Origin of the sequence: Burkholderia sp. WP42, assembly GCF_000745665.1 — a bacterium.
Taxonomy (GTDB): Bacteria; Pseudomonadota; Gammaproteobacteria; order Burkholderiales; family Burkholderiaceae; genus Burkholderia; species Burkholderia vietnamiensis.
On record NZ_KN050725.1, the window covers coordinates 114,261 to 171,931 of the forward strand.

The following is a 57,671-nucleotide window of genomic DNA, read 5'->3' on the forward strand; positions in this document are numbered from 1 at the left end:
CGGCTCGCGCGTCGCGCTGTGGTTCGTCGGCCTGTTCGCGACGCTCGCGATCGTCGGCGCGCTGATCGTCGGCTATGCGCTCGTCGTGATGGCGCCGCAGCTGCCGTCGCTCGACGCGCTGACCAACTACCAGCCGAAGGTGCCGCTGCGCGTGTATTCCGCCGACCACGTGCTGCTCGGCGAGTTCGGCGAGGAGCGCCGCAGTCTCGTGCGCTTCCAGGACATCCCCGACGTGATGAAGAAGGCGGTGCTCGCGATCGAGGACTACCGCTTCTACGAACACGGCGGCGTCGATTTCCTCGGCATCCTGCGCGCGGGCGTGGCCGACCTGCTGCACGGCGGCGCGCGCCAGGGCGCGAGCACGATCACGATGCAGGTCGCGCGCAACTTCTTCCTGTCGAGCGAGAAGACCTACACGCGCAAGATCTACGAGATGCTGCTCGCGTACAAGATCGAGCGCGCGCTGACGAAGGACCAGATCCTCGAGCTGTACATGAACCAGATCTATCTGGGCCAGCGCTCGTACGGTTTCGCGGCTGCCGCGCGCGTGTACTTCGGCAAGGACCTGAAGGACATCACGCTCGCCGAGGCGGCGATGCTCGCAGGGCTGCCGAAGGCGCCGTCCGCGTACAACCCGGTCGTCAATCCGAAGCGCGCGAAGGTGCGTCAGGAGTACATCCTCAAGCGCATGCTCGAAATCGGCTACATCACGCAGCCGCAGTACGACCAGGCGGTGAAGGAGGAGATCCACGTGCGCACGCCGGGCAACCAGTACGCGGTGCACGGCGAATACGTCGCCGAGATGGTGCGGCAGATGATGTACGAGCAGTACAAGGATGAAACCTATACGCGCGGGCTGACCGTCACCACGACGATCAACGCGGCCGACCAGGAAGCGGCCTATCAGGCCGTGCGGCGCGGCATTCTCGACTACGAGCGCCGCCACGGCTATCGCGGGCCGGAAGGGTCGATCAATCTGCCGGCCGCCGGCGACGATCGCGACGAGGCGGTCGACGACGCGCTCGCCGATCACCCCGACAACGGCGATCTGCAATCGGCCGTGGTGCTGTCGGCATCGCCGAATGCGGTCGACGTGCAGTTCGTCGGCGGCGCGACCACGACGATCGGGCCGGCCGGCCTGCGCTTCGTGTCCGCCGCGCTGAGCCCGCGCGCGAACGCGACGCTGCGGATCAAGCCGGGCTCGATCGTGCGCGTGCTGAAGGACGGCAAGACGGGCTGGCAGGTCGTGCAGCTGCCGCAGGTCGAAGGCGCGCTCGTCGCGATCGCGCCGCAGGACGGTGCGATCCGTTCGCTGGTCGGCGGCTTCGACTTCAACAAGAGCAAGTTCAACCACGTGACGCAGGCGTGGCGCCAGCCGGGCTCGTCGTTCAAGCCGTTCATTTATTCGGCATCGCTCGACAAGGGCATGGGGCCGGCGACGATTATCAACGATGCGCCGCTGTACTTCCCGCCGAGCGTGCCGGGCGGCACCGCGTGGGAGCCGAAGGACGACGATCAGCCGGACGGCCCGATGTCGATGCGCACCGCGCTGCAGCGCTCGAAGAACCTCGTGTCGATCCGCATCCTCGCGTCGATCGGCACGCAGTACGCGCAGCAGTACGTGACGCAGCGCTTCGGCTTCGATCCGGCGAAGACGCCGCCGTACCTGCCGATGGCGCTCGGCGCCGGGCTCGTCACGCCGTTGCAACTCGCGACCGGCTACGCCGTGTTCGCGAACGGCGGCTACAAGGTCGATCCGTATCTGATCGCCGAAGTCGACGACGCGCGCGGCCAGCCGCTGCAGAAGTCGCAGCCGGCGGTCGCGGGCAGCACGGCGCCGCGCACGATCGAAGGCCGCAACGCGTACGTGATGAACAGCCTGCTGCATTCGGTCGCGACGGCCGGCACCGGCGCGGGCACCAACGCGCTCGGCCGCAGCGACCTGCAGGGCAAGACGGGTACGACCAACGATGCGAAGGACGGCTGGTTCGCCGGCTATCAACAGTCGCTCGTCGCGGTCGCGTGGATGGGCTTCGATCAGCCGAAGAGCCTCGGCAGCCGCGAATTCGGCGCGCAGCTCGCGTTGCCGATCTGGGTGAACTACATGCGCACCGCGCTGAACGGCGTGCCCGAGCAGCAGATGCCGATGCCCGACGGGCTGACGACGATCGACGGCGAGCTGTATTACGCCGACCGCACGCCGGGCAACGGCTTCGTGGCGAGCGTCGACATCAACCCGGCCGAGAACGCGATCAGCGCGAACGACGCACTCGGCTCGGCCGGTGCGGCGGGGCTCGCGCCGCCGCCCGTCACGCAGCAGGAGAAGCAGCAGATCATGGACATGTTCGAAAGCAAGTAAGCGGAACACTGACGTGTCGACTGCAACGGGCGCCTTCGGGCGCCCGTTTCCTTTGCGTGCGGCCGCGCGTCGACGGCGATCGCGAACCCGAGCGCGACCGGCGGCCGGATGCCGGATGCCGGCGCGACACGCACGCCGATGGTTCGATCGTTCGTGTGAGGAATCGCCCGCGCTACGCGTGGCGGATCGCCGCGATGCAGGGGACGGCGATGATCGGGATCACGAAGGGTGGGGTGCGGCGCGCAAAGCGCCGATGGATCGCGTTCGCCGGCCGCATCTGCCTATTTTGCGTCCGGCCCCGTGCGAGCACGTAAAACGCTGCGCGCTCAACCACTTGCGGAGAGGTGCGGCGGGTTATCAACAGGGCTGTCAACAAAAACTGGGGATAACCCTGAGCGTCGCGAGCGGGTTCAGCGCTGCAGCTGCGCGTGCGCGAGATGCATGCCGAGCGTGGCCGGATCGGTGTTCGTGCCCGGCAGCAGCACGCCGACCCGCTTGCCCTGCAGCGTTTCGCGCAGCGGGCCGAGCAGCCCCGCGAGCGCGGCCGCGCACGCGGGCTCGACCGCCAGCTTCAGATGCGAGAACAGGAACAGCATCGCCGCGCGCAGCGCGTCGTCCGACACGGTGACGATCCGGTCGACGTGACGCCGGCACAGCTGATAGCTGTATTCCTCGGTGTGCGGCGCCATCAGCGAATCGGCGATGCTCTGCATCGCGCCCATCTTGATCGTGTGGTTCGCCGCGAAGCTGCGGCACATCGCGTCGGCGCCTTCGGGCTCGACGCCGTACACGTGCACGCGCGGATTCGCGAGGCGCAATGCGGTGGCCATGCCGGCCGCGAGGCCGCCGCCGCCGATCGGCACGATCACCGCATCGAGGTCGGGCGTCTGCGTCGCCCATTCGTAGCCGAGCGTCGCCGTGCCGAGAATCGTGCGATAGCCGTTGAACGGATGGATGAAGAAGCGGCCTTCCTCGGCCTCGACGCGCCGCACGAGGTCGAATGCCTGCGACGCGCTGCCGGCCAGCACGACTTCCGCGCGATACGCGCGGCACTGCGCGATGCGCGCCGGGCTCGCGGTACGGGGCATCACGACCTTGGCGCTGCTGCCGAGCCGCATCGCCGCATATGCGACGGCCGCCGCATGATTGCCGGCCGACACGCAGGTGACGCCGGCGTTCTTGCGCGCTTCGTCGAGCGCGAGCACGTGCGTGAACGCGCCGCGCGCCTTGAAGCTGCCGCTCGCCTGCAGCAGCTCGAACTTGAAGTTGACGTGCGTACCTTCGAGCGTCGGCAGATCGGCGCGTTCGAATACCGGCGTGCGCGCGACCCAGGGCGACAACGCGAAATGCTGCGCGGCGATTTCGTCGAGCGTCGGAATCGGCTCGCCGTCGATCGTCGTATGGGCCGGGCCCGTTGATTCAGTCGACATGACGTGGCGGATGGGGAGAGTGGGGCCGGCCCGCATGCGCAGGCCGGCGCGGGCGGTCAGTGCGCGTCGACCGACATGCTGCGGATGAACTTGCGCAGGAACTGCTCGCACGCAGCGAGCTGCGCGAGCTCGACGTATTCGTTCGGCTTGTGCGCCTGCTCGATGTTGCCGGGCCCGCACACGATGCTCGGAATGCCCGCGCGTTCGAACAGGCCGGCCTCGGTGCCGTACGCGACCTTGCGCTTGTCCTGATCGGCCGTGAGCGCGCGCACGAGCTGCGTGATCGCGGCCTGCTCGGTCGCGTCGAGGCCCGGCGCGGCGGCGATCTTCGAGAACTCGATGGCCGCGTTCGGATGCTCGCGGCGCATCTGCGGCAGCAGCGTTTCCTGCGCATACGCTTCGATGCGCGCGAAGATCTGCTCGGGATCGAGCGTCGGCAGGTTGCGGAACTCGAAGTCGAACCGGCATTCGGCCGGCACCGTGTTGATCGCGTTGCCGCCCTGGATCGTGCTCGTCTGCGCGGTCGTGAACGGCACGTCGTAGAGCGCGTCGAACGGCCCTTCGGCGCGGAAGCGCTCCGCGAGGTCGCGGATGTGGCAGATCAGGCGCGCCGCGTACTCGATCGCGTTCAGCCCCTTCGGCGTCAGCGACGAGTGCGCCGCATGGCCGCGCACGCAGCAACGGTATGCGTTGATGCCCTTGTGCGCGATGATCGGGCGCATGCTGGTCGGCTCGCCGACGATGCAGCCCGAGGGCTTCACGCCGCGCTTGACCAGATCGGCGATCAACAGCGGCGCGCCGGCGCAGCCGATTTCCTCGTCGTAGGACAGCGCGAAGTGGATCGGCTTCGCGAGCCTGGCCGCCTGCATCTCGGGCAGCAGCGCGAGCGCCGCGCCGATGAAGCCCTTCATGTCGCAGGTGCCGCGGCCGTACAGGCGGCCGTCGCGCAGCTGCGGCGCGAACGGGTCGCTGTCCCACTGCTGGCCGTCGACCGGCACGACGTCGGTGTGACCCGACAGCACGATGCCGCCATCGGTCGAGCCGTCGTGCGCGGGCACCGTGGCGAACAGGTTCGCCCAGCCGTCGCGCGCGTCGTGCGTGAGCGTCGACTCGATGCCGCTCGCGGCGAGCGCGTCGCGCACCGTTTCGATCAGGCCGAGGTTCGGCACGCGGCTCGTCGTGTCCATCGACACCAGCCGCTCGATCCACGGCAGGCTGACGAGCGACGCGTCGGGTTGATCGGCGGCGGAAGGTGCCGGCGCGTCGAGGATGGACATGGCAAAACTCCGTCTGAGGAATGGGAAAATCATACTCAAAAACGCGTCGCGCCGCCTTTGCCGCACGCGGTGCGGCGCAGCATCGCGTGCGTGGTGCGTGCGTGCCGCCGCTCAGCGTGCGGCGCTCGGCGCGAGCGCGCGCAGCGTCTCCTTGATCGTCGACACGCGGATCGCCAGATCCGGCGAGCGCGTCTCGATGCGCAGCTTGTCCTGCCCGGCGAGCTTGATGTGCCGATGCTTCTGCACCATCTCGATGATGCGCATCGGATCGATCGGCGGGTTCGGCTCGAACTGCAGCCCGATCGCAACCTCGCTCGCGTCGATCTTGACGATGCCGAGCGGCTTCGCGGCGAGCCGCAGCCGGTGCGTTTCGACGAGCGCCTGCGCCTGCGGCGGCAGCTTGCCGAAGCGGTCGATCAGCTCCTCCTGGATGCCGTCGATCGCATCGCCGTGCTCGCAGTTCGCCAGCCGCTTGTAGAGCGACAGGCGCTCCTGCACGTCCGCGCAGTAGTCGGCCGGCAGGATCGCGGGCGCATGCAGGTTGATCTCGGTCGTCGCGGCGAGCGGGGCGGTGAGGTCCGGCTCCTTGCCGTTCTTCAGCGCCTTCACCGCGTCGTTCAGCATGTCGGTGTACAGCTGGAAGCCGATCTCGTGGATCTCGCCCGACTGCTTGTCGCCGAGCACCTCACCGGTGCCGCGGATCTCGAGGTCGTGCATCGCCAGATAGAAGCCCGAGCCGAGCTCCTCCATCTGCTGGATCGCCTCGAGCCGGCGCTGCGCCTGCTTGGTCAGCGACTGCGGATCGTGCACCAGCAGGTACGCATAAGCCTGGTGGTGCGAGCGGCCGACGCGGCCGCGCAGCTGGTGAAGCTGCGCGAGGCCGAACTTGTCGGCGCGATGCATGATGATCGTGTTCGCGCTCGGCACGTCGATGCCGGTCTCGATGATCGTCGTGCAGAGCAGCACGTTCGCGCGCTGCGCGACGAAATCGCGCATCACGCGCTCGAGCTCGCGCTCGTGCATCTGGCCGTGCGCGATCACGATGCGCGCCTCGGGTACCAGCGCCTCGAGCATCGCCTTGCGGTTCTCGATCGTCTCGACCTCGTTGTGCAGGAAGTACACCTGGCCGCCGCGCTTCAGTTCGCGCAGCATCGCCTCGCGGATCACACTTTCTTCCTCGCGCCGCACGAAGGTCTTGATCGCGAGCCGCTTCTGCGGCGCGGTCGCGATCACCGAGAAGTCGCGCAGCCCTTCGAGCGCCATGCCGAGCGTGCGCGGGATCGGCGTCGCGGTGAGCGTCAGCACGTCGACCTCCGCGCGCAGCGCCTTCAGCGCTTCCTTCTGACGTACGCCGAAGCGATGCTCCTCGTCGATGATCACGAGGCCCAGGCGCTTGAACTGCACGTCGGACGACAGCAGCTTGTGCGTGCCGATCACGATGTCGACGCTGCCTTCGTTGATCTGCGCGATCGCCGCATTGACTTCCTTCGCGGTCTTGAAGCGCGACAGCTCGACGATGCGCACCGGCCAGTCGGCGAAGCGGTCGGCGAAGGTCTGCGTGTGCTGCTCGGCGAGCAGCGTGGTCGGCGACAGCAGCGCGACCTGCTTGCCGCCCATCACCGCGATGAACGCCGCGCGCAGCGCGACCTCGGTCTTGCCGAAGCCGACGTCGCCGCACACGAGGCGGTCCATCGGCTTGCCGCTCGTCATGTCGCCGATCACGGCGGCGATCGCGGCGGCCTGGTCGGGCGTTTCCTCGAAACCGAAGCTCTCCGCGAACTTCACGTAGTCGCGCGGATCGAGCGCGAACGCGTGGCCTTCGCGCGCGGCGCGGCGCGCGTACAGGTTCAGCAGCTCGGCGGCCGTGTCGCGGATCTGCTGCGCGGCCTTGCGCTTCGCGCGTTCCCACTGGCCCGAACCGAGCGCGTGCAGCGGTGCGCTGTCGGGATCGGCGCCGCTGTAGCGCGAGATCACGTGCAGTTGCGCGACCGGCACGTAGAGCTTGCTGTCGCCCGCGTATTCGAGATGCAGGAATTCCGTCTCGCCTTCGCCGAGATCCATCGACACGAGGCCCATGTAGCGGCCGATCCCGTGTTGCGCATGGACGACCGGATCGCCGACCTTCAGCTCCGACAGGTCGCGCACCATCGCGTCGACGTTGCTCGCCTGTTCCTGGCGCCGGCGCCCCGCGCGGCGGCCGAGCGCGCCGTACAGCTCGGTTTCGGTGACGATCGCGTAGCCTTCGGCCGGCACCGCGAAGCCGCTGGCGAGCGGCGCGACGCCGAGCGCGAACGGCGCGTCGCTGTCGAGCCAGCCCGCGAAGTGGTCGTTCGACGTGGGGCGCAGCCGATGCTCGGCGAGCAGTTGCAGGATCGTTTCGCGGCGGCCGGCCGATTCGACCGTCAGCAGCACGCGCTTGCCCGACGACTCGACGAACGTGCGCAGCGCGGCGAGCGGATCGTCGGCATGGCGGTCGACCGTCAGCTCGGGCAGCGGCGTCGCCCAGCCGCCGGCCGGCTGCGCGGGCAGCACGACGCGCGCGAACGGTTTTGCGAACGCGAAGAAATCCTCGTCCGACAGGAACAGCCGCTGCGGCTCGAGGATCGGCCGTTCGCGATCGTGCGCGAGGAACGCGTGGCGTTGCTTCGTATCGGCGGTGAAGCGGCGGATCGACGCCTCGAGGTCGCCGGTGAACACCAGATGCGCGGCCTGCGGCAGGTAGTGAAACAGCGTGGCCGTCTCGTCGAAGAACAGCGGCAGGTAATACTCGATGCCGGCCGACGGGACGCCGTTGCCGATGTCCTTGTAGATCGGCGCGCGGCTCGGATCGCCTTCGAAGGTCTCGCGCCAGCGGCTGCGGAACGCCGTGCGTGCGGCCTCGTCGAACGGAAATTCGCGGCCGGGCAGCAGGCGCACGTCGCGCACCGGGTACAGGCTGCGCTGCGTATCGGGATCGAACGCGCGGATCGAGTCGACCTGATCGTCGAACAGGTCGATCCGGTACGGCAGCGGCGAGCCCATCGGATACAGGTCGATCAGCGAGCCGCGCACGCAGTATTCGCCGGGCCGCACGACCTGGCTCACGTGCTCGTAGCCGGCGAGCGTCAGCTGCGCTTTCAGCTTCGCCTCGTCGAGCCGCTCGCCCTGCGCGAACGCGAACGTGTAGGCGGCCATGAACGACGCGGGCGGCATCCGGTACAGCGCGGTGGTCGCGGGCACCAGCAGGATGTCGCAGCGGCCCTCGCCGAGGTCGTGCAGCGTCGCGAGCCGCTCGGAGACGAGATCCTGGTGCGGCGAGAACGTGTCGTACGGCAGCGTCTCCCAGTCCGGCAGCAGGCGTACGCGCGCATCCGGCGAGAAGTAGCGCAACTCCTGCGACAGCCGCTGTGCGTCGACCGCATTCGCGCAGATCACCGCGAGGAGCGGGACCGCGTCGCGGTTCTCGGCAAGATAGCGGGCGATGGCGAGTGCGTCTGCGGAGCCGTGCGCGCCGTCGAAGATGAAGCGCTGGCCCGGTTTGACGCGGGCGACGGGCGAGGCGAACGGGTTGGTAGCGGTGTCTGGCATAGGGACGGCAGGGGTGGCGGGCACGGGCGCAGCGCGGTGCGCCGGTCGAGACGAAAGACCTATTATAAAATCCGCTTCTCGATTTCACCTTTCCGGCGTTCTCCGTTCGTGACACCCCGACTTTTTGCCCTGATTCCCTGCGCCGGCACGGGCAGCCGCTCCGGTTCGGCCGTGCCGAAGCAATACCGCACGCTGGCCGGTCGCGCGCTGCTCCATTACACGCTCGCCGCGTTCGACGCCTGCAGCGAGTTCGCCCAGACGCTCGTCGTGCTCGCGCCCGACGATACCCATTTCGACGCACGCCGCTTCGCGGGCCTGCGCTTCGCGGTGCGCCGCTGCGGCGGCGGCTCGCGTCAGGCGTCGGTACTCAACGGGCTGCTCGGGCTCGCCGAGTTCGGCGCGACCGACCAGGACTGGGTGCTCGTGCACGACGCCGCGCGCCCCGGCATCACGCCGACGCTGATCCGCACGCTGGTCGCGACGCTGAAGGACGATCCGGTGGGCGGCATCCTCGCGCTGCCGGTCGCCGATACGCTCAAGCGCGTGCCGACCGGCGGCGACGCGATCGCGCGCACCGAGTCGCGCGACGCGCTGTGGCAGGCGCAGACGCCGCAGATGTTTCGCATCGGCATGCTGCGCGACGCCATCCTGCGCGCGCAGCGCGAAGGGCACGACCTGACCGACGAGGCGAGCGCGATCGAATGGGCGGGCCATACGCCGCGCGTCGTGCAGGGCAGCCTGCGCAACTTCAAGGTCACGTACCCGGAAGACTTCGCGCTCGCGGAAGCGATTCTCGCGGCTCCCGCGCACGCCTCCTGACTTTCACTTCATCTCAACCGGAACACGCATGGATTTCAGAATCGGACAAGGCTACGACGTGCATCAGCTCGTCCCGGGGCGCCCGCTCATCATCGGCGGCGTGACGATTCCGTACGAGCGCGGGCTGCTCGGCCACTCGGATGCGGACGTGCTGCTGCACGCGATCACCGACGCGCTGTTCGGCGCGGCGGCGCTCGGCGACATCGGCCGCCATTTCTCCGACACCGACGCCGCCTTCAAGGGCGCGGACAGCCGCGTGCTGCTGCGCGAATGCGCGGCGCGCGTGAAGGCGGCCGGCTTCACGATCCAGAACGTCGACAGCACCGTGATCGCGCAGGCGCCGAAGCTCGCGCCGCACATCGACGGCATGCGCGCGAACATCGCGGCCGACCTCGGCTTGCCGCTCGAGCGCGTGAACGTGAAGGCGAAGACCAACGAGAAGCTCGGCTATCTCGGCCGCGGCGACGGCATCGAGGCGCAGGCGGCCGCGCTGCTGGTGAAGTAGCGGTTGCGCGTGCGCATCGCAGGCCGGTTCGATCCGGCGTGCGGCGTGCGGCGTGTGCCGCCCGAACGACAAATGCCACGCTGATGCGTGGCATTTGTCGTTTTGCGGGGCGGGCCGTTGCGGCCCGCGCGCTTATGCGCCTTCGGCGGCGATCACCTGCGCGGCGGCGTTGATCACCGACGCGATGCGGCCGACGTCGCGCAGCTGCGTCGTCGTCATGCCTTGCTCGTTCTTCAGCAGCGCATAGTGCGACTGCACGCAGAAGTGGCACTTGCCGACGATCGACGCGGCGAGCGCATACATCTCGAAGCGCCGCTTGTCGACGCCGCCATGCGACGCATACGCGCCCATCCGCAGCTCGGCGCGCTGCGTCTTCAGGTCGGCGTCGTCGGCCATCTCGACATACGGATACCAGGTGTTGTTCATTCCCATCAGCGCGGCCGCGGTCAGCGCCGCGTTCGTCTCTTCGGGCGACAGCACGCCGGCTTCGCGGATCGTCTTGACGAGCACCGTGCTCTTCGCCGCGAACGCCGCCGCCAGCGCGACGCCGACCGCATCGTTGCCTTCCAGCGACGAGCGCGAGATCGTGCCGTCGAGGTTCAGGCGAATGTCCTTCGCGTAGTCGGGGATGCGTGCCTTAATCGAGTCGATGAATTCCATTGACATCTCCTATGGGTTGGCCGTTAAAAAAGCCCGCAGGCAGCACGTGCGCCGCGGGCTTCGAGCATCGATGCGCTTTACAGCGTTGCGCCGCCGACTGCGCGGTTGCACGGGCACAGTTCGTCCGTTTGCAGGCCGTCCAGAATGCGCAGGACTTCTTCCGGGCTACGGCCGACGTTCAGGTTGTTCACCGAGACGTGCTGGATCGTGTTGTCCGGATCGACGATGAACGTGGCACGCAGTGCGACGCCGGCTTCCTTGTCGCGCACGCCGAGCTGGTCGATCAGTTCGCCCTTGACGTCGCCGAACGAGTAGTGGTTCAGCTTGTCGAGATCCTTGTGCTCACGGCGCCATGCGAGCTTGACGAATTCGTTGTCCGAGCTGCCGCCGAGCAGCACGGCGTCGCGTTCTTCGAACTGCTTCGCCAGCTTCGCGAATTCGACGATTTCCGTCGGGCACACGAACGTGAAGTCCTTCGGATAGAAGTAGATGATCTTCCACTTGCCCGGGAACGACGTTTCGGTGACGGTTTCGAACGCCGACTGGCCGTTTTCCTCATGATTGTTGAAGCCCGGCTTCGCGGCTACGACGGTGAAAGCTTCGAGTTTATCGCCCACGGTTTTCATGCGGATACTCCTGTATGTGTTGGGAAGAAGACTGAGTCAAGCTACCTCGGTGCTGCAACGTCGTTGTGACAGCATAGGGCAGACTATAGCACTATTAATAAAGCCATTCAATAGATTTTGACTAACACACGCCATAGTTTTTTTCAACTGCGGCGATAGTGCGGCGCGCACGAAACGTGCGTACACGCGTCATGCGGTCGCGCGCGCCTTGCCGGCGGCGGGGAATTCGAGCGAGACCTCGAGGCCGGCCTCGGGGCTGCGGTTGCGCAGCCGCAGCGCGCCGCGATAGCGGCCGACCAGGCGCAGCACGATCGCCATCCCGAGGCCCGTGCCGTCCGCCTTGGTGCGTGCGGTGTCGACGCGGTAGAACGGCCGCATCACGAGCGGCAGCTGGTCTTCCGGGATGCCCGGGCCTTCGTCGCTCACCGACAGCTCGACGCGCGCGTGCGTGACGCGCGTCTCCAGCGTGATACGCGAGATGCCGTCGTCGCGGCTCTGGCCGTATTTACGCGCGTTCTCGACGAGGTTGCCGATCACGCGGCGCATGTCGGTTTCGTCGGCTTCGATCACGGCGCTCGGCGCGAGCCGCGTGCGGATCTGGACGCCGTCTTCGTTCGACACGCGCGCGGCGACCTCGTGCGCGATCGACGACAGGTCCACCGGCTCCGGCTTGCGCTGGGCCGGGCGCGCATAGTCGATGAAGGCCGCGATGATGCGGTCCATCTGCTCGATGTCGTCGACCATCGCGTCCTTGGTCGCCTGATCGGACGGGCTCATCTCGGTTTCGAGCCGCAGCCGCGCGAGCGGCGTGCGCAGGTCGTGCGAGATGCCCGCGAGCATCAGCGCGCGGTCTGCCTCGAGCTGTTCGAGGTCGCGCACCATCTGGTTGAAGCTGCGGTTCGTGTCGGCCGCGACGCCCATCCCGCGCTCGGGCAGCGGCTCCGGCGCCTGGCCCGAGCCGACCTGACGCGCGGCGAGCGCGAGCCGCGAGAACGGCCGGTTCACGAGGCTCGTGATGAAGGCCGAGCCGAACAGCGACAGCGCCAGCGCGAACAGGCCCCAGCCGGCCCACTGCAGGCCGGTCACGTTGTCGAGCTGATCGCGATCGAGTGCGACCCAGTAGTCGTCGTCGTCGATCTTGAAGCTGATCCACACGCCGGGAATGTCGTTGACCGACTGCGCGATCACGGTGTCGTCGCCGAGGCGGCTACGGATGTCGTGTTCGATCAGCCGGTTCAGCGATTCGTCGGGCTGCAGCTTGAACTTGTCGGTCTTTTCGCGCGGATAGACGCGCACGCCCTCGTTGCTCTCGAGGTCCTGCAGCAGCGCACGCCGCAAGTCGGGATCGGAATAGAGCAGGGCGGTGCGCGTGAGCTTCACGACCGCGACGAGCTGGAGCGCGACGCGCTGCGCGCGCGGCTCCCGCTCGATCACGCGAAAGCTCTGGAACCACGCGGCGAGGCTGACCGAGATCAGCAGCGCGATCAGCAGGAAGGTGCGCCAGAACAGCCCGCCGAACGCGAGCTGCAGGAGGCGCCGGTCGATACGCATGGGACGGGCCGTAGGCGGGGCGAAACCGGAAGAAAGGCGATCAGGCCGCGCCGTCGGGGATGAACACGTAGCCGAGGCCCCAGACGGTCTGGATGAAACGCGGGCTGCCCGGGTCCGGCTCGATCAGCTTGCGCAGGCGCGAGATCTGCACGTCGAGGCTGCGATCGAAGACTTCGTATTCACGGCCGCGCGCGAGTTCCATCAGCTTCTCGCGCGACAGCGGCTGGCGCGGATGGCGCGCGAACACCTTCAGCACCGAGAACTCGCCGGTCGTGAGCGGGATCTCCTGGCCGGACTTCGTCAGCGTGCGCGTTGCGAGGTTCAGCGAGAACTCGCCGAACTCGAACACCTCGGTGGTTTCCGACGGCGCGCCCGGCAACTCGGCCGGCGCCTGACGGCGCAGCACCGCGTGAATGCGCGCGACGAGCTCGCGCGGGTTGAACGGCTTCGGCAGGTAATCGTCGGCGCCCATCTCGAGCCCGACGATGCGATCGACGTCTTCGCCCTTCGCGGTGAGCATGATGATCGGCGTGCGATCGTTGCTGCCGCGCAGCCGGCGGCAGATCGACAGGCCGTCTTCGCCGGGCAGCATCAGGTCGAGCACGAGCAGATCGAAACGTTCGCGCACCCAGAGCTTGTTCATCGCCGTCGCGTTCTCAGCGACGTATACGTTGAAACCCTGCTCGCCGAGATAGCGGCGCAGCAGATCGCGCAGGCGCGGGTCGTCGTCGACGACGAGAATCTTGGAGGGGTTTTTCGTTTCCATGAGCGGCATCTTATCGCGAATGGGAAATGACGCACGCTTGCGTATTTTCGCGCGTTACAGTCGGTTACAAAATTTACCCGTAGTGTCGCACGGAGTAAAGGCAGGCTATAGAGATTCCTTTACTCGAAGCCGAAATTCGGTAGATACTCCCCTGCACTCCATCTTTCATCTTTGTACGCCCGAATTCGCAGGGTTTTTCAAGTACCAGAGGTAACCGGTTGCCGCGTGACGAAGCGAACAAATCGACCAAAGAAGCGAGGACGGTCATGCGATCTGCCCGGATTGCACTGATGCTGACGATCGCGCTCGCCGGTCCATATGCGTCGAACGTCGCGTATGCGCAGCGCCCCGAGCAGGGCGCATCGTCGCGCAAGCTGTCGCGGGGCAAAGCGACGCAGTCCGACCACGCGGCCGATTCCGCCGGCCGTTCCGCCGTGCCTCCCGATCTCGAACAGCGCCGCCGCGACGGGCACATGACGCCCGAGGAGCGCCACCTGCTGCGCCAGCACATCGAGGACGCCGTCCGCGAGTTGTACAAGCGCTGATCCGCGCATGCGTTGCGCGGTCACGGAAAGATTCCGTAGCAATTTCCCCGTCAACGTGCGCGTCGGTGCTGCCGTTGTACCGGCATCCGCACCGCCGGTGCGCTCCGGGAGCCCCCGACGATGAAAGCGAACGCTGCCGCACCGACATCGCCTGCGATGCAGGCGCCGCTCGACGCCGACGATGCGCTGTTCTTCTTGAGCCGTACCGGTTTTTCCCCCGCACCCGCCGACGTAGCACGCCTCGTCGGCATGACGCGCGCGCAAGCCGTCGCCGACACGCTCGGCAACGTGCGCCGCGACCCCGTGACGACCTGGCCCGACTGGCTCGCCGAGCCGCCGCCGACCCGCGCGCAGCGTCAGGCACTGACGCCCGAGCTGCGGCGCGACGAGCAGCGCGAACGCAACCGCCGCTACGATGCGCTGCGCGCGGCGTGGGTCAACGAGATGGTCGCGACGCCGTCGCCGCTCACCGAACGCATGACGCTGTTCTGGCATGGCCACTTCACGTCGGGGCAGGACAAGGTCCCGTATCCGCAGACGATGGCCACGCAGAATGCGCTGTTTCGCCGCGAGGCGCTCGGCAATTTCGGCACGCTGCTGCATGCGGTCGCGAAGGACCCGGCGATGCTGCAGTATCTCGACGGCGCGAGCAACCGCAAGGGGCGCCCGAACGAGAATTTCGCGCGCGAGGTAATGGAGCTGTTCGCGCTCGGCGAAGGCCGCTACACGCAGCACGACGTGACCGAAGCCGCGCGTGCGCTGACCGGCTGGAGCGTCGATCCCGATACGCTCGGCTTCGTGGTGCGGCCGGACTGGCACGATACGGGCGAGAAGACGATCCTCGGCGAGACCGGCGCGTTCGACGGCGACACGTTTCTCGACATCCTGCTGGCGCGCCCCGACACCGCGCACTTCATCGCGGGGAAGCTGTGGCGCGAGTTCGTATCCGATACGCCCGATGCGGCCGCGCTCGACGGCGTGGCCGAACGGTTTCGCGCGAGCGGCTATGAGATCCGCGCGGCGCTCGCCGCGCTATGGTCGACCGATGCGTTCTGGGATCCGCGCAATCGTGGCGTGCTCGTGAAGTCGCCGGTCGAGTTCGTCGTCGGGACGGTGCGGCTGTTCGACGTCGCGTACGGCGACCCGCAGATGCTTGCCAACACCGTGCGCACGCTCGGTCAGAACCTGTTCTATCCGCCCAACGTGAAGGGCTGGCCCGGTGGCGCGGCGTGGATCAACAGCACCACGCTGCTCGCGCGCAAGCAGTTCGTCGAGCAGCTGTTTCGCGCGACGGAGACGGCCGGCATGCACGCGCCGGCGCACGCGATCGCGCAGGCATCGGCGGCGCGCGCCCATGCGCTGCAGCCGATCGATGCGGCGTCTGCCGCCGGCGGGATGCGTGCGGCGTCGGCGAAGCCCGCGCGCGGCGGCTTGCGGTTCGACCTCGAACGCTGGCTCGTGCAGTTTCGTGCGCGACCGCAGGCGATCGCCGGGCTGTCGACCGAACTGCAGTTGCAGCACGCGGTGCTGCAGCTTTCACCGGTCGCTGCGATCGACACGGACTCGACCGGTAGCGCGTATCTCGAGGCGCTGCTGATGGACCCGGCCTACCAACTGAAATGATTCAACCGACGATGAAGTGCAACGCCGGCGCGTCCAGAATGCGCGACGGCGAGCAAAAGGACGTGCGATGAACCGACGTGATTTTCTGACGCTGACCGGCGCCGCGGCTGCGGCCGGCGTGTCGCTGTGGCAAGTGCCTGCGCTGGCTGCGGCCGCGCCGGGGCGGCAGGGCGCGTATGCGAACGTGTTGATCCTCGTCGAGCTGAAGGGTGGCAACGACGGGCTGAACACGGTGGTGCCGTACGCGGACCCGCTCTACTACCAGTTTCGTCGCAGCATCGGCGTCAAGCGCGATCAGGCGCTGCAGCTCGATGCGCAGACGGGGCTGCATCCTGCGCTCGCGCCGCTGATGCCGCTGTGGCACGACGGGCAGCTCGCCATCGTGCAGGGCGTCGGTTATCCGCAGCCGAACCTGTCGCATTTCCGCTCGATCGAGATCTGGGATACCGCATCGCGCGCCGACCAGTATCTGCGCGAGGGCTGGCTCACCCGTACCTTCGCGCAGGCGCCGGTGCCGCCCGGGTTCGCAGCCGACGGCGTCGTGCTCGGCAGCGCGGAGATGGGGCCGCTCGCGAACGGCGCGCGTGCGATCGCGCTCGTCAATCCCGCGCAGTTCATCCGTGCGGCGCGGCTTGCCGAGCCGTCGTCGCTGCGCGAACAGAACCCGGCGCTCGCGCACATCATCGACGTCGAGAACGACATCGTGAAGGCCGCCGACCGGCTGCGCCCGCGCGGCGGGATGCGCGAGTTCCGGACCGCGTTTCCGGCCGGTGCGTTCGGCACGTCGGTGAAGACCGCGATGCAGGTGCTGGCCGCGTGCGAAGCATCGGGACCGGGCGCGCAGGATGGCGTCGCGGTGTTGCGCCTGACGCTGAATGGCTTCGATACGCATCAGAACCAGCCGGGGCAGCACGCTGCGCTGCTCAAGCAGTTCGCGCAAGGGATGAGCGCGATGCGCGGCGCGTTGCTCGAGCTCGGACGCTGGAACCAGACGCTCGTGATGACGTATGCGGAATTCGGGCGGCGCGTGCGCGAGAACCAGAGCAACGGCACCGATCACGGCACGGCCGCGCCGCATTTCGTGATGGGCGGCCGCGTGGCGGGCGGGCTGTATGGGGCGCCGCCGGCGCTCGCGCGGCTCGACGGCAATGGCAACCTGCCGGTCGCGGTCGACTTCCGACAGCTTTACGCGACCGTGCTCGGACCGTGGTGGGGACTCGATGCGACGCGCGTGCTGCAGGCACGCTTCGACACGCTGCCGCTGCTGAAGGTGTAAGGCGGGCGGCTCAGTGGCGGCGCGCCGCGCGCCACGCGATCCACAGCTTGCGGATCGGCGTCAGCGCGATGCGCTGATGCAGCACCTGGTAGCCGTCGCGTTCGATTTCGTCGAGCAGTGCGCCGGCCAGCGCGATCTGCGCGCGCAGCGTGCGCTGCGCGCGGCGTTCCGCTGCGGGGATCGCCGCGTCGGCGGCGGTGAGCGCTGCGCGTGCGCGGCTGGTCTGAAACTGCAGCAGCTCGGTGAAGGCGGGGCTGTAGCGGCGATTGAGCAGATCGGCCGCGGTCACGTTGTAGCGTTGCAGTTCGTCGATCGGCAGATAGATGCGGCCATGGCGCGCATCGTTGCCGAGTTCCTGCACGAACTGCGCGAGCATCAGTGCGTGGCCGGCGTCCGCGGCCCACGATTGCGGGTCGGCCGGATTCGCGGCGCTCGCGCGCGCGACCAGCGAAGCAAACGCGCCGCCGACCTGCGCGATGTAGCGCTGCAGATTGGCGAAGTCGAGATAGCGCGCCTGTTCGAGGTCCATTCCGAAACCGTTCACGAGCGTGCGCAGCGCATCGGCTTCGGCGGCGATCGTCGGATGATGCTGCGCGAGCGACTTCGTGACCGGATGCGTCGGCGCGCCGGCGGCGAGCGCTGCGAGTTCCTTGTGCCACCACGCGAGCTTCGTGTGCCCTACGGTCGGGTCGCTGATTTCCTTGACGGTTTCCTCGAGTTCGCGGCGCAGCGCGAACAGGGCGGTGAGGCGCGGCTCGGTGGCGCGCGGCGCCTGGCGCAGCGCGTAGTAGACGCTGGAGCCCGCGGGGGCGGCCTTGTGCTGGCAGTAGTCGTCGAAATTCACGGGTGGGATCGTGGCGGAGGCAGGTTCGGGGATGCGCGCGGCGGCGCTTGGACGACACGTCGAGCGCGGCATTCTAGCACCGCTGTCCGGCAGGCGCCGGCCGGGCAACACAACGCGGCGGAGATCGGGTAGAATCTCGCGCTCGCCTGATCGGGCGTGCCGGTTTCCGAGCCGGCGCGGGATCCGTGGCTGCGTGCGAGACGCATGTTTGCGTGCCGCGCGGTCAGGGCGACAGAAATGCGCGTGAGTGGCGAAATTGGTAGACGCACCAGGTTTAGGTCCTGACGCCCGCAAGGGTGTGCCGGTTCGAGTCCGGCCTCACGCACCACATATACTCCCAAGCAATCCCATGTTTGGCTAAAAGGCCCCGCCAGTCGAGTACTTGCGGGGCTTTTTGTTGCCAGCGCCGCCCAGCGTTTCTCGTTGACACCCACGAAACAGGGGCATCTTAGGGGGGCAGGTTTCTCTGATCAGGGGCATCGAAATGCCCCCGCGCTCAAATGCCCCTTACCGATGTCGCCGTTCGTGCGGCCAAGCCCCGCGAAAAGTCCTACAAGCTGGCCGACGGTCAGGGCATGTACCTCGAGATCATGCCCAACGGCTCCAAGTACTGGCGGTTGAAGTATCGCATCGACGGCAAGGAGAAACGGATGGCCCTCGGGGTCTATCCGGCGGTCAGCTTGCTGGCTGCTCGGAAGGCTCGTGATGAGATCAAGGACCAATTGCGCGCCGGCCTCGATCCATCGCACGAAAAGAAGCGCGTGAAGGCTCAGCGCAGCCTGGACCGTGAGAACTCATTCGAGCCGATCGCGCGGGAGTGGCATCAGCAGAAGAAGGGTGCATGGAGCGAGCGACACGCGGACAGGATCATGAAGCTGCTCGAGCGCGAACTGTTTCCCGCGATCGGAGCGCGGCCGATCGCCGAGATTATGGCGCCCGAGCTGTTGGCGGTGATACGGAAGATCGAGGCGCGCGACGCGATCGAGCTCGCACACAAGCCTATTCAGGCAACGAGCCAGATCTTCCGATACGCCATTGCCACCGGCCGGGCAGAGCGCGACCCCGCTCCCGATCTCCGCGGCGCGCTGAAGACCCGTTCCGTCGTGCACATGCGGCGTGTCAGCGAGGCAGAGTTGCCGGAGCTCATGCGGCAGATCAGCGCGTACGACGGCGACTTTCAGACACGCCTGGCGCTGCAGTTCATGGCGCTGACATTTGTTCGTACGAGCGAGCTGCGTTTTGCCGAGTGGACAGAAATCGACGAGAAGAAGGAATGGCGCATCCCACCCGAGAAGATGAAGATGCGCACGCCGCACATCGTGCCGCTGTCGACGCAGGCCCTCGAGGTGATCGCGAAGCTCCCCGAACTGAACGGCCACAGCCAGTTCCTGTTCCCGAGTCGGTCGAGCTCCAAGAAGCCGATGAGCGAGAACACGATCCTGTACGCCCTGTACCGGATGGGCTACCACTCACGGATGACGGGGCACGGCTTCCGGGGCCTCGCGTCGACTATCCTGAATGAGCACAATTTCAACCGAGACTGGATCGAGCGCCAGCTCGCACACAGCGAGCGCGACGGCGTCCGGGCGGCGTACAATCACGCCGAATACCTGCCCGAACGCCGGAAAATGATGCAGTGGTGGGGCGACTATCTGGCGGGCCGCAGTACGATTGTTGAGAGTGAACCGGTGCCGTCCGGCAGCGCTACGTCACAATGAGCCGAGATCGGGGATCTCGGGGTAACTCTGTCTGATGTCAAACAAGAATCCATACAGCGACCGACAATGGTTGACGACCTTCCGAGCGACGAGGCGCGGGCGATTATCGCGCTCATAAAATTCGGCGATCCCGGTGAGTGGGACTGGTCTCCTGAGCTTTGGGGAACCGCAAACTGTGCTTTCGGCGTGACGGACCATGACGGGAAGCGAATTCAGGGCGTTACGGCTGACCTGCTCGTGAAGTATGGGCAGCGACCGCCTTCCTCGCATTTCTTGTTCACCATCTACAAGCAGGAATTCAGGGCTAGGCGCCGCGTCTATCAGCTTGACCTTCTTCAGAATGGGCGGAAGAAGGTGGATCCACATCGAGTGTCCCACGAACACATCGGGCGGGATCGGGTTCCCGGTGACGCAGCTTGGCAGCAATACAGTTACGAGGACGCCTTGAAGTTGTTCTGCACAAGGACTAATCTGACTCTCTCCGGTGAGTTGCCGGACCCATATGTTCTTCAATTGCTATGACCACGAACCTTTGCCAAGACATCTGCGGGAAGCTCGGCTTCGGCTGCGAGACGCTGGCGGCCGAGGACGGCGGCATCATGGCGCTCGATACACCCTTCGGCTTCTCTGACGGGACACCCTTCACCATCTATGCCGAACACCTTAATGGCATGGTGAGATTCTTTGATTCGCAAGAAACCCTTTTTCATGCGATGGGAAGAGGCATCCGGTCGTTTCAATCGAGAAAGTACCAGTCTGTAAGATCTCTGGTTTCGAAGTACGATGTGCTCGTCAGCGAGTCAGGTGAGATTGAATCGTACGTGCAGGACTCGAAGATGCCGGCAGGCTTCGCTCGCTATGTGAGTGCGTTGTTGGACGTGTCAGATTGGGTCGACGAAAACGCTGGCACCGATTTAGCGGATAAGCAATCCAGGCTCGTGCAAGAGGCTCAGTTGTATTTGACGGCGATTCACCCGGACACACCAGCTGTGAAAAGTACTGTTCGAGCACGTGGGATGTCAGGGAAGGAGTACGGATTCGACTTGATGCAAGGTGAAACTCAGATCGATGCCATTTCAGCGCATCCGGCAGCCGCCGCATCAGAGCTCTACAAGTTGGTCGATCTTCGTGGCAAGACGCTAACGGCTGACATGTCGATCATTGTTGTGATCGACGACCGTGGATCGATCGATCAAGCTGACAAAGAGGCTTCGGTACTTGGTCAGTATGCCGAAACATGGCCAATGCGGCGCCTTATTCACGCGGCATCAACAGCGACACCAATTCGTCACTAACCGTGATTCCTGCCCCGCCCCCGAGCGGGGCTTTTCACATCTGACCGGCTGCGTGATGATGATGCCGTTACGCGACCCGGAGTGCTCCATGCCTGCGATCAAACTGCGCATCCCGCGCGAAGACGTCTTCGAATTCAACGACGATCTGTCTGCTTGGTCGGCCACCAGCGGCGTCGATCCTAAACTGGCTGTCGGCACCCAGATGCAGACAACCAACCCTTCGTCGCCAACCCTGTACTTGGCGTTCGTCGACGAACGATTCTTCGAGCAGTATCCGCGGTGGCGCCAGTTCGTCGAGCATTGACCGCCGGTCCGGGCCACAGCCTCCTGGCACGTCTCATATCGATGCCGCCGCTATAGCTCCCTAGTATCGCCGCCCGTAGCCCTCGCGATACAGCGTTGCGCCGATCGATGTCAGCAACGCAATGTCTTCTTCCCCCAATGTATCCCAGGTGGCCGCCAGCCAACCAGCGAAACCGGCACAAGCGTGGTCCAGATCGACCGCTGCCCGTCCTTCGGCATTCAACCGCTCGAAGATCGTGATGACGTCGTGTGGGGTCATGGCTTCCTCCCGGTGATAATCAAAGCGTAGGTGTTCGATGGCCGTACGCTCGGAAAAGGTGAAGGAGCGCGCCCTACTTGCGGCAATGCGGATCCTGGATCAGTGCGAGGCGGCCTAAAAGCTCGTCCACTTGGATTTCGAAGACCCTGTTTCGCACGGGCTGCGTGCGGAGCTTGGTGAGCTTGTCTCTCCAGTACGCCGGGTCGTTCACCGACGACTTGTTGACGAAGGCATGGTGCGCTTGCTCAAGTAGTCCGATCGCTCGCCTTATATGTACCAATTCGCGTTCTGCTTCGCAGTACCAGCTCATATTTGCCGCCTTCTGATGATTTTTGTCGTGACTTGCTGTACCGCGAGAGCCTTGGGCTACTCAAAGACAACGCGCGAGCCGATCTCGAACTGTGCTGTCGTTGCACAGCGCGATGCGAGGTGAGGGGCAAACGTGGCGCGCAAGCAGCGCGCGGCGCAGATTTGGGGAGGGGCGAGCGGTCAATCTACAATTGGGTGCTCGGTTCAACTCATCATACGCGCATCGCTCGTCAGGCAGCTGCTTTATTTCTCGGCGATGAGAGGCGGCCCGTCGTGATCCTGCGGCCGGATGACCGGGAGACTGACAGTGTCGAACGTCGAGGCGCCGCGCCGCTCACATGCAGTCCGCGAGCGCTAGACTTTGACGCGCTCAGAGACCTCCTCCTGATAACCTACAGGCACAAACAAGTCGCGATAGCGTCTGTAGATCGGGCGTTCAAAGTAGCGATATACAAGCGTCTACAAGGTCAACACGACCGCAGCAAAGGCTGCAAAGCGGATGTACGGATTGGCGATCTTCATCATCCCGAGGTAGACGCCCAGCGTGATCATCGGAAAATGAACGAGGTAGACCGAGTAACTGATCTCGCCCAGCTATTTCATGGGGCGGCATGAGAGGATGCGAGCAACCACGCTTCCAGACTGCGACACGCTAAAGATGAGGAAGGGCATAGCGGCAAGCGCTTCAAATTCGATGTTGCCGCGTGCGTCGCCGTAAATGACGTAGACGATCCCTGGAGTTGCCCCTGTAACTCAGGACACGCGGACACCGTTAGGTTGATGACACCGCATTACACCTGAACTCGCGAGGCGAGCGGTATTTCAGGGCTCTGTGCGGGTGGCGCTCATTGTAGTGTTCAACGCGATAGCCAGACGCGAGAGCGCTGTTGGTGCGTCAGACTTGTCCATGTAGGCGACGTAATTGTGCTTCATGGTCTTCACGAACGATTCGGCCGTGCCATTGCTTGTGACCTTCTTCGCGTGCTTCCTTCTTCTGCTCCGTGCGCCCGGACCCGATCCAATCCCAAGCGGGTACCAATCCGGGCGCGCCAGGTGCCAACCGCGGGCGCAGCTCCCATTCTTCGACTGGCTTCAGACTCTTGCGCATGTATGTCACGCGCTGGCGAGGAATGCCGGTCTCGGACTCAAGTTGCTCGTCCGTCAATCGTCGTCCGCGGCATGCGCTCCGGATCGTGCGCAGATCTTCGACGCGCGGCGTGCGCAGGTCGATGCATTCCTCGTGTACGCGCCAGGTGTGCGGGACCGGGATCACGGTGTACTCGGCAGTATTGGCGTGCGAGCAGGTCAGCCGGTCCATCGTCATCGGGCATTCCACGAATACGAGTACGTCCGCCGGGCCGGCCCGGTCGGAATACGTGTAGCGATCCAGCAGCACGCCACCGTGGTCTCGCCACCTCGCCAACTGCCCATCGCTTGCTCGATCCCACCATGCCCACACGTAGACGGGCAGATCGGCGATCGACGCGCTCCTGAAGAACACGGGCTTGATCGTCGTGTATCCTCGATTCACGAGGATATGGGTGTAGCCGCCAAACGCTTTTCGGATCGATTGGCCGACGTCGGTGGTCGTGAAATAGCGCACGGGCGATCCTTAAATCGGCTCGCGCTGCAGGCTGCGGACAAGCATGGCGGCATCACGGCAGACCTCGATCGGGATTCGCGGATTTGCGACCACATCTCGCACGAACTTCCCGAGGAGAATGACGGCCGAGACGTCATTTCGAATCGGCTCGACGCTACATGTTGGTTCGCGGCCACATTGTTTCATGTTCTTCATATGCTGTCCCCGCCGGTTGTGCCGGATCACTGTCCCCAATTGCAGTCAAAGTGTCCGGGGGCATATGTGGGGGCATGCAGAAAATACGAACTCGCTGAATCCCAATAGCGTAAAGGAAAGGTGAACCGAATGCGGTTCCGGCCTCCTCTTGGGGTGCGCCGCAAAAAAGCGCTGCCGGTCTTCTGACCGCAGCGCTTTTTTCATTTCCACGCCGCATCCCCGCCCCGCGCCCGCCTAATCCCAGAAGCTGCGCACCGCGACCGCCACGATCACCGGCACCGAGAACACCAGCGGAATCGCGAAATACTGCGCTTCGCGATCGACGAACCAGCTGTAGATCAACCATCCTGCGCCGATCGCGAACGTGATCAGGCCGACCAGTACGGCGACGATATTCAAAACCAGCTTCGACGGCTGGCGGCGCGCTTTGTCGTTGCTGTCGGGGTCGCGCGGGGACGAGTTCATCTGAAGAGCGGCTGAGCCAGGCAGGGTTAAACGCACAGGAGACCCCATCCGCGCGGATCGCGCAAGTGCCGAGGCATCGCGGCGGTGTATCGTGGGTCAGCGCGCGTGACGAACCGAACGACGCGGCCCGCCCGTCCGGCAGGGCCGCTGCACGATCACAGGGCAGGGCGCCGCGTCTGCGACGTCGAAGCGCCCGCATGCCACCACGCCCCGACGGGAGACGAAGCAGCTTCCGGCAGCACGCCGCGTCGAACCGTTCCCGCCATTTCGCCGCAACCGCGCTTCGACAAATCGTTGTACCCACAACCACCGAGCGTTATGCTCGTCTTCTTCCAGCAGACGGATTCCCCTCATGAACGATACGAATTCAGGGATTGTGCGCGCAGCGGTGGTCGGTGTCGGCGCGATCGGCGGCTTGCTCGCGATGGCGTTGTCGAAAGCCGGCATGACCGTGAGCGCCTATGCGCGCGGCGCGACGCTCGATGCGTTGAACGCGCACGGCGTGCGCGTGATCGACGAAACCGGCGTCGTGTCGTCCGTCCCGGTGCGGGCGAGCGACGATGCGGCCGTGCTGGGCGTGCAGGACTACGTGGTGATCGCGCTGAAGGCGCAGGCGTTGCCGGCGTTGGCGGCGCGCATCGCGCCGCTGGTCGGGCCCGATACGGTGATCGTCGCGGCGATGAACGGGCTGCCGTGGTGGTTCACGCACGGTCTCGCCGGGCCGGTCGACGGCGTGCCGCTCGACGCGATCGACCCGGCCGGCGCTGTTTCGGCCGTGCTGCCGCCCGCGCAGGCGATCGGCTGCGTCGTGCACCTGTCGTCGAGCACCGACGCGCCCGGTGTCGTGCGTCGCGGCCGCGGTAACCGCCTGCTCGTCGGTGCGCCGGACCGGCGCCTCGACGCAGCGGCGGCGCGCTTGGCCACCGCGCTCGCCGCGGGCGGCTTCGACGTCGAGTCGACCCCGGCGATCCGTACCGAAATCTGGGCGAAGCTGTGGGGCAACATGAACATGAATCCGCTCAGCGCGCTGACGGGCTCGACGGCCGAGCAGTTGCTCGACGATCCATACACCCAGACGCTCGCGCTGCGGATGATGGAGGAGGCGGCCGCGATCGGCGCGACACTCGGCCTCGATACGGGGATGAGCGCGCCCGAGCGGATTGCCGTCACGCGCAAGCTCGGCGCCTTCAAGACGTCGATGCTGCAGGATTTCGAGGCCGGGCGATCGCTGGAGATCGGGCCGATCCTCGGTGTGTTCCCGGAGCTGGGGCGCAGGCTCGGCGTGCCGACGCCTTATTGCGACGCGGTACTCGGCTTGCTGCGCCAGCGTGCGGCGAACAGCGGGCTATAGCGGGCGAGGGCGCCGCGAACGAACGGGCGCCGAAGCGTGTCGATGCGGTTCGGGAAATCGATCAGTGCTTCGGGGTTTTCGAAGAGCCAAGCCGGCTATGCAACTCGGCGACAAGCGGATTCACTCGAACAGCCGGGAAGGCAGTTGATCGCAATCCGAAGTCAGCCCGCCGCAGGCCGACTACACGCGCGTGAAAATCGATCGCGTGAGTACCCGCCCGTTTCAGTCGTCGCGCTCGGCCGCATGCGTGGCGACCTTGTCGAGCAAGCGCTCGAACGTCTGGCGCTCGCTGTCCGACAGGCACACGAGCAAGCCTTCGTTCCACTTGCGCACGATCGGCATGATCTTCCGATACAGCGCGCGGCCGTCGACGGTCAGCGCGATCAGCACGATCCGCCCGTCTTCGTCGCTTGCGCTGCGTTCGAGCAGCCCCTTGCGCAGCAGCGCCTCCGCCGCGCGGCTCGCCTGACTCTTGTCGAGGTTGGTGTGCCGCGCGAGCTCCATGATCGAAAACGGCCCGAACGCGCCGACTGCGGCGATCACGCGCGCTTCGGGCAGCGAAATGTCGAGCTTGTGCCGATACACGTCGGCGATGCCGCGATCGGATCGCTTCGTGAGTGCATGGAGGCGATAGGTCAGAAACTGATCGAGCCCGGCTTGGCGGCGGCCTTTCATGTCGAATCCTGAAGAAAATGGGCGGGCCCGATTGTTCCTGTATCGCGCGCCCGGGTCAACGGTCAGTGTGCGCCGTACTTCAGCCGTGTCAACTGTTCGGCTTCGTTGGCGAGCAGATTCGCCGCGTCGCGGATCGCCACGTCGAGCGTGATCGGCCCCGGCGCCGGCGAAAAGCACCCGCTGAAATGCTCGGACAGCCGCGTCAGCGCGGCCGGATCGATCGCGCCCGACAGCAGCGACGCCGGCACGCCCGCGGCCCGCGCGTGGCGGCACGCGATGAACGGCGCCTTGCCGTGCAGCGTCTGCACGTCGGAGCGGCCTTCGCCGGTGATCAGCCAGTCGGCGCCGGCGAGCGCCGCATCGAGGCCGATCTGGCGCGCGACGACTTCCGCGCCGGCTTCGAACCGCGCGCCGAGCATGTGCAGCGCGAAACCGAGGCCACCGGCCGCGCCGGCGCCGGCCGCGTCGCGGCAGCGTCGGTCGAGCGCGTGCTCGAGCAGGTCGGCAAAGTGGCCGAGCGCCGCGTCGAGCGTCGCGACCTGCGCGGGCGCCACACCCTTTTGCGGGCCGAACACGGCGGTCGCGCCGTGCGCGCCCGTCAGCGGATTGTCGACATCGGACATCCCGATGAATTCGGCTTCCTTCAACCGCGGATCGAGCGCCGACGCATCGATCCGCGCGATATCGGCGAGCCGCGCCGGCACCGGTTCGACCGGCTGACCGCCCGCATCGAAGCATTGCAGGCCGAGCCCCGCGAGCAGGCCGGCGCCCGCGTCGTTGGTGCTGCTGCCGCCGAGCGCCACGAAGAAGCGGCGCACGCCTTCATCGAGCAGCGTGCGAATCGCTTCGCCCATCCCGCGCGTGCTGCGCGCATCGACCTGCACGCTCATGCCGATCGCGTCCGTGATGCCGACGATCTCCGCCGTCTCGACGATCGCCGTGCGTTCGTCGATCACGCCGAGCGCCGCGTCGCGCGCCGCGAGCGATGCGCCGGCCACCCGCAACGTGCGCCGCGTGCCGCCGCCGGCCAGCATCGCGTCGAGCGTGCCTTCGCCGCCATCGGCCATCGGGCAGCAGCGCACGACCGCATCGGGGCGGGCGCGGCGGATGCCGGTGGCGATCGCGTCCGCGACCTGCTCGGCAGAAAGCGAGCCTTTGAACGAATCGGGCGCGATGACGACGACAGGCGCGGACGGGTGTTGCGGCATGGTGTCTCCGGAAGGCGTGATTGGTATGAAGAATGGGGCCGCGAGCGCGGCGCACCTTCAATCGGAGATTACAGGATGGCGGGCCGGCGGTGGATACGCGCGCCGGCATAGCGGCGATCCGCGCGCATTGCGCCGAAAGGGCGCGGGCGCCACGGCGGGTATTCACGTACGCAGTGGGGTTCTGGCGAGTATGAGGAAAATTGTTTGCTAGAATAGTCGATTCTTCCGGCCAAAGCCGTGCTCCGAGCCGCTTGCGCTAGCCATCCGGCGCGTGCAGGGATGGCGTGGCGCTCCGGCGCGGCGTGGGTTTGTGGCTCACGTATGGGGTACATATGTGGCTCACTTCGCGTGACGCACCTCATGCTGCAGGCAGGCACGGCAAGGAAAACCCGATTCGCTCGAATAATTTTAGGACGATTGAAGCCATGGCTAACGTTGTTGAGAACCTCGGCAAGCTTGAACGCCGTGTGACGATTTCCCTGCCGAAGGACACCGTGCAGAAGGAAATCGACGCCCGTATCCAGAAACTCGCAAAGAACGTGCGCATGCCGGGTTTCCGCCCGGGCAAGGTGCCGCTGAAGATGGTTGCGCAGCAGTACGCGGGTCAGGTCGAGGCGGAAGTGCTGAGCGACAAGATCGGCCAGGAATTCTTCACGATCAGCCGCGCGGAAAACCTGCGCGTCGCAGGCCAGCCGAGCTTCGAGCCGAAGCAGGAGCAGGCCGAGGACGCATACGCGTTCGACGCGACGTTCGAGGTGTACCCGGAAGTGAAGATCGGCGATCTGGCGACGGCTGAAGTCGAGCGCTCGACGACGTCGATCGGCGACGCCGAGATCGACCGCACGCTGGACATCCTGCGCAAGCAGCGCGTGCACTACCACGCACGCGGCGAAGCCGGCGAGCACGGCGACGGCGGCGCGGACACCGCAGCGAAGAACGGCGACCGCGTGACGGTCGACTTCGTCGGCAAGATCGACGACGTCGCGTTCCAGGGCGGCACGGCCGAAGACTTCCCGTTCGTGCTCGGCGAAGGCCGCATGCTGCCGGAATTCGAAACCGCGGCGCTCGGCCTGAAGGTCGGCGAAGCGCGCACGTTCGATCTGAAGTTCCCGGACGACTACCACGGCAAGGACGTGGCGGGCAAGACGGCGCAATTCACGGTCACGATGAAGAAGATCGAATGGCCGCACATGCCGGAAATCGACGCCGAATTCGCGAAGTCGCTCGGCATCGAAGACGGCGACCTGACGAAGATGCGCGCCGAGATCAAGGAAAACCTCGAGCGCGAAGCCAAGCGTCGCACGCAGTCGATCGTCAAGAACCAGGTGATGGACGCGCTGCTGAAGATTTCCGAACTCGACGTGCCGAAGGCGCTGATCGAGCAGGATCAGCAACGCCTCGTCGAAATGGCGCGTCAGGATCTCGCCCAGCGCGGCGTGCCGAACGCGAAGGACGCACCGATCCCGGCCGAGATGTTCGCCGAGCAGGCCGAGCGTCGCGTCAAGCTGGGCCTCGTGCTGGCCGAGCTGGTGAAGGCCAACGGCCTCGAAGCGAAGCCGGAACAGATCCGCGCCGAAGTCGACGAGTTCGCGAAGAGCTACGAAGACCCGAAGGAAGTGGTCCGCTGGTATTATTCCAACCAGCAGCGCCTCGCCGAGATGGAAGCGTTCGTCGTTGAAAGCAACGTCGTCGAGTTCGTACTGGGCAAGGCAAAGGTGACGGACAAGGAAGTGAGCTTCGAGGCACTCGCGAGCGCATCGGCGCAAGCGTAAGTGTCGCTCTAGCGGCGTGCCGGCTGTCGGAGCGACGGCCCGCACGCCGTTTTTACGTCAAGCGCACGGTTGCCATTAATATGGCGATTGAGCGGGCGGCTTCCCTCCGTTCAATTTTCCAATCGAACAAGGTTCATTGAATGATCACTCGCGCTGAATTGCTGGACATGCTTGCTTCGAATGCGCCGCAGGGTTTCGAGGCGCAAGCGCTGGGGCTGGTGCCGATCGTCGTCGAAACGAGCGGCCGCGGCGAGCGTTCGTACGATATCTATTCGCGTCTCCTGAAGGAGCGCCTGGTGTTCATGGTCGGCGAAGTCAACGACCAGACGGCGAACCTCGTGGTCGCGCAACTGCTGTTCCTGGAGAGCGAGAATCCCGACAAGGACATCAGCCTCTACATCAACAGCCCGGGCGGCTCGGTGTCGGCCGGCATGGCGATCTACGACACGATGCAGTTCATCAAGCCAGACGTGTCGACGCTCTGCATGGGCCTCGCGGCCAGCATGGGCGCGTTCCTGCTCGCGTCGGGCGCGAAGGGCAAGCGCTTTGCGCTGCCGAACTCGCGCGTGATGATCCACCAGCCGCTCGGCGGCGCGCGCGGCCAGGCGTCGGATATCGAAATTCAGGCACGCGAAATCCTGTACCTGAAGGAACGGTTGAACAACCTGCTCGCGCAGCACACGGGCCAGGACGTCGAGCGCATCGCGCGCGACACCGACCGTGACAACTTCATGTCGAGCGACGACGCGAAGGCGTACGGGCTGATCGACCAGGTGCTGTTGAAGCGCCCGTGAGCTGAAGTGGGGTGCCGCCCCGATTCGCGGCGCCCCCGCACTGTCCGGCGCCCCTGAGCATCTGCGGCAAGCGCATCCGGCCGGCTCCGGTCGCGCCCTAGGCGCGGCGTTCGGAGCAATCGGCGTATCATGTCATTTACCTGTCCGGAGGCTCTACATTCATGGCGGACAAAAAAGGTTCGAACAGCGAGAAGCTGTTGTATTGCTCGTTTTGCGGCAAGAGCCAGCATGAGGTGAAGAAACTCATCGCGGGCCCGTCGGTGTTCATCTGCGATGAGTGCATCGACCTCTGCAACGAGATCATTCGCGACGAGGCCGCTGCGGCCGGCGTCGAGGCCAGCCTGTCCCGGTCGGATCTGCCGAGCCCGCAGGAAATTCGCGACATCCTCGATCAGTACGTGATCGGCCAGGAGCGCGCGAAGAAGATCCTCGCGGTGGCCGTCTACAACCACTACAAACGGCTGAAGCATCTCGACAAGAAGGACGACGTCGAGCTGTCGAAGAGCAACATCCTGCTGATCGGCCCGACGGGCTCCGGCAAGACGCTGCTCGCGCAGACGCTCGCGCGGTTGCTGAACGTGCCGTTCGTGATCGCCGACGCGACGACGCTGACCGAAGCCGGCTACGTCGGCGAGGACGTCGAGAACATCATCCAGAAGCTGTTGCAGAACTGCAACTACGAGGTCGACAAGGCGCAGCGCGGGATCGTCTACATCGACGAAATCGACAAGATCAGCCGCAAGTCGGACAACCCGTCGATCACGCGCGACGTGTCGGGCGAGGGCGTTCAGCAGGCGCTGCTGAAGCTGGTCGAAGGCACGATGGCGTCGGTACCGCCGCAGGGCGGCCGCAAGCATCCGAACCAGGATTTCATCCAGGTCGACACGACCAACATCCTGTTCATCTGCGGCGGCGCGTTCGACGGTCTCGAGAAGGTGATCACCGACCGTACCGAAAAGACGGGCATCGGCTTCGGCGCGTCGGTCAAGAGCAAGCAGGAACGCGACGCCGGCGAAGTGCTGCGCGAGACCGAACCGGAAGACCTGATCAAATTCGGTCTGATCCCCGAATTGATCGGCCGTCTGCCGGTGGTGGCGACGCTCGGCAAGCTCGACGAAGCCGCGCTGATGAAGATCCTCGTCGAGCCGAAGAACGCGCTCGTCAAGCAGTATCACAAGCTGTTCGCGATGGAGCGCGTCGAGCTGGAAATCCGGCCGGCCGCGTTGCAGGCAGTCGCCCGCAAGGCGATCCGCCGCAAGACCGGCGCGCGCGGTTTGCGTTCGATCATCGAACAGGCGTTGCTGGACGTGATGTACGAGCTGCCCACGATGAAAGGGGTCAGCAAGGTCATCATCGACGAGAACGTCATCGATGGCGACGGCAAGCCTTTGTTGATCTATGAGGACACGCCGAAGGTGGCGGGTTCGAACTGACCGGCTTGCCGACGATGTTCTGCGAAAAAGGCCGTTCATGAGACCGTGGGCGGCTTTTTTTCGTTTATCTTGTGGGTAACTCTGACTCGATACGCGGTGGTTACTTTCTTACCGAATATTTCCCGCACTTGAAGGCTTGCAATTCGTTGTGGCGGCCTCAATTACCGAACAATTGATTCCACTCATGGGGAAATGAAATGTCAGGCACCCAACTTCTTCCGCCGGAACGCATCACGCTCCCGCTGCTGCCGCTGCGGGATGTCGTCGTTTTCCCGCACATGGTGATTCCGCTCTTCGTGGGCCGGCCGAAATCGATCAAGGCCCTCGAAGCAGCGATGGAAGGCGGCAAGCACATCATGCTCGTCGCGCAGAAAACCGCGGCCAAGGACGAGCCGACCGAGAAGGACATGTACGAGGTCGGCTGTATCGCCAACATTCTGCAGATGCTGAAGCTGCCGGACGGCACCGTGAAGGTGCTCGTCGAGGGGCTGCAGCGCGCGAAGGCGTTGTCCATCGAAGAGCAGGAGACGCAGTTCTCCTGCGAAGTGATGCCGCTCGAGCCCGATCATGCCGACAGCGCGGAAACGGAAGCGTTGCGCCGCGCGATCGTGTCGCAGTTCGACCAGTACGTGAAGCTGAACAAGAAGATCCCGCCGGAGATCCTCACGTCGCTGTCGGGCATCGACGAAGCAGGCCGTCTCGCTGACATGATCGCCGAGCGTCTGCCGCTCAAGCTCGACCAGAAGCAGCACATCCTCGAGATGTTCCCGGTCATCGAGCGTCTCGAGCACCTGCTCGCGCAGCTCGAGGCGGAGATCGACATTCTCCAGGTCGAAAAGCGCATCCGCGGGCGCGTGAAGCGTCAGATGGAAAAGAGCCAGCGCGAGTACTACCTGAACGAGCAGGTCAAGGCGATCCAGAAGGAACTGGGCGAAGGCGAAGAGGGTGCGGATCTCGAGGAACTCGAGAAGCGCATCAACGCCGCGCGCATGCCGAAGGAAGCCAAGAAGAAGGCCGACGCCGAGCTCAAGAAGCTGAAGCTGATGTCGCCGATGTCCGCGGAAGCGACCGTCGTGCGCAACTACATCGACACGCTGATCGGCCTGCCGTGGCGCAAGAAGAGCAAGGTCAACAACGACCTGTCGAACGCCGAGCAGGTGCTCGACGAGGATCACTTCGGCCTCGAAAAGGTGAAGGAACGCATTCTCGAGTACCTCGCGGTGCAACAGCGCGTGGACAAGGTGAAGGCGCCGATCCTGTGCCTCGTCGGGCCTCCGGGCGTCGGCAAGACGTCGCTCGGCCAGTCGATCGCGCGTGCGACGAACCGCAAGTTCGTCCGGATGGCGCTCGGCGGCGTGCGTGACGAAGCCGAGATCCGCGGTCACCGCCGCACCTACATCGGGTCGATGCCGGGCAAGATCCTGCAGAGCCTGGCGAAGGTCGGCGTGCGCAATCCGCTCTTCCTGCTCGACGAAGTCGACAAGATGGGGATGGATTTCCGCGGCGATCCGTCGTCGGCGCTGCTCGAAGTGCTCGATCCGGAACAGAACCACACGTTCGCCGACCACTACATCGAAGTCGACTTCGATCTGTCGGACGTGATGTTCGTCGCGACGTCGAACTCGCTGAACATCCCGCCGCCGCTGCTCGACCGGATGGAAGTGATTCGTCTGTCGGGCTATACGGAAGACGAGAAGGTCAGCATCGCGCAGCGTTACCTGCTGCCGAAGCAGAAGAAGAACAACGGTCTGAAGGACGGCGAGATCGAGGTCACCGAGCAGGCGATCCGCGACATCATCCGCTACTACACGCGCGAAGCCGGTGTGCGTTCGCTCGAGCGGGAAGTGTCGAAGATCTGCCGCAAGGTCGTGAAGATGCTGCTGCTGAAGAAGGCGTCGGGCGCGATCAAGGTCGATGGCGAGAATCTCGATACGTTCCTCGGCGTGCGCAAGTACGACTTCGGCCTCGCGGCGAAGGAAAACCAGGTCGGTCAGGTGACGGGCCTCGCGTGGACGGAAGTCGGCGGCGATCTGCTGACGATCGAAGCCGCGGTGATGCCGGGCAAGGGCAACGTGATCCGCACCGGTTCGCTCGGCGACGTGATGAAGGAGTCGGTCGAGGCAGCGCGTTCGGTCGTGCGCTCGCGTTCGCGTCGTCTCGGCATCAAGGACGAAGCGTTCGAGAAGCAGGACATTCACATCCACGTGCCGGAAGGCGCGACGCCGAAGGACGGTCCGTCTGCCGGCGGTGCGATGACGACCGCGCTGGTGTCGGTGCTGACGGGTATTCCCGTGCGTGCCGACGTCGCGATGACGGGCGAGATCACGCTGCGTGGCGAGGTGCTGCCGATCGGCGGGCTGAAGGAGAAGCTGCTGGCTGCGCATCGCGGCGGCATCAAGCTCGTGCTGATCCCGGAAGAGAACGTGAAGGATCTCGCCGACATTCCGGACAACGTGAAGAACGCGATCGAAATCGTGCCGGTCCGCTGGATCGACAAGGTGCTCGAACTCGCGCTCGAACGTGCGCCGACTCCGCTGCCGCCGGAAGAAGAGGCGAAGGCTGCGGCACCGGTCGGCGAGGCGGCGAAGGATGCCGGCTCGACGGAAGTGGTCAAGCACTGAGAACCTGAACGCCGTCCCTGACGGCGATCGACGAAAACCCGCGGCGTGTCCGCGGGTTTTTTTATCTGCGTCGGTATCGTGCTTGCGCGCCGCGTCGAAAAATTTCGCGCGTGGGCTTGGCAAAGTGATCTGGAATGAATTAAACTCGCAGGCTCGCTGGTTGTTGATGCCGAAACGCAGATCGCAACTAGAAAGAATCGGAAACGGGTGCTTAGCTCAGCTGGTAGAGCGGCGCCCTTACAAGGCGTAGGTCGGGGGTTCGAACCCCTCAGCACCCACCAGTTTCACGATTCAGCCAGACCAAGGAGCGGTAGTTCAGTCGGTTAGAATACCGGCCTGTCACGCCGGGGGTCGCGGGTTCGAGTCCCGTCCGCTCCGCCAGAAAATGAAAAAGCCCGCCTCGTGCGGGCTTTTTCATTTGCAACGCCGTCCGCACGCCTGCGATTTTTCCCGTCCCACCCCGTATGTTGTAATATCGGTCGTTTTGTCCAATTTTCCCGTCACGCATGCTCGATTTCTTCCGTAATCACCAGCGCCTGATGATGGCGCTCCTGCTCCTCATCGTGTTGCCGGGGCTGGGTTTCGTCGGGATCCAAGGTTTCCGCGGCTTCTTCGACGACAGCGCGAACGTCGCAGCGGTCAACGGACACAAGATCACGCGGGTCGAATTCGACGGCGCGTTCCGCCAGCAGATCGACCAGGCGCGCCAGGCGCTCGGCGGGCAGTTCGACATCAAGATGTTCGATACGCCGGAGCATCGCAAGCAGGTGCTCGACGGCCTGATCCAGCAGCGCGTGCTCGCCGACGAAACGCAGCGCCTGCATCTGACCGCGTCCGACAACGCGGTGCGCGACGCACTGATGAGCGACCCGATGATCGCGTCGCTGAAGAAGCCCGACGGTACGATCGACGTCCAGCGCTACGCGCAGCTGCTGTCGTTCCAGGGCATGACGCCCGAGCAGTATCAGGAACGTGTGCGCTACAGCCTCGCGCTCCAACAGATTCCCGCGAGCATCGTGTCGAGCGCGTTCACGCCGAAGGGCCCGGCCCAACGCCTGTCGGAACTCGCCGCGCAGCAACGTGAAGTGCAGGCGCTCGTGCTGAAGTCGAGCGACTTCGCGGCGAAGGTGCAGCCGACCGACGCGCAGCTCACCGCCTACTACGACGCGCACAAGCAGAGCTTCGCGACGCCGGAAACCGCGACGATCCAGTATCTGGTCTATTCGCCGGCCGCGGCCGCCGCGAGCGCGCAGCCGACCGACGCCGACATCAAGAAGTTCTACGACGACAACCCGACGCACTTCCGCTCGGAAGCGCAGGTGCGCATCAGCCACATCTTCATCGCCGCGGCGAGCAACGCAAGCGCAGCCGACAAGGCTGCCGCGAAGGCGAAGGCCGAGCAGCTGCTGGCCGACGTGAAGGCGCATCCCGACCAGTTCGCGCAAATCGCGCAGAAGAGCTCGCAGGACGCGCCGTCGGCGGCGAAGGGCGGCGATCTCGGCTTCATCACGCGCGGCTCGACGGCGGGCGGCAAGGCGTTCGACGATGCCGCGTTCGCGCTGAAGCAGGGCGAGGTGAGCGGTGTCGTGGAGTCGGACCTCGGCTTCCACATCCTGAAGGCGACCGAAGTGAAGCCGTCGGTGGTCAAGCCGTTCGCGGACGTGAAGGATCAGATCGCAGTCGACCTGAAGCAGCAGTACGCAGCGAAGGCCTTCACGGACAACGCGGAAGGCTTCACGTCGACCGTCTACGAAAAGGCGAAGTCGCTGCAACCGGCCGCCGACAAGTACAAGCTGACGATCCAGACGGCCACCGTCACGCCGACGCCGAATCCGCAATTGCCGCCGACGAGCCCGCTGAACAATCCGAAGTTCCTCGCGGCCGTGTTCGCGAGCGATTCGGTGAAGAGCCGCAACAACACGCAGGCGGTCGACGTGGGCAACAACACGCTGATCTCGGCGCACGTGGTCGACTACAAGCCGGCCGCCGTGCCGGCGCTCGACGCGATCAAGGACGTGGTGCGTCAGAAGGTGGTCGCCGAGCAGGCGGCCGAGCTCGCGAGGAAGGACGGCGCGGCGAAGCTCGCCGAGCTGCAGAAGTCGAAGTCCACCGACGGCTTCACGCCCGCGCAGAAGGTGTCGCGCACGCAATCGCAGGGGCTGACGCCGGCCGCGCTGAGCGCCGTCTACAAGGTCGATTCGAAGACGCTGCCGGCGTACGTCGGCGTCGATCTCGGTGCCGATGGCTACGCGATCTATCGCGTGAACGCGGTGATTCCGGGCACGGCCGTCGATCCGCAGCAGCTCGCGGCCGCGCAGCAGCAGATGGCGCAGGTCGAAGCGCAAAGCGAAGGCGAGGCGTATCTCGCCGCGCTGCGCGATCGCTCGAAGGTCAAGCTGTACGGCACCACGCAGAGCCCGTCGCAGGACAGCGGCAACTAACTGAGCCGACGGCGGCGGCGCGTCGAAGCGCCGCTCGGCCGCCGGCAAGCGAAACGCCTCGCTCGCCGGTCAGGCACGCAACGACAAGAAGCCCCGCACGTGTGAACTGACCCCACGAAGTTGGACAGTTGAAGGCTAGGCGCCCGAGGACTGAGTTCTGTATTGCACGGGACTCAGTCCTTTCAGTTTGAGCTTGATGCGTTCGTGGTTGTAGTAATGGATGTAGCACTCCAGCGTCTGGCGTAGTTGCTCCACGCAAGTGAAGCGCTGCTTCTTGAAGCACTCGGACTTGAGCGTGCCGAAGAAGCTTTCCATCGCGGCGTTGTCCAGGCAATTGCCCTTGCGGGACATGCTCTGCGTCAACTCGCGCTGCGCGAGCTTCCGGCGGAACTCCGGCATCCGGTAGTGCCAGCCTTGATCCGAATGCAGCAACGGCTTGTCCTTGCGCGGGAGTTTAGCCAGCGCCTTCTTCAGCATGCTGTTGACCAACTCGAAGCTCGGCCGTCTGTCCATCTGGTAAGCAACGATCTCGCCGTTGTACAGGTCCATCACCGGCGACAGATACAGCTTCTGGCCGTTGACCTTGAACTCGGTCACATCCGTTACCCACTTCTGATTGGCGCCAGTGGCCTCGAACTGGCGTTGCAGCAGGTTCGGTGCGGCCTTGCCGATCTCGCCTTGCCACGCTCGGTATTTCTTCGGACGCACCCAGGACTTCAGTTGCAGTTGCTGCATGAGCCGTTGCACCGTCTTATGGTTGACGAGATGGCCAGCCTGCCGAATCGCAGCCGTGACGCGTCGATAACCATAGCGGCCCTTGTGGCGTTCAAACACCGTTCGGATCTGCGCTTTCAGATCGGCGTGACGATCGTCGGCATCCAGCGTCCTGAGTTGGTAATAGAACGTACTGCGTGCCAAGCCGGCCGCCTTCAGAAGTGCTGCCACCGGATGGTGCTGCCTGAGCTCACGCACTATTTGCGTTTTTTCTTTTGCGCTGCCTGCTTCTTCGCTTGCAGCAGCGCATCGAGCTTTTTTAGGTACGCCACCTCCGCGCGCAGATACTCGTTTTCCTTGAGCAATTCCTCGCGCGAGCGTTCGTCCGGCGAACCGGCTTCAGTGGGTTTGGGCGGAAGTGAAGTGGCCATCTTTCGGGGGCGCCCTCGTCGGCGAGGGGACAGTGCATCGAAACCGCCTTCATGATACAGGCGCTCCCAGGTTGACACGTGCCCGACGCTTCGAATGTCAAACACCGCTGCCGTTTGGCCATACGACAGCCCATCACGCTGCATGCGCTGTAGCACCGATAACTTGAACCGGGCGTCGTACTGACCGACTTTCCTTCTCAGTCCAGCTACGCCGTGCTCCCGGTAGCTCGCCACCCAGCGCCGGATGACCGTACGCCCAACCCCGTAACGGGCTGCGAGCGTGCGGGTGCTCGCCTCTCCTTCCAGATACTCCCGAACTACCTGCAGTCGAAACCGCTCGTCATACTTCGCCATGGAAAACACCCCAAAGGTTGGATCGGTGTCCAACTTTTGGGGTGCAGTTCAGTGCGTTTGGGCGATCGCGGTCGCGACCGCGCCAGCGACCGCGCCGCTCAACCGCGCGGCTTGCCGAGCAGCGGCTTCAGCGTCGGCCACACGTTGTCGAGCAGAACCCGCTGCGCCTGTTCGCCGGGATGCATCTGATCCGACTGGAACATCTCCGGCTTGTTCTCGATGCCGGCCAGCAGGAACGGCACGAGCGGCACGCCGAGTTGCTTCGACAGGCGCGTATAGACCGCGTGGAATTTCTGCGTGTAGTCGGGCCCGTAATTCGGCGGCACGTACATGCCGACCAGCACGACCTGCGCATGCGCGCGTCGCGCAGCGGCGATGATGTCGCGCAGATTCTGTTCGGTCGTCGCGACCGGCACGCCGCGCAGCGCATCGTTCGAACCGAGCTCGACGATGACGATCGACGGCTTGAGCCGTTGCAGCACGGCGGGCAATCGCGCGCGTCCGCCGCTCGTGGTGTCGCCGCTGACGCTTGCGTTCGCAACGCTATAATCGATTCGCTCGGTCGCGAGCCGTTGCCGCAGCAACGCCACCCAGCCGGTGTCGCGCGGCAGCCCGTACTCGGCCGACAGGCTGTCGCCGAGCACGACGAGCGTGGGCCGGCCCTCAGGTGCGGCCGGCGCGGCGCTCGCCGCGCGCGCGGGCACGGTCGCTGCGCATAATGTAGCCAGCAGCGCGGCGAGCGCCGCGCGCCTTTTCCAGCGGAATGTCGTGTCCATGTTCAAGATTACCGATCCGATCATCGAAGTCCGAGACGTGTGCAAGCGGGTCGCCGACGCAAGCGGCGAGCTGACGATACTTGACGGCATCACGCTGGCCGTGCGGCCCGGCAGCAGTCTCGCGATCGTCGGCGCGTCGGGGTCGGGCAAGTCGACGCTGCTCGGCCTGCTCGCCGGGTTGGACAGCGCGACGAGCGGGACGGTTCGCCTGCTCGGCCGCGCGCTCGAGCAACTCGACGAGGACGAGCGCGCCGCGCTGCGCAGCGGCGCAGTCGGGTTCGTGTTCCAGTCGTTCCAGCTGATGCCGCATCTGACGGCGCTCGAAAACGTGATGTTGCCGCTCGAACTGCAGGGCGGCATCAGCGCGCGCGACGCAGCCGCTCGTGCGCGCGCGCTGCTCGTGCAGGTCGGCCTCGGCGAGCGCACCGCGCATTATCCGAAGCTGCTGTCCGGCGGCGAGCAGCAGCGCGTCGCGCTCGCGCGCGCGTTCGTCACGCAGCCGGCGATCCTGTTCGCCGACGAGCCGACCGGCAGCCTCGACGCGGCCACCGGCCACGCGGTCATCGACTTGATGTTCGAGCTGAACCGCACGCACGGCGCGACGCTCGTGCTCGTCACGCACGACGCCGAGCTCGCCCGGCGCTGTATCACGACGGTGACGATCGAAGCCGGACGCATCGTCGTGCCCCATACTGCCCAAAGCGGCGCCTGAACGCGCGCCGGCCGCACCGAGGCGCTGAGCCCCGGTGCGGCCGGTACGCGCGCAGGGGTCAGCGCTTGAGCGCGGCGCGTGCGCGTTCGATCAGCGCGGTCGTCGACGAGTCGTGCTTCGCGGGATCGACCGAGTCGGCCGACAAATCGGCTTCGACCACCTTGCCGAGGATCTTGCCGAGCTCGACGCCCCATTGATCGAACGGATTGATATCCCACACCGTCGCCTGTACGAGCACCTTGTGCTCGTACAGCGCGATCAGCGCGCCGAGCGTGCGCGGCGTCAGCGCGTCGACCAGCAGCGTCGTCGTCGGCCGGTTGCCGGGGAACGTCAGATGCGGCGCGAGCGCTTCCTCGCCGGGGCCGGCGATCTTGCGCGCTTCGTCGAGCGTGCGGCCGAGCATCAGCGCTTCGCTCTGCGCGAAGCAGTTCGCGAGCAGCTTCGGATGATGGCTCGCGAGCGGATGCTCGGGCGTCAGCACCGCGATGAAGTCGATCGGCACGATCGTCGGGCCCTGATGCAGCATCTGGAAGAACGCGTGCTGGCCGTTGGTGCCCGGCTCGCCCCACGTGACGGCCGACGTCGGGTAGTCGACGAAGGTGCCGTCCAGGCGCGCCGACTTGCCGTTGCTCTCCATCTCGAGCTGCTGCAGATACGACGGCAGGTAGTGCAGCGCTTCCGAATACGGCGCGACGAGATAGCTCTGCGAGCCGAAGAAGTTGCGATACCAGATGCCGATCATGCCCAGCAGCACGGGCAGGTTGCGCTCGAGCGGCGCTTCGCGGAAATGGCGGTCCATGTCGTTCGCGCCGGCGAGCAGTTCGTCGAACTGGTCGGGCCCGACCGCGATCATGATCGACAGGCCGACCGCCGACCACAGCGAATAGCGGCCGCCGACCCAGTCCCACATTTCGAACACGTTGTCCGCCGCGATGCCGAACCTGACGACTTCGGACGGGTTCGCCGACACGCCGACGAAGTGCTTCGCGAGCGCATCCTCGGGGCAGCCGCGCGCGATGAACCAGTCGCGCAGCGAGCGTGCGTTCGTCATCGTCTCGAGCGTCGTGAAGGTTTTCGACACGATGATCGCGAGCGTTTCTTCCGGATCGACCTGCTCGAGCACGCGCGCGAGATCGGCGCCGTCGACGTTCGACACGAAGTGGGTCGAGATGTCCGGCGTCGCGACGTGATGCAGCGCGTGCGTGACCATCTTCGGCCCGAGATCCGAGCCGCCGATGCCGATATTGATCACGTGGCGGATGCGCTTGCCGGTATGGCCCGTCCACGCGCCGCTGCGCACGGCGCGCGCGAAGCTCGCCATCTTCGCGCGTTCGGCGCTGACCTGCGCGTGGAACGGGGCGTTCGGATCGGTCGCGCGCAGCGCCGTATGCAATGCGGCGCGGCCTTCCGTCGGGTTGACGACGTCGCCGGCGAACATCGCGTCGCGGCGCGCTTCGACGCGTGTGTCGCGCGCCAGTTGCACGAGCAGGCGCAGCGTGTCGTCGTTGATGCGATTCTTCGAGAAATCGGCGGCGAGGCCGCCGCCGGCGATCGTGAAGCGTTCGGCGCGGGTCGGCGCGCGATCGTTTTCGGGTGCGAACCAGTCGCGCAGCCGCGCATGGCGGATCTCGGCGAAGTGGGATTGGAGGGCAGTCCAGGCGGGGAGCGAATTCAGCGTCATGGCGGTTCGAGTGAAGCGTGAATCGGGAGGAATGCCGCGCCGGCGCATCGCGATCGCGAGGCCGGCGGACGAGCGGGCCCGCCGTGCGGCGGGGCACCCAGTATAGCGGCGTTATATGTCCGCGCGCGGCGACGGGTAAAAAAGGCGATTGATCAGCGTGCGCACCATCGGCGCGAGTTCGCCGGCGTTGAGGCCGGCCGGGCCCGTGCCGCTCGCGGTCAGCGTATCGGCCGCGAGACCGTGCAGGTAGACGCCGGCCAGCGCCGCTTCGTAGGGCGCGACACGTTGCGCGAGCAGCGCGCCGATCAGGCCGCCGAGCACGTCGCCGGTGCCGCCCGTCGCGAGCGCCGCGTTGCCGGTGGGGTTGATCGTCAGGCGTCCGTCGGGTGCGGCGATCACCGTGCCCGAACCCTTCAGGACGACGATGCTTGCATAGCGGGCGGCGAGCGCCTGCGCCGCGGCCAGCCGGTCGTGCTGCACCGACGCGGTGTCGCTGCCGAGCAGCCGTGCGGCCTCGAGCGGATGCGGCGTCAGCACGCACGCGCCGTCGCGCGCGGCGACGGCGGCCGCGAGATCGGCGTGCGTCGCGACGAGGTTCAGCGCATCGGCGTCGAGCAGCGTCGCGGCGCCGTGCGCGAGCACGCGGCGCACGAGCGCGGCCGCCGCGTCGCGGGTGCCGAGGCCGCAGCCGGCGGCGATCGCGGACATCGCATCGAGATCGACGCCGTCCGCCGGATGCAGCATCAGCTCGGGAAACGGCGGGTCGTACGGCGGCGCGCCGGTGCCGAGAAAGCCCACGTGCACCTTGCCGGCGCCGGCGAACAGCGCCGCGCGCGCGGCGAGGATCGGCGCGCCGCACATGCCCGTGTCGCCGCCGATCACCGCGAGGCTGCCGAACGTGCCCTTGTGCGACGCGAACGCGCGCGCGGGCAGGGCGGCGGCGAAGCGCGCGGGCGCGTTCAGCACGACGGCCGGCGCAGCCGGCGGCGCGACGTCGAGCGACGCGATCTCGATGGCGCCGGCGAGGTCGCGGCCGTCGCCCGTGTAAAGGCCCGGCTTCGCGCCGATGAAGGTGAGCGTATGTGTGGCGACGACCGCGGCGCCGGCGCCGACGATGCGTCCGGTGTCGCTGTCGAGCCCGCTCGGCACGTCGAGCGCGAGCACCCGGCCGCCGCTGCGCGCGTGCGCGGCGATGCGCTCGGCCTGGGCGGCGAACGGGCCGTCGAGCGCGCGCGCCAGGCCGATCCCGAACAATCCGTCGACTACCCATGCGTAATCGTCGAGCGAAGCGGGCGGCTCGGTCGACAGCGGCACGCCGGCCGCGCGCGCCAGCCCGAGCGCCCATTGCGCGTCGTCCGGCTTCACGGTCACGGGCATCCAGGCGTGGGTCGCGACGCCGAGCTGCTGCAGCTGCGCGGCGGCCACCAGCGCATCGCCGCCGTTGTTGCCGGGGCCGACCGCGAACCACACCGGGCGTTCATCGTCGGTCATTCGTTCGGACAGCCAGCGGGCGGCGGCCGCGCCGGCGCGCGCCATCAGCGTATGCGGCGGCAGCGCGGCCGTCGCGGCGGCTTCGGCGGCGCGCAGATCGGCGACGCGCAGCAGGGCGAGCGGAGCGGCGGCGAGGGGCGGGTGGGCAGTGGTGGTCATCGCGGGGTCGTGGTGCGGAGCAAGGAGCCGCCCCGGACGTCGGCCCGCGGCGGTCAGGTCGTGAAGCGTGCGGCGCCGAGCGCCGCGAGCGTGTCGGCGGGCCATTGCTGCGCGGCGCCGCCCAGATAGTCGGTCACCACTTTAGCAGAGCCGCACGCGAGCGCCCAACCGGCCGGGCCGTGCCCGAAGTTGACGAATACGCGCGGATGCGCGGTCGGACCGACGACCGGCAGGCCGTCCGGCGACAGCAGCTGGGTGCCTTGCCACGACAGCGCGGCCGAGATACGCGCGGCGCCCGGCACCCAGTCGTGAACGGCCTGGCCGAGCAGGGCGAGCGCGGCTTCCGACAGCGGCTCCGGCAGCGGTTTCGCGGTGTCGGCGCTGCTTTGCAGCACGGCGCCGCCGCCCACGCGCAGCCGCTGCTGCGTGCGCGTGATCGAGATCCGCTTGATCGCGTCGACGACGCACAGGTGCGGCGCATGTTCTTCGTATGCGACCGGCGCGGTCAGCGTATGGACGCGCACCGGATGCAGCGGCAGCCGCCAGCCGAGGCGCGCCAGCAACGGCAGGCTGCCGGCGCCGGCAGCGACCACGACCGCATCGGCCGAAATCACGTCGACCTCGCGCGCGTTCGCCGCATGCCGGCCGTCGGCCGGCGCGAGTTCGACCGCGGCACGCCCGGCGTCGGCGCGGATCGCGGCGACTTCCGCGCCGAAGCGGAACTGCACGCCGTGCTCGTCGAGCGCCTGCTTGACCAGTTTCGCGAACAGCGGGCAATTCCCGGTGCGCTCCGTCTCGAACAGCACGCCGCCCGCGAACCGCGGCTCGGCCGGCACCGACGGCTCGAGCGCCGCGCAGGCGTCGGCGTCGAGCACGCGGTATGGCTGGTCGAGCGTGCGCAGCAGGTCGAGCGCGGGCTGCAGCGCGTCCCAGTCGCGCGCGTCGCGCACGACGTGCAGCACGCCCGATTTCTGTTCGTATTCGAGCTGCAGGCGCGCCTCGATGTCGGCGACGGTGTCGCGCGCCGCGTCGATCAGCGGACGCAGCCGCCCGTACTGCGCGGCGAACGCGTCGGGCTCGCGCAGCGCCGCGAGCTGCTTGACGAAGCGGCGCACGCCGCCGTTGAAGCCGGGCTTGTACAGGATGCCGGTGTCGCGCGGCTGGCGCTGGCGCATGAAGGTCGGGCCGAACCAGACGTCGAGCGGGCTCGGCAGCAGCGTGCCGCCGTCGCCGTAGGTGGCGCCCTGCGCGACGGTCGCGTGACGTTCGACCACACACACGCGATGGCCGGCCGCACGCAGCTGGTAGGCGGTGGCGACGCCGCTGATTCCGCCGCCGATGACGATGACATCCATGGATTGCTTCGATGACGGCGGCACGCGCCGCCCGATGAGAATTCGCTGACGGGCCGCCGGCCCGGGGAACCGGGAATGATAGCGCCAAAATCGCGGCAACCGGCGCGTACGCGCCGTCCGGTTCCGCCAACCGGGCGCGGCCGCGCATCCAGTGGGTCGGCCGGGGGCCGGCCGGGGCCGCCCGACGGCCCGGCAGGCCCGACCGCGGCCGAAGCGCCGTCGCGGTGGGCCGCCCGTGCCGATCGGCCGGTCCGGGGGCCGACTTCCGGGTATAATTACGGCCTTCCTTTCGCCACACGTCGCCACCTCGCGCGACTCATCGACGTCAGTCCAGCCCATGGCTCACTTCTCGTGTTTTCCCGGCGCTTCGGCCCTCTCCGATTTCCGTCAAACCCGTCTGCTCGACACGCTCAGGCAGATCGACGCCAACATCGTCGCCGTGCGCGGCCAGTTCCTGCACTTCGTCAATGCGTCCGAGCCGCTGTCGGCCGACGACAGCGCGCGCATCGACGCGCTGATGCACTACGGCGCGCCGTTCGAGCCGGCGGCCGAGAAGGGCACGACGGAGACCTTCGTCGTGCTGCCGCGCTTCGGCACGGTTTCGCCGTGGGCCAGCAAGGCGACCGACATCGCGCAGCACTGCGGCCTCGTGCAGGTGCGCCGCATCGAGCGCGGCGTCGAATTCACGGTGACGCTGAAGTCGGGCCTGCTCGGCGGCAAGAAGGCGCTGTCCGACGACGCGCGTGCGGCCGTCGCCGCGGCGCTGCATGACCGGATGACCGAGAGCGTGGTCGCCGCGCGCGACGACGCGCGGCATCTGTTCGACGAACTGCCGGCCAAGCCGCTCGCGACCGTCGACGTGCTGGGCGCCGGCCGCGCGGCGCTCGAGCGTGCGAACGCCGAGCTGGGCCTCGCGCTCGCCGACGACGAGATCGACTACCTGGTCGACGCGTTCCGCAAGCTCGAGCGCAACCCGACCGACGTCGAGCTGATGATGTTCGCGCAGGCGAACAGCGAGCACTGCCGTCACAAGATCTTCAACGCGCAGTGGACCATCGACGGCGAAGCGCAGGACATGTCGCTGTTCGCGATGATCCGCAACACCGAGAAGCTGAGCCCGCAGGGCACGATCGTCGCGTATTCGGACAACTCGTCGATCATGGTCGGCGCCGAAGCGGAGCGCTGGTTCCCGCGCGGCGCGGGCGCGGCCGGCGAGCCGGGCGAACGGTATGGCCGCCATACCGAGCTCACGCACACGCTGATGAAGGTCGAGACGCACAACCATCCGACGGCGATCTCGCCGTTCCCCGGCGCGGCGACCGGCGCGGGCGGCGAGATCCGCGACGAAGGCGCGACCGGCCGCGGCGCGCGGCCGAAGGCCGGGCTGACCGGCTTCACGGTGTCGAACCTCGATCTGCCGGACGCACGCCAGCCGTGGGAAAACGCCCGCGATGCGGCGCAGCCGGTCGGCGAGCGCAACCCGAACGAGCAGCACGGCCCGTACGGTCGTCCGGACCGGATCGCGTCGCCGCTGCAGATCATGATCGACGGCCCGCTCGGCGGCGCCGCGTTCAACAACGAGTTCGGCCGTCCGAACCTCGGCGGCTACTTCCGCGTGTACGAGCAGAACGTCGGCGGCACGGTGCGCGGCTATCACAAGCCGATCATGATCGCGGGCGGCCTCGGCAACATCGCCGATCAACACACGCACAAGCACGACGTGCCGGCGGGTTCGCTGCTGATCCAGATCGGCGGCCCCGGCATGCGCATCGGCATGGGCGGCGGCGCGGCGAGCTCGATGGCGACTGGCGCGAACACCGCCGAACTCGACTTCGACTCGGTGCAGCGCGGCAACCCGGAAATCGAGCGGCGCGCGCAGGAAGTCATCAACGGCTGCTGGCAGCTCGGCGCGGAAAACCCGATCCTGAGCATTCACGACGTCGGCGCGGGCGGCCTGTCGAACGCGTTCCCCGAGATCGTCGACGGCGCGGGCAAGGGCGCGCGCTTCGAGCTGCGCAAGGTCGCGCTCGAGGAGTCGGGCCTGTCGCCGCGCGAGATCTGGTCGAACGAAGCGCAGGAGCGCTACGTGCTGGCCATCGCGCCGGCCGACCTGCCGCGCTTCGAGGCGATCTGCGCGCGTGAGCGTTGCCCGTTCGCCGTGGTCGGCGTCGCGACCGACGAGCGCCAGCTGCAGCTGGTCGACGCCGAAGCGACGGGCGCCGACGAATTCCCGGTCGACATGCCGATGGAAGTGCTGCTCGGCAAGCCGCCGCGCATGCATCGCGACGTCGCGCGCGTCGCGACCGAGCGTGCGCCGGTCGACGTGACGGGCATCTCGCTCGCGCAGGTCGCGCTCGACGTGCTCAAGCATCCGACGGTCGGCAGCAAGTCGTTCCTGATCACGATCGGCGACCGCTCGGTGGGCGGCACGTCGGTGCGCGACCAGATGGTCGGGCCGTGGCAGGTTCCGGTGGCCGACTGCGCGATCACCGCGCTCGACTACGCGGGCTTCAAGGGCGAGGCGATGACGATGGCCGAGCGCACGCCGCTCGCGGTGATCGACGCGCCGGCGTCGGGCCGCATGGCGGTCGGCGAGGCGATCACGAACATCGCGAGCGCGCCGATCGCGTCGCTCGACAAGCTGAAGCTGTCGGCGAACTGGATGGCCGCGTGCGGCACGGCCGGCGAGGATGCCGCGCTGTTCGACACGGTGAAGGCGATCGGCATGGAGCTGTGCCCGGCGCTCGGGATCGGCATCCCGGTCGGCAAGGACTCGCTGTCGATGAAGACGAAGTGGGACGAGCAGGGCGTCGCGAAGGAAGTGGTGTCGCCGGTGTCGCTGATCATCTCCGCGTTCGCGCCGGTCGAGGACGTGCGCCGCCACCTGACGCCGCAACTGCGCCGCGTCGCCGACGCGGGCGACAGCGTGCTGATCGCGATCGATCTGGGCCGCGGCAAGAACCGGATGGGCGCGAGCATCTTCGCGCAGGTCACGCAGCAGGTCGGCGACACGACGCCCGACGTCGACGATCCGGAAGACCTGAAGCGCTTCTTCAACGCGATCCAGTCGCTCAACGCGCAAGGCAAGCTGCTCGCCTACCACGACCGCTCGGACGGCGGCCTGTGGGCGACCGTCTGCGAAATGGCGTTCGCGGGTCACGCCGGCGTGTCGCTGAACGTCGACATGCTGACGCTCGATCCCGACCACGAATCCGACTATGGCGACGCGAAGGACTGGGCGAAGCAGACGAGCGGCCGCCGCGACGACCGCACGCTGCGCGCGCTGTTCTCCGAAGAGCTCGGCGCCGTCGTGCAGGTGCGTGCGAGCGAGCGCGACGCGGTGCTCGGCGCGCTGCGCGAATTCGGCCTGTCGGCATGCTCGCACGTGATCGGCACGGTCAACGATCGCGACGTGATCGAGGTGTACCGCGACGCGAAGAAGATCTTCGACGCACCGCGCGTGGAACTGCATCGCGCGTGGAGCGAAGTGAGCTGGCGCATCGCGCGCCTGCGCGACAACCCCGCGTGCGCCGATGCCGAACACGACGCGCTGCTCGATGCGGCCGACCCGGGCATCTCGCCGGTCCTCACGTTCGATCCGGCCGACGACATCGCCGCGCCGTTCATCGCGACGGGCGCGCGCCCGCGCGTGGCGATCCTGCGCGAGCAGGGCGTGAACTCGCACCTCGAAACCGCGTATGCGTTCGACCGCGCGGGCTTCGATGCGCACGACGTGCACATGAGCGACCTGCTCGCCGGCCGTGCGACGCTCGCCGATTTCGCGGGCGCGGTCGCGTGCGGCGGCTTCTCGTACGGCGACGTGCTGGGCGCCGGCGAAGGCTGGGCCAAGACGATCCGCTTCAACGCGCAGCTCGCCGACATGTTCTCGGCGTTCTTCGCGCGCCCCGACACGTTCGCGCTGGGCATCTGCAACGGCTGCCAGATGCTGTCGAGCATCGCGTCGATGATCCCGGGCGCGCAAGCGTGGCCGAAGTTCACGCGCAACAAGTCCGAGAAGTTCGAGGCGCGTTTCTCGTTCGTCGAAGTCGAGAAGTCGCCGTCGATCTTCTTCGCGGGGATGGAAGGCTCGCGCATTCCGGTCGCGGTCGCGCACGGCGAAGGCTATGCCGACTTCTCGCAGCAGGGCGACATCGACCGCGTCGCGGTCGCGATGCGCTACGTCGACCATCGCGGCGAGGCGACCGAGCGCTATCCGTTCAACCCGAACGGGTCGCCGGCCGGCATCACGTCGGTCACGACGGCCGACGGCCGCTTCTCGGTGCTGATGCCGCACATGGAGCGCGTGCACCGCACGGTCACGATGAGCTGGCACCCGGAAGGCTGGGGCGAAGCGAGCCCGTGGCTGCGCGTGTTCCGTAACGCGCGCCGCTGGATCGGCTGATGTTCGATCCGCACGCGCCGGTCGACATCGTCACGTTGCGCGACGAACGCGCGCGCGACGTCGATGCGATCGGTCGCGTGATCGCGGCCGCATTTGCCGGCGAGCCGCGGCAAGGGCAGCGCGAGCGGCAGATCGTCGACGCGCTGCGCGCGGCCGGCGCGCTCGGCGTGTCGCTGGTCGCCCAGCGTGACGACCGCGTGATCGGCCACATCGCGTTTTCGCCGGTTGCGATCGGCGGCGCGTCGCCGGACAGCCGTTGGTATGCGCTCGCGCCGCTCGCGGTGCGGCCCGATTGCAGGCGGCAGAGCGTCGGCGCGGGGCTCGTGCGCACCGGGCTCGATGCGCTGCGCCGGCTCGGGGCACATGGTTGCGTCGTGCTCGGCGATCCCGCGTACTACGCGCGGTTCGGCTTTGCGCCTTGCAGCGATCTGGCGTTGCACGGTGCGCCGGCCGGGCGTTTGCTTGCGCTGGCGCTCGATGCACACGCGCCGCGGCCGTCGGGCGACGTTCGCTATCACGACGCGTTCGATCTCGGCTAGCGCGGGCGCTTTACTGTCCGCCGTCCCGTCGCACCGAAAGCCGCCTCGAAGCGGCTTTTTTTGCGCCCGCCGCACGGCCTGCGCACAAAAGAAAAAGGCCGCTCGATCGAGCGGCCTCGTGCGTGGGCGCGGGGCGCCGACGTTACTGGATCTTCGCCTGCTGACGCAGACCTTCCTCGAACGCCTGCAGCTTCTGCTGCACGATCTGCTGTGCGATCTGCGCCTTCACCTGATCGAACGGCGGCGGCGCGACGTCGCGGACGTCGTCGACACGGATGATGTGCCAGCCGAACTGCGTCTTCACCGGCTGATCGGTCATCTGGCCTTTCTGCAGCTTCTGCGCGGCGGCCGCGAATTCCGGCACGTACGCCTTCGGATCGGACCAGTCGAGATCGCCGCCGTTCTTGCCCGAACCCGGATCCTTCGAATACTGCTTCGCCAGATCCTCGAACTTCGCGCCGGCCTTGATCTTCGCGATCAGGTCCTTCGCCTGCTGCTCGTTGTCGACGAGGATGTGGTGCAGGTGGTACTCGCGGTTGCCGCCCGCGCCCTTGACCAGATCGTCGTAGCGCGCCTTCACTTCGGCGTCGGTCGGCTGGTTCTTCTTCAGGAAGTTTTCGATCATCGAGCGCAGCACGACCGTCTGCTGCGCGACGGCGATTTGCGCCTTCACGTCGGGACGGTTCGGGATGCCTTCGCGAATCGCTTCCTGCATCAGGATTTCGCGGTTCACGAGTTCCTGGCGCACGGCTTGCTGAAGTTGCGGGCTATCGGCCTGGCCTTGCTGGACGAGCTGCGCGACCATCGCATCGACGCGCGACTTCGGAATCGGCGTGCCATTGACGACGGCGATGTTCTGGGCGAATGCCGGTGCCGCTGCAAAAGCAGCCGCCGCGACCCACAGGCGGGGGGATTTCAGGATCATCGGGAATTCCTGTTGAGACTAGATTGAAGATTCGTTGAATTCTTCGGGCGTGTAAGCCACGATTGCGAGCGCGTGAATGCCGCGCTGCATCGTATCAGCGAGCGCATCATACACCAGCCGGTGCCGCGCGACGCGCGACTTGCCGGCGAATGCGGCGGACACGATCGTGACCGTGTAATGGCCGCCGGCGGACGCGCCCGCGTGGCCCGCGTGCTGCGCGCTGTCGTCGCGCACCGCGAGCGACAGCGGCGCGAGCGAGGCGCTCAGGCGGGCTTCGATCAGCGCGATGCGTGCGTCGGGCGACGCGTTCAGAAAGGCGTCGGTCATCTCACTCGTCCTTCAGATATTTCGTGAGCCACAGGCTCTGCAGGATGATGAACACGACCATCGCGCCGGTCGTGCCGAACAGCTTGAAGTTCACCCATTGCGATTCGGTGAAGTTGTGCACTACGTACAGGTTCGCGAGGCCGAGCACCGCGAAGAACAGCGCCCATGCGACGTTCAGCTTGTCCCACACGGGGTGCGGCAGCGTGAGCTGCTTGCCCATCATTTTCTCGATCAGGTTGTTGCCGAACGCATAGCGCGCGGCGAGCAGCCCGATCGCAAACAGCCAGTACAGCACAGTCGGTTTCCATTGAATGAATTTCTCGTCATGCAGGACGAGGGTGGCGCCGCCGAACACGACGATCACACCGAGACTGACCCACAGCATCGTGTCGACTTTCCGGTGCCGGAACGCGACCCACGCGACCTGGGCCAGCGTTGCCGCGATCGCGACGGCGGTGGCGGTGAAGATGCCCCAGACCTTGAAGGCGGCGAAAAACAGGATGATCGGAAACAGATCGAACAGGAATTTCATGGCGCTCGCAGCTGCGTGAAAGGCCGCGTCGAGCGGCCTTTCACCGTGGTGGGGACCCGCGGGGCGCTACCGCCGGGAGCGGCGCAGCGGGCGACGCTGTGCCGATCGATCCGCGCGGTGACGCTCATTCGTTTTCGGGTCGGGACTCGAAGTTTAACGCAGCCGAATTGATGCAGTAGCGCAAACCGGTCTGGTCGCGCGGGCCGTCCTCGAACACGTGGCCGAGATGCGCGCCGCAATGATTGCAGCGCACTTCGACGCGCACCATCCCGTGCGAGCGGTCGATCTTCTCGTCGATCACCTCGCCGTTCAGCGGCTTGAAGTAGCTCGGCCAGCCGCAGCCCGAATGGAACTTCGCGCCGGACTCGAACAGCGGCGTGCTGCAGACGACGCACTTGTAGATGCCGGCGTCCTCGGTGTCGGTGTATTCGCCGGTGAACGCGCGCTCGGTCGCCGCATGCTGCGTGACCTCGTACTGCATCGGCGTGAGGCGGCGACGCAGCTCGGCGTCGTCCTTCTGATACGGGTAGGTCTTGTCGTCGGAATCGTGTGACATGGGGGAGTTCTCCTGATCGGTCGGCCGGGTCGTGCGCATCACGACGAGCAGCTCACTTCGAGCGACCCGGCCCAGTCGGGCGGCAATGCCGCATACGGTTCATGTTCCGGTTGTTCGTCGAACGGGCGGCGCAGTATCTGCGCGAGCCGTTCGACTTCGGAAAAGTCCTTGTCCTTCGCGCGCCGGATCGCGACTTCGGCCAGATGGTTGCGCAACACGTATTTCGGGTTCACGCGATTCATCGCGGCCGCGCGGGCCGCGTCGTCGCGCGTTTCCTCCGACAGCCGCGCGCGGTAGAGGTTCGCCCACGCGTCGAACGCGGCGCGATCGATGAACAGGTCGCGCACCGGCGCGTCGCGGCTCGCGTCGTGCTTCGACAGCTGCGCGAGCCGGCGAAACGTCAGCGTGAAGTCCGCATGGCTCGTGTGCATCGTTTCGAGCAACTGGTTCGCGAGTTCGGCGTCGTGCTCGCGTTCGAGCTCGAGGCCGAGCTTCGCGCGCATCGCGCGCTCCAGCGCCGGGCCGAAGCGCTCCGGGAACTTCGCGAGCACGGCCTGCGCGTCGTCGACCGCGCGTTCGGCGCGCGCATCGTCGTCGGCGATGCCGTGCTGCAGGCCGATCAGCGGCAGCAGCGCCTGCGCGAGGCAGTAGCAGTTCCAGTGCGCGATGCGCGGCTGCATCCGGTACGCGTAGCGTCCGCTCGTGTCCGAGTGGTTGCAGATGTGGTTCGCATCGAACGCGTCGACGAAGCCGAACGGGCCGTAGTCGATCGTGACGCCGAGGATCGACATGTTGTCCGTGTTCATCACGCCGTGGCAGAAACCGACCGCCTGCCACTGCGCGACCATGTCGGCCGTGCGCAGCATCGCGGCTTCGAGCAGCGCGAGGTAGGGATCGTCGGCTTCGCGGCAGGCGGGGTAGAAGCGCTCGATCACGTGGTCGGCGAGTCGGCGCAGCAGGTCGGGGCGATCGTTCGAGAAGAAGTGCTCGAAGTGGCCGAAGCGCACGAAGCTCTCGGACACGCGCGTGACGACGGCCGACGTCTCGATCTCCTCGCGCACGACCGGCTGGTCGGAGCCGATCACCGTGAGCGCGCGCGTGGTCGGAATGCCGAGGTGATGCATCGCCTCCGAACACAGGTATTCGCGGATCGACGAGCGCAGCACCGCGCGCCCGTCGCCCATGCGCGAATACGGCGTGCGGCCGCCGCCTTTGAGCTGCAGTTCGTAGCGCCGGCCGTCGCTGCCGGGCAGCTCGCCGATCGTCAGCGCGCGGCCGTCGCCGAGCTGGCCGGCCCAGACGCCGAACTGATGGCCCGAATACACCGATGCGTACGGCAGCGCGTGGGCCGGCCAGTCGCGTGTCGGATTGCCGGCGAACAGCTCGGCGAATTGCGCGTGCGCCGCGAGCGACGGCGGCAGGCCGAGCAGTTGCGCCACTTCGGCGGAAAAGCCGACGACGTACGGCGCGGGCAGCGGCGCGGCCGGCAGCCGCGTATGAAACGCGTCGCCGAGCGCAACGAACGCGTCGTCGCCGGGCGCCGCGAGCGTCGCGGCGAGGTCGGGAAGAGTGTCAGCCGGATCGGCTGCGCTTCGGGAAAACGACATGTTGAGCGCCTCTGGGTAAGCCGATATTGTAAGGCGGCGTCGCGCCGCCCGCATGGCGGCCCGCGCGCCGCGCGCGGCGGCCGTTCGGGCCTGGGCCCGGGTCCGGGCACGGCGGCGCGCACGCGCAGCGCTGCGGGGCCGGTCACCGATTCGCGTCCTTCCGGAGAACAAGACGATGGGTAAGCCGTTGCTGGGCCAGATGATGGATATGCCGTTGCTGGTGTCGTCGCTGATCGCGCATGCCGCGCGTCATGCGGGTGACACCGAGATCGTGTCGCGCCGCGTGGAAGGCGACCTGCATCGCTACACGTACCGCGACTGCGAGCACCGCGCGAAGCGCGTCGCGCAGGCGCTCGCGCGGCTCGGCGTCGAGGCGGGCGAGCGGGTCGGCACGCTGGCGTGGAACGGCTATCGGCATCTCGAGGCTTACTACGGGATCGGCGGAATGGGCGCCGTGTGCCATACGATCAACCCGCGCCTGTTCCCCGAGCAGATCGCCTATATCGTCAATCACGCGGAAGACCGCTACGTCCTGTTCGACCTCACTTTCGCGCCGCTGGTCGACGCCATCGCGCCGCAGTGCCCGCACGTGAAGGGCTGGATCGCGATGACCGATGCCGCACACCTGCCGGCCGGCAGCACGCCGTACCTGTGCTACGAGACGCTCGTCGAAGCCGAGGACGGCCGCTACGACTGGCCGCGCCTCGACGAGCAGCAGGCGTCGGGCCTCTGCTACACGTCGGGCACCACCGGCAATCCGAAGGGCGTGCTGTATTCGCATCGCTCGACGGTGCTGCACGCATACGGCGCCGCGCTGCCCGACGCGATGAACCTGTCGGCGCTCGACGCGGTGCTGCCGGTCGTGCCGATGTTCCACGTGAACGCATGGGGGCTGCCGTACGCGGTGCCGCTCACCGGCGGCAAGCTCGTGCTGCCCGGCAAGGATCTCGACGGCAAATCGCTGTACGAACTGATGGAAGCCGAACGCGTGACCTTCTCCGCGGGCGTGCCGACCGTGTGGCTCGGGCTGCTCAACTACATGCGCGAGGCCGGCGTGCGCTTTTCGACGCTGAACCGTACGGTGATCGGCGGCTCCGCGTGTCCGCCGGCGATGCTGCGCACGTTCGAGGACGAATACGGCGTGCGCGTGATCCATGCGTGGGGGATGACCGAGCTGTCGCCGCTCGGCACGCTCGCGACGCTGAACTGGGCGCAGTCGCAGCGGCCGCGCGATGCGCAGCGCCGCTTGCTGGAGAAGCAGGGGCGCGTGATCTGCGGCGTCGACATGCGCATCGTCGGCGACGACGGCCGCGAACTCCCGTGGGACGGCGTCGCGTTCGGCGAATTGCAGGTGCGCGGCCCGTGGGTGATCGACCGCTACTTCAAGAGCGACGCGTCGCCGCTGTCGGACGGCTGGTTCCCGACCGGCGACGTCGCGACGATCGACCACGATGGCTTCCTGCAGATCACCGATCGCAGCAAGGACGTCATCAAGTCCGGCGGCGAGTGGATCAGCTCGATCGACATCGAGAACGTCGCGATCGCGCACCCGGGTGTCGCCGAAGCCGCGTGCATCGCGTGCGCGCACCCGAAATGGACCGAGCGGCCGCTGCTCGTCGTCGTGCCGCGCGACGGCGCGAACCTGACGCGCGACGCACTGCTCGCGTTCTTCGACGGCAAGGTCGCGAAGTGGTGGGTGCCCGATGACGTCGTGTTCGTCGACGCGCTGCCGCACACTGCGACCGGCAAGCTGCAGAAGCTGAAGCTGCGCGAAACGTTCCGCGATTACGTGCTGCCGACCGCGGTCGGCGCACAGTAAGCCGCAGCCGGCCACGGCCGGGAGTACGGCGGCGCGATCGCGCCCCGGATCGTCGCAAAATTCAAATTGAACGACCGTTCTTTTTCGTTGTATGCTGCCTCCGTTCTATCCGGACATGCGGCCGTTCGACCGCGCACAATCCAGCGCAGCCACCGTGGCGCGCGATGCATGGAGGCAGGCAGATGGCAGTGGATTACACGACTCGCGACGGCGTGGCCGTCATCACGCTCAACAATCCGCCCGTCAACGGGCTGGGCCTGTCGACGCGCCAGGGCGTCATGGCGGGCCTCGAACGCGCCGCGCAGGATCCGGCCGTCACCGCAATCGTGCTGACCGGCGCGGGGCGCGCGTTCTCGGGCGGCGCGGACATCACCGAATTCAACACGCCGAAGGCGCTGCAGGAGCCGACGCTGCACACCGTGATCCGCGCGGTGGAGGCGAGCGCGAAGCCGGTGGTCGCGGCGCTGCACAGCGTCGCGATGGGCGGCGGGCTCGAGCTTGCGCTCGGCGCGCACTACCGGATCGCCGCGCCCGGCGCCCAGATCGCGCTGCCCGAGGTGAAGCTCGGCCTGCTGCCCGGCGCGGGCGGCACGCAGCGGCTGCCGCGCGCGGTCGGCCTCGAAACCGCGCTGAACATGATCGTGTCGGGCGCGCCGGTGCCGTCGGAGCAACTCGCGACGAGCGGGCTGTTCGACGCGATGGCCGACGGCGACCTGCTCGATGCCGCCATCGCGTTCGCGCGCAAGGCCGGCGCGCAGAGCGGCCCGCATCCGCGGGTGCGCGATCGCAAGATCGTCCACGAGAACGCCGCCGGCTTCATCCAGTTCGCACGCAATTCCGCGCGGGCGGCCGCGCCGAATTTCCCCGCGCCGCACAAGTGCATCGACGCGATCGAGGCCGGCGTGCTGCACGGCTTCGACAAGGGCAGCGTTGCGGAGCGTGACGGCTTCGTCGCGCTGATGATGACGCCGGAGAGCCGCGCGCTGCGGCATGCGTTCTTCGGCGAGCGCGCGGCGAGCAAGATCCCCGACGTGCCGGCCGATACGCCGGTGCGCGAGATTCGCCGCGTCGGCGTGGTCGGCGCCGGCACGATGGGCGGCGGCATCGCGATGAACTTCGTCAACGCGGGCTTGCCGGTCACGCTGCTCGAAACGACGCAGGAGGCGCTCGACCGCGGGCTCGCGACGATCCGCAAAAACTACGACGCGCAGGTCAGGAAGGGCAAGCTCACGCAGCAGAAGCTCGATGCGCGCATGGCGCTGATCGCGCCGACGCTGTCCTACGACGATCTGCACGATGCCGACCTGATCGTCGAGGCCGTGTTCGAGGAACTCGGCGTGAAGGAGCAGGTGTTCGGCCGGCTCGACGCCGTCGCGAAGCCCGGCGCGATCCTCGCGTCGAATACGTCGACGCTCGATATCGACCGCATCGCCGCGTTCACGAAGCGTCCGCAGGACGTGGTCGGCATGCACTTCTTCAGCCCCGCGAACGTGATGAAGCTGCTCGAGGTCGTGCGCGGCGCGAACACCGCGAAGGACGTGCTCGCGACCGTGATGGCCGTCGCGAAGAATATCCGCAAGACGGCCGTCGTGTCCGGCGTGTGCGACGGCTTCATCGGCAACCGGATGATCGAGCAGTACATCCGCCAGGCGCTGTTCATGCTAGAGGAGGGCGCGCTGCCCGCGCAGGTCGATCGCGCGATCGAGAAGTTCGGCTTCGCGATGGGGCCGTTCCGGATGAGCGACCTGGCCGGCAACGACATCGGCTGGGCGATCCGCAAGCGCCGCTACGTCGAGCAGCCGGACCTGCATTACTCGAAGATCGCCGATCGCCTGTGCGAACTCGGCCGCTTCGGCCAGAAGACGGGCGGCGGCTGGTACGACTACGTGGCGGGCGAGCGCACCGCGAAGCCGTCGGCGCTCGTCGACGAGATGGTGGTCGCCTATTCGAACGAGCGCGGCGTCGAGCGACGCAAGATCGGCGACGACGAGATCGTCGAGCGCCTCGTGTTCGCGCTCGTCAACGAAGGCGCGAAGATCCTCGAGGAGAAGATCGCGTCGAAGGCATCCGACATCGACATGGTCTACCTGACCGGCTACGGCTTCCCGTTGTGGCGCGGCGGCCCGATGCTGTACGCGGACACCGTCGGCCTCTACAACGTCGAGCGCGCGATCCGCCGCTACGCGGCCGCGCCGAACGGCGACGCATGGCGGCTCGCGCCGTCGATCGTCGAGCTGGCGAAGGCCGGGCGCGGCTTCAATGGCTGACGGCCGCACGCGGCGGCGCGAGCGCCGCCTGCACGGAGGAACGCAATGAAACCAACCGAAGACGTGTTGCTCGTCATCGACGTGCAGAACGATTTCATGCCGGGCGGCGCGCTCGCGGTGCCGGACGGCGACGCGGTCGTGCCCGTCATCAACGCGCTCGCGCAGCGCTTCGAGCAGATCGTGTTGACGCAGGACTGGCATCCGCGCGAGCACGTGTCGTTCGCCGCGAACCATCCCGGCCGCACGCCGTTCTCGACGCTCGCGCTGCCGTACGGCGAGCAGGTGTTGTGGCCCGTGCACTGCGTGCAGGACACCGAAGGCGCGGCCCTGCATCGCGACCTCGACATACCGCATGCGCGGCTCGTGATCCGCAAGGGCGGGCATGCGCAGGTCGACAGCTATTCCGCGTTCGTCGAAGCCGATCGCACGACGCGCACGGGGCTCGCCGGCTATCTGCGCGAGCTCGGCGCGAAGCGCGTGTGGTGTTGCGGCCTCGCGACCGACTATTGCGTCGCGTGGTCGGCGCTCGATGCGCGCGCGGCCGGTTTCGACGCCGCGGTGATCGACGATGCGTGCCGCGCGATCGACCTGAACGGCTCGCTCGCGCACGCGTGGCAGCAGATGCAGGCGGCGGGCGTCGCACGTGCGGCGTCCGCGAGCGCGCGCCCGGCGGCGTAGCGCATTTCCATCAGTACATGAAGCAGGACCGAAGGAGACTCGCATGACCGAAGCCG

48 protein-coding genes, 3 tRNA genes and 1 pseudogene (2 of these 52 cut by a window edge) are annotated in these 57,671 nt (G+C 66.7%); 26 read left to right on the plus strand and 26 right to left on the minus strand.

Translation table 11 applies throughout. The features are described from left to right. A protein-coding gene (locus tag EX20_RS27020) for a penicillin-binding protein 1A (protein WP_034195329.1) crosses the window boundary here: on the plus strand, positions 1–2,359 show its 3' portion. The gene continues 167 nt to the left of window position 1, outside the view; only the last 2,359 of its 2,526 coding nucleotides appear in the window; its start codon lies off the left edge, out of view; its stop codon occupies positions 2,357–2,359. 410 nt (positions 2,360–2,769) lie between these two features. Here EX20_RS27020 and EX20_RS27030 read toward each other — a convergent pair whose 3' ends face one another. From EX20_RS27030 to mfd, 3 genes are all read right to left on the minus strand, one after another. Further along, complete coding sequence (locus EX20_RS27030) at positions 2,770–3,789, minus strand: threonine/serine dehydratase (protein WP_034195331.1); 1,020 nt, start codon at positions 3,787–3,789, stop codon at positions 2,770–2,772. A 56-nt stretch (positions 3,790–3,845) separates the two neighbouring features. Next, positions 3,846–5,066, minus strand: a complete 1,221-nt coding sequence (gene argE, locus EX20_RS27035) for an acetylornithine deacetylase (protein WP_011885093.1) — start codon at positions 5,064–5,066, stop codon at positions 3,846–3,848. A gap of 111 nt (positions 5,067–5,177) precedes the next feature. Continuing rightward, positions 5,178–8,633, minus strand: coding sequence for a transcription-repair coupling factor (gene mfd, locus EX20_RS27040; protein WP_014723183.1), 3,456 nt, complete (start codon positions 8,631–8,633; stop codon positions 5,178–5,180). A gap of 108 nt (positions 8,634–8,741) precedes the next feature. On the opposite strand from mfd, the gene ispD reads away from it, so the two are divergent. Together ispD and ispF are read left to right on the plus strand one after the other, a co-directional pair. Further along, positions 8,742–9,452: a 2-C-methyl-D-erythritol 4-phosphate cytidylyltransferase gene (gene ispD / locus EX20_RS27045; RefSeq protein ID WP_011885091.1), complete on the plus strand. Its 711-nt coding sequence runs from the start codon at positions 8,742–8,744 to the stop codon at positions 9,450–9,452. Between the two features lie 28 nt (positions 9,453–9,480). Beyond that, the gene (gene ispF / locus EX20_RS27050; protein ID WP_011885090.1) at positions 9,481–9,957 is read left to right on the plus strand and encodes a 2-C-methyl-D-erythritol 2,4-cyclodiphosphate synthase; all 477 of its coding nucleotides are present in this window, start codon (positions 9,481–9,483) and stop codon (positions 9,955–9,957) included. Between the two features lie 132 nt (positions 9,958–10,089). On the opposite strand, the gene EX20_RS27055 is transcribed toward ispF, so the two are convergent. The 4 genes from EX20_RS27055 to ompR form a co-directional block, all read right to left on the minus strand. Further along, complete coding sequence (locus tag EX20_RS27055) at positions 10,090–10,617, minus strand: carboxymuconolactone decarboxylase family protein (RefSeq protein ID WP_011885089.1); 528 nt, start codon at positions 10,615–10,617, stop codon at positions 10,090–10,092. 77 nt (positions 10,618–10,694) lie between these two features. Next, complete coding sequence (locus EX20_RS27060; protein ID WP_011885088.1) at positions 10,695–11,243, minus strand: peroxiredoxin; 549 nt, start codon at positions 11,241–11,243, stop codon at positions 10,695–10,697. Between the two features lie 189 nt (positions 11,244–11,432). Beyond that, positions 11,433–12,794, minus strand: a complete 1,362-nt coding sequence (locus EX20_RS27065; RefSeq protein WP_034195332.1) for an ATP-binding protein — start codon at positions 12,792–12,794, stop codon at positions 11,433–11,435. Positions 12,795–12,834: 40 nt separating this feature from the next. After that, on the minus strand, positions 12,835–13,569 hold the full coding sequence (ompR, locus tag EX20_RS27070) for an osmolarity response regulator transcription factor OmpR (RefSeq protein WP_004192636.1): 735 nt from the start codon (positions 13,567–13,569) through the stop codon (positions 12,835–12,837). 257 nt (positions 13,570–13,826) lie between these two features. Here ompR and EX20_RS27075 point away from each other — a divergent pair, with 257 nt between their 5' ends. The 3 genes from EX20_RS27075 to EX20_RS27085 all read left to right on the plus strand — a co-directional run bounded on the left by EX20_RS27075 (position 13,827) and on the right by EX20_RS27085 (position 17,004). After that, positions 13,827–14,105: a hypothetical protein gene (locus EX20_RS27075; RefSeq protein ID WP_014723178.1), complete on the plus strand. Its 279-nt coding sequence runs from the start codon at positions 13,827–13,829 to the stop codon at positions 14,103–14,105. Positions 14,106–14,225: 120 nt separating this feature from the next. Continuing rightward, positions 14,226–15,728 (plus strand): DUF1800 domain-containing protein, encoded by a 1,503-nt coding sequence (locus EX20_RS27080; RefSeq protein WP_034195333.1) that lies wholly within the window; start codon positions 14,226–14,228, stop codon positions 15,726–15,728. A gap of 67 nt (positions 15,729–15,795) precedes the next feature. Next, complete coding sequence (locus EX20_RS27085) at positions 15,796–17,004, plus strand: DUF1501 domain-containing protein (RefSeq protein WP_034195334.1); 1,209 nt, start codon at positions 15,796–15,798, stop codon at positions 17,002–17,004. 10 nt (positions 17,005–17,014) lie between these two features. Here the strand turns inward: EX20_RS27085 and hpnD are convergent, their stop codons facing one another. Then, positions 17,015–17,848 (minus strand): presqualene diphosphate synthase HpnD, encoded by an 834-nt coding sequence (gene hpnD, locus EX20_RS27090; RefSeq protein ID WP_014723176.1) that lies wholly within the window; start codon positions 17,846–17,848, stop codon positions 17,015–17,017. Positions 17,849–18,089: 241 nt separating this feature from the next. On the opposite strand from hpnD, the gene EX20_RS27095 reads away from it, so the two are divergent. The 5 genes from EX20_RS27095 to EX20_RS27115 all read left to right on the plus strand — a co-directional run bounded on the left by EX20_RS27095 (position 18,090) and on the right by EX20_RS27115 (position 21,165). After that, positions 18,090–18,176 (plus strand) — tRNA-Leu (locus EX20_RS27095). A 172-nt stretch (positions 18,177–18,348) separates the two neighbouring features. After that, positions 18,349–19,566 carry a tyrosine-type recombinase/integrase gene (locus tag EX20_RS27100; RefSeq protein ID WP_034195335.1) on the plus strand — a complete coding sequence of 406 codons (1,218 nt, stop codon included), beginning with the start codon at positions 18,349–18,351 and terminating at the stop codon, positions 19,564–19,566. A 66-nt stretch (positions 19,567–19,632) separates the two neighbouring features. Beyond that, the gene (locus EX20_RS32670; protein WP_034195336.1) at positions 19,633–20,088 is read left to right on the plus strand and encodes a hypothetical protein; all 456 of its coding nucleotides are present in this window, start codon (positions 19,633–19,635) and stop codon (positions 20,086–20,088) included. Next, on the plus strand, positions 20,085–20,861 hold the full coding sequence (locus EX20_RS27110; protein WP_034195337.1) for a DUF1828 domain-containing protein: 777 nt from the start codon (positions 20,085–20,087) through the stop codon (positions 20,859–20,861). The genes EX20_RS32670 and EX20_RS27110 overlap by 4 nt, the downstream gene beginning before the upstream one ends. An 88-nt stretch (positions 20,862–20,949) precedes the next feature. Continuing rightward, the gene (locus EX20_RS27115; protein WP_034195418.1) at positions 20,950–21,165 is read left to right on the plus strand and encodes a hypothetical protein; all 216 of its coding nucleotides are present in this window, start codon (positions 20,950–20,952) and stop codon (positions 21,163–21,165) included. A gap of 60 nt (positions 21,166–21,225) precedes the next feature. On the opposite strand, the gene EX20_RS27120 is transcribed toward EX20_RS27115, so the two are convergent. From EX20_RS27120 to EX20_RS27135, 6 genes and pseudogenes are all read right to left on the minus strand, one after another. Continuing rightward, on the minus strand, positions 21,226–21,423 hold the full coding sequence (locus EX20_RS27120) for a hypothetical protein (RefSeq protein ID WP_014723174.1): 198 nt from the start codon (positions 21,421–21,423) through the stop codon (positions 21,226–21,228). A gap of 73 nt (positions 21,424–21,496) precedes the next feature. Continuing rightward, positions 21,497–21,733: a hypothetical protein gene (locus EX20_RS27125; RefSeq protein WP_034195338.1), complete on the minus strand. Its 237-nt coding sequence runs from the start codon at positions 21,731–21,733 to the stop codon at positions 21,497–21,499. Positions 21,734–22,504: 771 nt separating this feature from the next. After that, positions 22,505–22,698 (minus strand): annotated as a pseudogene (locus tag EX20_RS31475) (integrase core domain-containing protein); the annotation flags it as partial. Further along, a complete protein-coding gene (locus tag EX20_RS27130) occupies positions 22,628–23,335 on the minus strand; it encodes a hypothetical protein (RefSeq protein ID WP_175464248.1) in 708 nt (235 codons plus the stop codon). The gene EX20_RS27130 and the pseudogene EX20_RS31475, both read right to left, overlap by 71 nt. 9 nt (positions 23,336–23,344) lie before the next feature. Continuing rightward, a complete protein-coding gene (locus EX20_RS32300) occupies positions 23,345–23,530 on the minus strand; it encodes a hypothetical protein (protein WP_124259636.1) in 186 nt (61 codons plus the stop codon). Positions 23,531–23,764: 234 nt separating this feature from the next. Continuing rightward, the gene (locus tag EX20_RS27135; protein WP_034195339.1) at positions 23,765–23,995 is read right to left on the minus strand and encodes a membrane protein; all 231 of its coding nucleotides are present in this window, start codon (positions 23,993–23,995) and stop codon (positions 23,765–23,767) included. Positions 23,996–24,347: 352 nt separating this feature from the next. Between EX20_RS27135 and EX20_RS27140 the strand changes: the two genes are divergently transcribed. After that, complete coding sequence (locus tag EX20_RS27140) at positions 24,348–25,346, plus strand: 2-dehydropantoate 2-reductase (RefSeq protein WP_034195340.1); 999 nt, start codon at positions 24,348–24,350, stop codon at positions 25,344–25,346. A gap of 222 nt (positions 25,347–25,568) precedes the next feature. Here EX20_RS27140 and EX20_RS27145 read toward each other — a convergent pair whose 3' ends face one another. Together EX20_RS27145 and EX20_RS27150 are read right to left on the minus strand one after the other, a co-directional pair. Continuing rightward, positions 25,569–26,021, minus strand: coding sequence for a MarR family winged helix-turn-helix transcriptional regulator (locus tag EX20_RS27145; protein ID WP_034195341.1), 453 nt, complete (start codon positions 26,019–26,021; stop codon positions 25,569–25,571). 62 nt (positions 26,022–26,083) lie between these two features. Next, positions 26,084–27,229, minus strand: coding sequence for a glycerate kinase (locus tag EX20_RS27150; RefSeq protein WP_034195342.1), 1,146 nt, complete (start codon positions 27,227–27,229; stop codon positions 26,084–26,086). Between the two features lie 425 nt (positions 27,230–27,654). On the opposite strand from EX20_RS27150, the gene tig reads away from it, so the two are divergent. The 7 genes from tig (at position 27,655) to EX20_RS27185 (ending at position 36,290) form a co-directional block, all read left to right on the plus strand. After that, complete coding sequence (gene tig / locus EX20_RS27155; RefSeq protein WP_011885078.1) at positions 27,655–29,001, plus strand: trigger factor; 1,347 nt, start codon at positions 27,655–27,657, stop codon at positions 28,999–29,001. A 140-nt stretch (positions 29,002–29,141) separates the two neighbouring features. Continuing rightward, positions 29,142–29,795: an ATP-dependent Clp endopeptidase proteolytic subunit ClpP gene (gene clpP / locus EX20_RS27160; protein ID WP_011885077.1), complete on the plus strand. Its 654-nt coding sequence runs from the start codon at positions 29,142–29,144 to the stop codon at positions 29,793–29,795. A 161-nt stretch (positions 29,796–29,956) separates the two neighbouring features. Next, a complete protein-coding gene (gene clpX, locus EX20_RS27165; protein WP_011885076.1) occupies positions 29,957–31,228 on the plus strand; it encodes an ATP-dependent Clp protease ATP-binding subunit ClpX in 1,272 nt (423 codons plus the stop codon). Between the two features lie 197 nt (positions 31,229–31,425). Continuing rightward, complete coding sequence (gene lon / locus EX20_RS27170; protein WP_011885075.1) at positions 31,426–33,849, plus strand: endopeptidase La; 2,424 nt, start codon at positions 31,426–31,428, stop codon at positions 33,847–33,849. Between the two features lie 205 nt (positions 33,850–34,054). Continuing rightward, a tRNA-Val gene (locus EX20_RS27175) sits at positions 34,055–34,130 on the plus strand. Positions 34,131–34,153: 23 nt separating this feature from the next. Then, positions 34,154–34,230: transfer RNA gene (locus EX20_RS27180), tRNA-Asp, on the plus strand. A 125-nt stretch (positions 34,231–34,355) separates the two neighbouring features. Beyond that, positions 34,356–36,290 (plus strand): SurA N-terminal domain-containing protein, encoded by a 1,935-nt coding sequence (locus EX20_RS27185; RefSeq protein ID WP_034195343.1) that lies wholly within the window; start codon positions 34,356–34,358, stop codon positions 36,288–36,290. 135 nt (positions 36,291–36,425) lie between these two features. Here EX20_RS27185 and EX20_RS32305 read toward each other — a convergent pair. Further along, positions 36,426–37,789 (minus strand): IS3 family transposase gene (locus EX20_RS32305; protein WP_106919331.1). Its coding sequence is split into 2 segments (ribosomal slippage): positions 36,426–37,327 and positions 37,327–37,789, totalling 1,365 coding nucleotides; the frame shifts between segments, so codons are not numbered across the junction. 98 nt (positions 37,790–37,887) lie between these two features. After that, complete coding sequence (locus EX20_RS27200; RefSeq protein WP_034195345.1) at positions 37,888–38,565, minus strand: arylesterase; 678 nt, start codon at positions 38,563–38,565, stop codon at positions 37,888–37,890. Here EX20_RS27200 and EX20_RS27205 point away from each other — a divergent pair. Further along, positions 38,564–39,277 (plus strand): ABC transporter ATP-binding protein, encoded by a 714-nt coding sequence (locus EX20_RS27205; protein WP_034195346.1) that lies wholly within the window; start codon positions 38,564–38,566, stop codon positions 39,275–39,277. The genes EX20_RS27200 and EX20_RS27205 overlap by 2 nt on opposite strands. A 58-nt stretch (positions 39,278–39,335) precedes the next feature. Here EX20_RS27205 and pgi read toward each other — a convergent pair whose 3' ends face one another. From pgi to EX20_RS27220, 3 genes are all read right to left on the minus strand, one after another. Next, on the minus strand, positions 39,336–40,958 hold the full coding sequence (gene pgi, locus EX20_RS27210; RefSeq protein WP_034195347.1) for a glucose-6-phosphate isomerase: 1,623 nt from the start codon (positions 40,956–40,958) through the stop codon (positions 39,336–39,338). Between the two features lie 111 nt (positions 40,959–41,069). Further along, a complete protein-coding gene (locus tag EX20_RS27215; protein WP_034195348.1) occupies positions 41,070–42,608 on the minus strand; it encodes a bifunctional ADP-dependent NAD(P)H-hydrate dehydratase/NAD(P)H-hydrate epimerase in 1,539 nt (512 codons plus the stop codon). A gap of 53 nt (positions 42,609–42,661) precedes the next feature. After that, positions 42,662–43,963: an FAD-dependent oxidoreductase gene (locus EX20_RS27220; RefSeq protein WP_034195349.1), complete on the minus strand. Its 1,302-nt coding sequence runs from the start codon at positions 43,961–43,963 to the stop codon at positions 42,662–42,664. 337 nt (positions 43,964–44,300) lie between these two features. Between EX20_RS27220 and purL the strand changes: the two genes are divergently transcribed. Then, positions 44,301–48,365, plus strand: a complete 4,065-nt coding sequence (gene purL, locus EX20_RS27225) for a phosphoribosylformylglycinamidine synthase (RefSeq protein WP_014723163.1) — start codon at positions 44,301–44,303, stop codon at positions 48,363–48,365. Continuing rightward, positions 48,365–48,904 (plus strand): GNAT family N-acetyltransferase, encoded by a 540-nt coding sequence (locus EX20_RS27230; RefSeq protein WP_034195350.1) that lies wholly within the window; start codon positions 48,365–48,367, stop codon positions 48,902–48,904. The genes purL and EX20_RS27230 overlap by 1 nt, the downstream gene beginning before the upstream one ends. 142 nt (positions 48,905–49,046) lie before the next feature. Here EX20_RS27230 and EX20_RS27235 read toward each other — a convergent pair whose 3' ends face one another. The 5 genes from EX20_RS27235 to EX20_RS27255 form a co-directional block, all read right to left on the minus strand. Further along, complete coding sequence (locus EX20_RS27235; RefSeq protein WP_011885066.1) at positions 49,047–49,829, minus strand: peptidylprolyl isomerase; 783 nt, start codon at positions 49,827–49,829, stop codon at positions 49,047–49,049. Between the two features lie 18 nt (positions 49,830–49,847). Next, a complete protein-coding gene (locus EX20_RS27240) occupies positions 49,848–50,156 on the minus strand; it encodes a BolA family protein (RefSeq protein WP_034195351.1) in 309 nt (102 codons plus the stop codon). A 1-nt stretch (position 50,157) separates the two neighbouring features. After that, positions 50,158–50,688, minus strand: a complete 531-nt coding sequence (locus EX20_RS27245) for a septation protein A (RefSeq protein WP_014723160.1) — start codon at positions 50,686–50,688, stop codon at positions 50,158–50,160. A gap of 124 nt (positions 50,689–50,812) precedes the next feature. Continuing rightward, on the minus strand, positions 50,813–51,244 hold the full coding sequence (gene msrB, locus EX20_RS27250; protein WP_011885063.1) for a peptide-methionine (R)-S-oxide reductase MsrB: 432 nt from the start codon (positions 51,242–51,244) through the stop codon (positions 50,813–50,815). Between the two features lie 38 nt (positions 51,245–51,282). After that, complete coding sequence (locus EX20_RS27255) at positions 51,283–52,851, minus strand: protein adenylyltransferase SelO (protein WP_034195352.1); 1,569 nt, start codon at positions 52,849–52,851, stop codon at positions 51,283–51,285. Positions 52,852–53,026: 175 nt separating this feature from the next. On the opposite strand from EX20_RS27255, the gene EX20_RS27260 reads away from it, so the two are divergent. From EX20_RS27260 to EX20_RS27275, 4 genes are all read left to right on the plus strand, one after another. Further along, positions 53,027–54,670, plus strand: a complete 1,644-nt coding sequence (locus tag EX20_RS27260; protein ID WP_011885061.1) for a 3-(methylthio)propionyl-CoA ligase — start codon at positions 53,027–53,029, stop codon at positions 54,668–54,670. Positions 54,671–54,852: 182 nt separating this feature from the next. Beyond that, positions 54,853–56,937 (plus strand): 3-hydroxyacyl-CoA dehydrogenase NAD-binding domain-containing protein, encoded by a 2,085-nt coding sequence (locus EX20_RS27265; protein ID WP_034195353.1) that lies wholly within the window; start codon positions 54,853–54,855, stop codon positions 56,935–56,937. A gap of 45 nt (positions 56,938–56,982) precedes the next feature. Next, a complete protein-coding gene (pncA, locus tag EX20_RS27270; protein ID WP_034195354.1) occupies positions 56,983–57,615 on the plus strand; it encodes a bifunctional nicotinamidase/pyrazinamidase in 633 nt (210 codons plus the stop codon). Between the two features lie 43 nt (positions 57,616–57,658). Further along, on the plus strand, positions 57,659–57,671 hold the start of the coding sequence (locus EX20_RS27275) for an acetyl-CoA C-acyltransferase (protein ID WP_011885058.1). 1,166 nt of this gene lie beyond the right edge of the window; only the first 13 of its 1,179 coding nucleotides appear in the window; the start codon lies at positions 57,659–57,661; its stop codon lies off the right edge, out of view.

Coding starts and splice junctions, on each gene's coding strand:
- EX20_RS27030 (WP_034195331.1), bottom strand. CDS start 3,789: ATGTCGACTGAATCAACGGGCCCGGCCCATACGACGATCGACGGCGAG.
- argE (WP_011885093.1), bottom strand. CDS start 5,066: ATGTCCATCCTCGACGCGCCGGCACCTTCCGCCGCCGATCAACCCGAC.
- mfd (WP_014723183.1), bottom strand. CDS start 8,633: ATGCCAGACACCGCTACCAACCCGTTCGCCTCGCCCGTCGCCCGCGTC.
- ispF (WP_011885090.1), top strand. CDS start 9,481: ATGGATTTCAGAATCGGACAAGGCTACGACGTGCATCAGCTCGTCCCG.
- EX20_RS27055 (WP_011885089.1), bottom strand. CDS start 10,617: ATGGAATTCATCGACTCGATTAAGGCACGCATCCCCGACTACGCGAAG.
- EX20_RS27060 (WP_011885088.1), bottom strand. CDS start 11,243: ATGAAAACCGTGGGCGATAAACTCGAAGCTTTCACCGTCGTAGCCGCG.
- EX20_RS27065 (WP_034195332.1), bottom strand. CDS start 12,794: ATGCGTATCGACCGGCGCCTCCTGCAGCTCGCGTTCGGCGGGCTGTTC.
- ompR (WP_004192636.1), bottom strand. CDS start 13,569: ATGCCGCTCATGGAAACGAAAAACCCCTCCAAGATTCTCGTCGTCGAC.
- EX20_RS27075 (WP_014723178.1), top strand. CDS start 13,827: ATGCGATCTGCCCGGATTGCACTGATGCTGACGATCGCGCTCGCCGGT.
- EX20_RS27080 (WP_034195333.1), top strand. CDS start 14,226: ATGAAAGCGAACGCTGCCGCACCGACATCGCCTGCGATGCAGGCGCCG.
- EX20_RS27085 (WP_034195334.1), top strand. CDS start 15,796: ATGAACCGACGTGATTTTCTGACGCTGACCGGCGCCGCGGCTGCGGCC.
- EX20_RS27100 (WP_034195335.1), top strand. CDS start 18,349: ATGCCCCTTACCGATGTCGCCGTTCGTGCGGCCAAGCCCCGCGAAAAG.
- EX20_RS32670 (WP_034195336.1), top strand. CDS start 19,633: ATGGTTGACGACCTTCCGAGCGACGAGGCGCGGGCGATTATCGCGCTC.
- EX20_RS27110 (WP_034195337.1), top strand. CDS start 20,085: ATGACCACGAACCTTTGCCAAGACATCTGCGGGAAGCTCGGCTTCGGC.
- EX20_RS27115 (WP_034195418.1), top strand. CDS start 20,950: ATGCCTGCGATCAAACTGCGCATCCCGCGCGAAGACGTCTTCGAATTC.
- EX20_RS27120 (WP_014723174.1), bottom strand. CDS start 21,423: ATGACCCCACACGACGTCATCACGATCTTCGAGCGGTTGAATGCCGAA.
- EX20_RS27125 (WP_034195338.1), bottom strand. CDS start 21,733: ATGAGCTGGTACTGCGAAGCAGAACGCGAATTGGTACATATAAGGCGA.
- EX20_RS32300 (WP_124259636.1), bottom strand. CDS start 23,530: ATGAAGAACATGAAACAATGTGGCCGCGAACCAACATGTAGCGTCGAG.
- EX20_RS27135 (WP_034195339.1), bottom strand. CDS start 23,995: ATGAACTCGTCCCCGCGCGACCCCGACAGCAACGACAAAGCGCGCCGC.
- EX20_RS27140 (WP_034195340.1), top strand. CDS start 24,348: ATGAACGATACGAATTCAGGGATTGTGCGCGCAGCGGTGGTCGGTGTC.
- EX20_RS27145 (WP_034195341.1), bottom strand. CDS start 26,021: ATGAAAGGCCGCCGCCAAGCCGGGCTCGATCAGTTTCTGACCTATCGC.
- EX20_RS27150 (WP_034195342.1), bottom strand. CDS start 27,229: ATGCCGCAACACCCGTCCGCGCCTGTCGTCGTCATCGCGCCCGATTCG.
- tig (WP_011885078.1), top strand. CDS start 27,655: ATGGCTAACGTTGTTGAGAACCTCGGCAAGCTTGAACGCCGTGTGACG.
- clpP (WP_011885077.1), top strand. CDS start 29,142: ATGATCACTCGCGCTGAATTGCTGGACATGCTTGCTTCGAATGCGCCG.
- clpX (WP_011885076.1), top strand. CDS start 29,957: ATGGCGGACAAAAAAGGTTCGAACAGCGAGAAGCTGTTGTATTGCTCG.
- lon (WP_011885075.1), top strand. CDS start 31,426: ATGTCAGGCACCCAACTTCTTCCGCCGGAACGCATCACGCTCCCGCTG.
- EX20_RS27185 (WP_034195343.1), top strand. CDS start 34,356: ATGCTCGATTTCTTCCGTAATCACCAGCGCCTGATGATGGCGCTCCTG.
- EX20_RS27205 (WP_034195346.1), top strand. CDS start 38,564: ATGTTCAAGATTACCGATCCGATCATCGAAGTCCGAGACGTGTGCAAG.
- EX20_RS27200 (WP_034195345.1), bottom strand. CDS start 38,565: ATGGACACGACATTCCGCTGGAAAAGGCGCGCGGCGCTCGCCGCGCTG.
- pgi (WP_034195347.1), bottom strand. CDS start 40,958: ATGACGCTGAATTCGCTCCCCGCCTGGACTGCCCTCCAATCCCACTTC.
- EX20_RS27215 (WP_034195348.1), bottom strand. CDS start 42,608: ATGACCACCACTGCCCACCCGCCCCTCGCCGCCGCTCCGCTCGCCCTG.
- EX20_RS27220 (WP_034195349.1), bottom strand. CDS start 43,963: ATGGATGTCATCGTCATCGGCGGCGGAATCAGCGGCGTCGCCACCGCC.
- purL (WP_014723163.1), top strand. CDS start 44,301: ATGGCTCACTTCTCGTGTTTTCCCGGCGCTTCGGCCCTCTCCGATTTC.
- EX20_RS27230 (WP_034195350.1), top strand. CDS start 48,365: ATGTTCGATCCGCACGCGCCGGTCGACATCGTCACGTTGCGCGACGAA.
- EX20_RS27235 (WP_011885066.1), bottom strand. CDS start 49,829: ATGATCCTGAAATCCCCCCGCCTGTGGGTCGCGGCGGCTGCTTTTGCA.
- EX20_RS27240 (WP_034195351.1), bottom strand. CDS start 50,156: ATGACCGACGCCTTTCTGAACGCGTCGCCCGACGCACGCATCGCGCTG.
- EX20_RS27245 (WP_014723160.1), bottom strand. CDS start 50,688: ATGAAATTCCTGTTCGATCTGTTTCCGATCATCCTGTTTTTCGCCGCC.
- msrB (WP_011885063.1), bottom strand. CDS start 51,244: ATGTCACACGATTCCGACGACAAGACCTACCCGTATCAGAAGGACGAC.
- EX20_RS27255 (WP_034195352.1), bottom strand. CDS start 52,851: ATGTCGTTTTCCCGAAGCGCAGCCGATCCGGCTGACACTCTTCCCGAC.
- EX20_RS27260 (WP_011885061.1), top strand. CDS start 53,027: ATGGGTAAGCCGTTGCTGGGCCAGATGATGGATATGCCGTTGCTGGTG.
- EX20_RS27265 (WP_034195353.1), top strand. CDS start 54,853: ATGGCAGTGGATTACACGACTCGCGACGGCGTGGCCGTCATCACGCTC.
- pncA (WP_034195354.1), top strand. CDS start 56,983: ATGAAACCAACCGAAGACGTGTTGCTCGTCATCGACGTGCAGAACGAT.